57 protein-coding genes (1 of these 57 only partly in view) are annotated in these 55,167 nt (G+C 63.8%); 34 read left to right on the forward strand and 23 right to left on the reverse strand.

Annotated features, from left to right (window positions below; all coding sequences use genetic code 11):
- Window positions 1-261 precede the first annotated feature (261 nt).
- Window positions 262-843 carry an MliC family protein gene (locus tag MnOB_RS24000; protein WP_077526938.1) on the forward strand — a complete coding sequence of 194 codons (582 nt, stop codon included), beginning with the start codon at window positions 262-264 and terminating at the stop codon, window positions 841-843.
- Here MnOB_RS24000 and MnOB_RS24005 read toward each other — a convergent pair whose 3' ends face one another.
- Complete coding sequence (locus MnOB_RS24005) at window positions 844-1,146, reverse strand: YgaP family membrane protein (RefSeq protein WP_077526940.1); 303 nt, start codon at window positions 1,144-1,146, stop codon at window positions 844-846. It abuts the gene before it with no gap.
- Between the two features lie 75 nt (window positions 1,147-1,221).
- Window positions 1,222-1,500 (reverse strand): hypothetical protein, encoded by a 279-nt coding sequence (locus MnOB_RS24010; RefSeq protein WP_077526942.1) that lies wholly within the window; start codon window positions 1,498-1,500, stop codon window positions 1,222-1,224.
- Window positions 1,501-1,729: 229 nt separating this feature from the next.
- Between MnOB_RS24010 and MnOB_RS24015 the strand changes: the two genes are divergently transcribed.
- Window positions 1,730-2,233, forward strand: a complete 504-nt coding sequence (locus MnOB_RS24015) for an anthrone oxygenase family protein (RefSeq protein WP_077526944.1) — start codon at window positions 1,730-1,732, stop codon at window positions 2,231-2,233.
- A gap of 91 nt (window positions 2,234-2,324) precedes the next feature.
- Here MnOB_RS24015 and MnOB_RS24020 read toward each other — a convergent pair whose 3' ends face one another.
- On the reverse strand, window positions 2,325-2,888 hold the full coding sequence (locus MnOB_RS24020; RefSeq protein WP_077526946.1) for a DUF4256 domain-containing protein: 564 nt from the start codon (window positions 2,886-2,888) through the stop codon (window positions 2,325-2,327).
- A gap of 228 nt (window positions 2,889-3,116) precedes the next feature.
- Between MnOB_RS24020 and MnOB_RS24025 the strand changes: the two genes are divergently transcribed.
- Complete coding sequence (locus MnOB_RS24025; protein ID WP_077526947.1) at window positions 3,117-3,341, forward strand: VF530 family protein; 225 nt, start codon at window positions 3,117-3,119, stop codon at window positions 3,339-3,341.
- 58 nt (window positions 3,342-3,399) lie between these two features.
- Complete coding sequence (locus MnOB_RS24030; RefSeq protein WP_077526949.1) at window positions 3,400-3,918, forward strand: thioredoxin family protein; 519 nt, start codon at window positions 3,400-3,402, stop codon at window positions 3,916-3,918.
- A gap of 154 nt (window positions 3,919-4,072) precedes the next feature.
- Here the strand turns inward: MnOB_RS24030 and MnOB_RS24035 are convergent, their stop codons facing one another.
- Window positions 4,073-4,531, reverse strand: coding sequence for an Ohr family peroxiredoxin (locus MnOB_RS24035; RefSeq protein ID WP_077526951.1), 459 nt, complete (start codon window positions 4,529-4,531; stop codon window positions 4,073-4,075).
- A gap of 241 nt (window positions 4,532-4,772) precedes the next feature.
- Here MnOB_RS24035 and MnOB_RS24040 point away from each other — a divergent pair, with 241 nt between their 5' ends.
- A complete protein-coding gene (locus tag MnOB_RS24040) occupies window positions 4,773-5,594 on the forward strand; it encodes a class I SAM-dependent methyltransferase (RefSeq protein ID WP_077526953.1) in 822 nt (273 codons plus the stop codon).
- 520 nt (window positions 5,595-6,114) lie between these two features.
- On the forward strand, window positions 6,115-7,572 hold the full coding sequence (locus tag MnOB_RS24045) for a sensor histidine kinase (protein WP_077526954.1): 1,458 nt from the start codon (window positions 6,115-6,117) through the stop codon (window positions 7,570-7,572).
- A gap of 4 nt (window positions 7,573-7,576) precedes the next feature.
- Here the strand turns inward: MnOB_RS24045 and MnOB_RS24050 are convergent, their stop codons facing one another.
- Both MnOB_RS24050 and MnOB_RS24055 read right to left on the reverse strand, forming a co-directional pair.
- Complete coding sequence (locus MnOB_RS24050; RefSeq protein ID WP_077526956.1) at window positions 7,577-7,912, reverse strand: DUF3703 domain-containing protein; 336 nt, start codon at window positions 7,910-7,912, stop codon at window positions 7,577-7,579.
- Between the two features lie 356 nt (window positions 7,913-8,268).
- Window positions 8,269-9,177 carry a LysR substrate-binding domain-containing protein gene (locus MnOB_RS24055; protein WP_077526958.1) on the reverse strand — a complete coding sequence of 303 codons (909 nt, stop codon included), beginning with the start codon at window positions 9,175-9,177 and terminating at the stop codon, window positions 8,269-8,271.
- Window positions 9,178-9,287: 110 nt separating this feature from the next.
- Here MnOB_RS24055 and MnOB_RS24060 point away from each other — a divergent pair, with 110 nt between their 5' ends.
- The 6 genes from MnOB_RS24060 to MnOB_RS24085 all read left to right on the forward strand — a co-directional run bounded on the left by MnOB_RS24060 (window position 9,288) and on the right by MnOB_RS24085 (window position 17,250).
- Window positions 9,288-10,367 carry a tartrate dehydrogenase gene (locus tag MnOB_RS24060; RefSeq protein WP_077527052.1) on the forward strand — a complete coding sequence of 360 codons (1,080 nt, stop codon included), beginning with the start codon at window positions 9,288-9,290 and terminating at the stop codon, window positions 10,365-10,367.
- Between the two features lie 213 nt (window positions 10,368-10,580).
- Complete coding sequence (locus MnOB_RS24065) at window positions 10,581-12,194, forward strand: BCCT family transporter (protein WP_077526960.1); 1,614 nt, start codon at window positions 10,581-10,583, stop codon at window positions 12,192-12,194.
- 235 nt (window positions 12,195-12,429) lie between these two features.
- Entirely contained in the window at window positions 12,430-13,551 is a 1,122-nt protein-coding gene (locus tag MnOB_RS24070) for an aromatic ring-hydroxylating oxygenase subunit alpha (protein ID WP_077526962.1), read from the forward strand.
- A gap of 58 nt (window positions 13,552-13,609) precedes the next feature.
- Window positions 13,610-15,058: an NAD-dependent succinate-semialdehyde dehydrogenase gene (locus MnOB_RS24075; RefSeq protein WP_077526964.1), complete on the forward strand. Its 1,449-nt coding sequence runs from the start codon at window positions 13,610-13,612 to the stop codon at window positions 15,056-15,058.
- Between the two features lie 65 nt (window positions 15,059-15,123).
- The gene (locus tag MnOB_RS24080; protein WP_077526965.1) at window positions 15,124-16,095 is read left to right on the forward strand and encodes a PDR/VanB family oxidoreductase; all 972 of its coding nucleotides are present in this window, start codon (window positions 15,124-15,126) and stop codon (window positions 16,093-16,095) included.
- Window positions 16,096-16,161: 66 nt separating this feature from the next.
- Entirely contained in the window at window positions 16,162-17,250 is a 1,089-nt protein-coding gene (locus tag MnOB_RS24085) for a helix-turn-helix domain-containing protein (RefSeq protein ID WP_077527053.1), read from the forward strand.
- A gap of 596 nt (window positions 17,251-17,846) precedes the next feature.
- Here the strand turns inward: MnOB_RS24085 and MnOB_RS24090 are convergent.
- The 3 genes from MnOB_RS24090 to MnOB_RS24100 form a co-directional block, all read right to left on the reverse strand.
- A complete protein-coding gene (locus MnOB_RS24090; RefSeq protein ID WP_077526967.1) occupies window positions 17,847-18,233 on the reverse strand; it encodes a VOC family protein in 387 nt (128 codons plus the stop codon).
- 85 nt (window positions 18,234-18,318) lie between these two features.
- Window positions 18,319-19,761 carry a SulP family inorganic anion transporter gene (locus tag MnOB_RS24095; protein ID WP_077526969.1) on the reverse strand — a complete coding sequence of 481 codons (1,443 nt, stop codon included), beginning with the start codon at window positions 19,759-19,761 and terminating at the stop codon, window positions 18,319-18,321.
- A gap of 223 nt (window positions 19,762-19,984) precedes the next feature.
- Entirely contained in the window at window positions 19,985-20,419 is a 435-nt protein-coding gene (locus MnOB_RS24100) for a helix-turn-helix domain-containing protein (RefSeq protein WP_077526971.1), read from the reverse strand.
- 81 nt (window positions 20,420-20,500) lie between these two features.
- Here MnOB_RS24100 and MnOB_RS24105 point away from each other — a divergent pair, with 81 nt between their 5' ends.
- The gene (locus tag MnOB_RS24105; RefSeq protein ID WP_077526972.1) at window positions 20,501-20,986 is read left to right on the forward strand and encodes a DUF2938 domain-containing protein; all 486 of its coding nucleotides are present in this window, start codon (window positions 20,501-20,503) and stop codon (window positions 20,984-20,986) included.
- 58 nt (window positions 20,987-21,044) lie between these two features.
- On the opposite strand, the gene MnOB_RS24110 is transcribed toward MnOB_RS24105, so the two are convergent.
- Window positions 21,045-21,611: a COG3904 family protein gene (locus tag MnOB_RS24110; protein WP_077526974.1), complete on the reverse strand. Its 567-nt coding sequence runs from the start codon at window positions 21,609-21,611 to the stop codon at window positions 21,045-21,047.
- A gap of 194 nt (window positions 21,612-21,805) precedes the next feature.
- Here MnOB_RS24110 and MnOB_RS24115 point away from each other — a divergent pair, with 194 nt between their 5' ends.
- From MnOB_RS24115 to MnOB_RS24125, 3 genes are all read left to right on the forward strand, one after another.
- Window positions 21,806-22,297, forward strand: coding sequence for a sigma-70 family RNA polymerase sigma factor (locus MnOB_RS24115; protein WP_077526976.1), 492 nt, complete (start codon window positions 21,806-21,808; stop codon window positions 22,295-22,297).
- Between the two features lie 83 nt (window positions 22,298-22,380).
- Window positions 22,381-23,352, forward strand: a complete 972-nt coding sequence (locus tag MnOB_RS24120; RefSeq protein WP_077526977.1) for a FecR family protein — start codon at window positions 22,381-22,383, stop codon at window positions 23,350-23,352.
- A 116-nt stretch (window positions 23,353-23,468) separates the two neighbouring features.
- On the forward strand, window positions 23,469-25,904 hold the full coding sequence (locus MnOB_RS24125) for a TonB-dependent siderophore receptor (protein ID WP_107504125.1): 2,436 nt from the start codon (window positions 23,469-23,471) through the stop codon (window positions 25,902-25,904).
- An 84-nt stretch (window positions 25,905-25,988) separates the two neighbouring features.
- Here the strand turns inward: MnOB_RS24125 and MnOB_RS29095 are convergent, their stop codons facing one another.
- Window positions 25,989-26,132, reverse strand: a complete 144-nt coding sequence (locus tag MnOB_RS29095) for a hypothetical protein (RefSeq protein WP_162945806.1) — start codon at window positions 26,130-26,132, stop codon at window positions 25,989-25,991.
- 148 nt (window positions 26,133-26,280) lie between these two features.
- Between MnOB_RS29095 and prpD the strand changes: the two genes are divergently transcribed.
- On the forward strand, window positions 26,281-27,765 hold the full coding sequence (gene prpD, locus MnOB_RS24130; protein ID WP_077526981.1) for a 2-methylcitrate dehydratase: 1,485 nt from the start codon (window positions 26,281-26,283) through the stop codon (window positions 27,763-27,765).
- 48 nt (window positions 27,766-27,813) lie between these two features.
- Here prpD and MnOB_RS24135 read toward each other — a convergent pair whose 3' ends face one another.
- Window positions 27,814-28,140: a hypothetical protein gene (locus tag MnOB_RS24135; RefSeq protein ID WP_077526983.1), complete on the reverse strand. Its 327-nt coding sequence runs from the start codon at window positions 28,138-28,140 to the stop codon at window positions 27,814-27,816.
- Window positions 28,141-28,340: 200 nt separating this feature from the next.
- Here MnOB_RS24135 and MnOB_RS24140 point away from each other — a divergent pair, with 200 nt between their 5' ends.
- The 8 genes from MnOB_RS24140 (at window position 28,341) to MnOB_RS24175 (ending at window position 36,054) form a co-directional block, all read left to right on the forward strand.
- Window positions 28,341-29,438, forward strand: coding sequence for a hypothetical protein (locus MnOB_RS24140; protein ID WP_234358321.1), 1,098 nt, complete (start codon window positions 28,341-28,343; stop codon window positions 29,436-29,438).
- Between the two features lie 232 nt (window positions 29,439-29,670).
- A complete protein-coding gene (locus MnOB_RS24145) occupies window positions 29,671-30,651 on the forward strand; it encodes a quinone oxidoreductase family protein (protein ID WP_077526986.1) in 981 nt (326 codons plus the stop codon).
- 11 nt (window positions 30,652-30,662) lie between these two features.
- Entirely contained in the window at window positions 30,663-31,511 is an 849-nt protein-coding gene (locus MnOB_RS24150; RefSeq protein ID WP_077526988.1) for a TauD/TfdA dioxygenase family protein, read from the forward strand.
- Window positions 31,512-31,581: 70 nt separating this feature from the next.
- The gene (locus tag MnOB_RS24155) at window positions 31,582-32,634 is read left to right on the forward strand and encodes a beta-keto acid cleavage family enzyme (protein WP_077526990.1); all 1,053 of its coding nucleotides are present in this window, start codon (window positions 31,582-31,584) and stop codon (window positions 32,632-32,634) included.
- Window positions 32,635-32,745: 111 nt separating this feature from the next.
- The gene (locus tag MnOB_RS24160) at window positions 32,746-34,047 is read left to right on the forward strand and encodes an MFS transporter (RefSeq protein ID WP_077526992.1); all 1,302 of its coding nucleotides are present in this window, start codon (window positions 32,746-32,748) and stop codon (window positions 34,045-34,047) included.
- On the forward strand, window positions 34,047-34,715 hold the full coding sequence (locus MnOB_RS24165) for a DsbA family oxidoreductase (protein ID WP_077526994.1): 669 nt from the start codon (window positions 34,047-34,049) through the stop codon (window positions 34,713-34,715). Before MnOB_RS24160 ends, MnOB_RS24165 begins: the two co-directional genes overlap by 1 nt.
- Window positions 34,712-35,062 (forward strand): Rieske (2Fe-2S) protein, encoded by a 351-nt coding sequence (locus MnOB_RS24170; RefSeq protein ID WP_077526995.1) that lies wholly within the window; start codon window positions 34,712-34,714, stop codon window positions 35,060-35,062. The genes MnOB_RS24165 and MnOB_RS24170 overlap by 4 nt, the downstream gene beginning before the upstream one ends.
- The gene (locus tag MnOB_RS24175; RefSeq protein WP_077526997.1) at window positions 35,044-36,054 is read left to right on the forward strand and encodes a YeiH family protein; all 1,011 of its coding nucleotides are present in this window, start codon (window positions 35,044-35,046) and stop codon (window positions 36,052-36,054) included. The genes MnOB_RS24170 and MnOB_RS24175 overlap by 19 nt, the downstream gene beginning before the upstream one ends.
- Before the next feature lie 354 nt (window positions 36,055-36,408).
- On the opposite strand, the gene MnOB_RS24180 is transcribed toward MnOB_RS24175, so the two are convergent.
- Window positions 36,409-37,413 (reverse strand): AraC family transcriptional regulator, encoded by a 1,005-nt coding sequence (locus MnOB_RS24180; protein WP_077526998.1) that lies wholly within the window; start codon window positions 37,411-37,413, stop codon window positions 36,409-36,411.
- A gap of 363 nt (window positions 37,414-37,776) precedes the next feature.
- On the opposite strand from MnOB_RS24180, the gene MnOB_RS24185 reads away from it, so the two are divergent.
- The 7 genes from MnOB_RS24185 (at window position 37,777) to MnOB_RS24215 (ending at window position 46,924) form a co-directional block, all read left to right on the forward strand.
- Window positions 37,777-38,340, forward strand: coding sequence for an RBBP9/YdeN family alpha/beta hydrolase (locus MnOB_RS24185; RefSeq protein WP_077526999.1), 564 nt, complete (start codon window positions 37,777-37,779; stop codon window positions 38,338-38,340).
- Window positions 38,341-38,475: 135 nt separating this feature from the next.
- On the forward strand, window positions 38,476-40,398 hold the full coding sequence (locus MnOB_RS24190) for a DUF1302 domain-containing protein (RefSeq protein WP_077527000.1): 1,923 nt from the start codon (window positions 38,476-38,478) through the stop codon (window positions 40,396-40,398).
- A 41-nt stretch (window positions 40,399-40,439) separates the two neighbouring features.
- A complete protein-coding gene (locus tag MnOB_RS24195; RefSeq protein WP_077527001.1) occupies window positions 40,440-41,798 on the forward strand; it encodes a DUF1329 domain-containing protein in 1,359 nt (452 codons plus the stop codon).
- Between the two features lie 70 nt (window positions 41,799-41,868).
- A complete protein-coding gene (locus MnOB_RS24200; protein WP_077527002.1) occupies window positions 41,869-42,921 on the forward strand; it encodes a WD40/YVTN/BNR-like repeat-containing protein in 1,053 nt (350 codons plus the stop codon).
- Between the two features lie 17 nt (window positions 42,922-42,938).
- A complete protein-coding gene (locus MnOB_RS24205; RefSeq protein WP_077527003.1) occupies window positions 42,939-45,467 on the forward strand; it encodes an efflux RND transporter permease subunit in 2,529 nt (842 codons plus the stop codon).
- 140 nt (window positions 45,468-45,607) lie between these two features.
- Window positions 45,608-45,961: a DUF3302 domain-containing protein gene (locus MnOB_RS24210; RefSeq protein ID WP_077527004.1), complete on the forward strand. Its 354-nt coding sequence runs from the start codon at window positions 45,608-45,610 to the stop codon at window positions 45,959-45,961.
- A gap of 3 nt (window positions 45,962-45,964) precedes the next feature.
- Entirely contained in the window at window positions 45,965-46,924 is a 960-nt protein-coding gene (locus MnOB_RS24215; RefSeq protein WP_077527005.1) for an HlyD family secretion protein, read from the forward strand.
- A 154-nt stretch (window positions 46,925-47,078) separates the two neighbouring features.
- Here the strand turns inward: MnOB_RS24215 and MnOB_RS24225 are convergent, their stop codons facing one another.
- The 4 genes from MnOB_RS24225 to MnOB_RS24240 all read right to left on the reverse strand — a co-directional run bounded on the left by MnOB_RS24225 (window position 47,079) and on the right by MnOB_RS24240 (window position 50,201).
- Window positions 47,079-48,002, reverse strand: coding sequence for a polysaccharide deacetylase family protein (locus MnOB_RS24225; protein WP_077527007.1), 924 nt, complete (start codon window positions 48,000-48,002; stop codon window positions 47,079-47,081).
- Window positions 48,002-48,868 (reverse strand): GNAT family N-acetyltransferase, encoded by an 867-nt coding sequence (locus MnOB_RS24230; RefSeq protein ID WP_077527009.1) that lies wholly within the window; start codon window positions 48,866-48,868, stop codon window positions 48,002-48,004. The genes MnOB_RS24225 and MnOB_RS24230 overlap by 1 nt, the downstream gene beginning before the upstream one ends.
- Before the next feature lie 78 nt (window positions 48,869-48,946).
- Window positions 48,947-49,348: a hypothetical protein gene (locus MnOB_RS24235; protein ID WP_077527011.1), complete on the reverse strand. Its 402-nt coding sequence runs from the start codon at window positions 49,346-49,348 to the stop codon at window positions 48,947-48,949.
- 55 nt (window positions 49,349-49,403) lie between these two features.
- On the reverse strand, window positions 49,404-50,201 hold the full coding sequence (locus MnOB_RS24240; RefSeq protein WP_077527013.1) for an alpha/beta fold hydrolase: 798 nt from the start codon (window positions 50,199-50,201) through the stop codon (window positions 49,404-49,406).
- Between the two features lie 244 nt (window positions 50,202-50,445).
- Here MnOB_RS24240 and MnOB_RS24245 point away from each other — a divergent pair, with 244 nt between their 5' ends.
- Window positions 50,446-50,988, forward strand: a complete 543-nt coding sequence (locus tag MnOB_RS24245; RefSeq protein WP_077527015.1) for a cysteine hydrolase family protein — start codon at window positions 50,446-50,448, stop codon at window positions 50,986-50,988.
- Between the two features lie 19 nt (window positions 50,989-51,007).
- Here the strand turns inward: MnOB_RS24245 and MnOB_RS29395 are convergent, their stop codons facing one another.
- Window positions 51,008-51,130: a hypothetical protein gene (locus MnOB_RS29395; protein ID WP_265093695.1), complete on the reverse strand. Its 123-nt coding sequence runs from the start codon at window positions 51,128-51,130 to the stop codon at window positions 51,008-51,010.
- A gap of 123 nt (window positions 51,131-51,253) precedes the next feature.
- Window positions 51,254-51,877, reverse strand: coding sequence for a cysteine hydrolase family protein (locus MnOB_RS24250; RefSeq protein WP_077527054.1), 624 nt, complete (start codon window positions 51,875-51,877; stop codon window positions 51,254-51,256).
- A 102-nt stretch (window positions 51,878-51,979) separates the two neighbouring features.
- Here MnOB_RS24250 and MnOB_RS24255 point away from each other — a divergent pair, with 102 nt between their 5' ends.
- Entirely contained in the window at window positions 51,980-52,510 is a 531-nt protein-coding gene (locus MnOB_RS24255; RefSeq protein WP_077527017.1) for a winged helix-turn-helix transcriptional regulator, read from the forward strand.
- Here the strand turns inward: MnOB_RS24255 and MnOB_RS24260 are convergent.
- From MnOB_RS24260 to MnOB_RS24275, 4 genes are all read right to left on the reverse strand, one after another.
- Window positions 52,507-53,688, reverse strand: a complete 1,182-nt coding sequence (locus MnOB_RS24260) for an MFS transporter (protein WP_077527019.1) — start codon at window positions 53,686-53,688, stop codon at window positions 52,507-52,509. The two genes, MnOB_RS24255 and MnOB_RS24260, sit on opposite strands and share 4 nt — an antisense overlap.
- A 24-nt stretch (window positions 53,689-53,712) precedes the next feature.
- Entirely contained in the window at window positions 53,713-53,805 is a 93-nt protein-coding gene (locus MnOB_RS29715; RefSeq protein WP_371580272.1) for a DUF1127 domain-containing protein, read from the reverse strand.
- Between the two features lie 347 nt (window positions 53,806-54,152).
- Window positions 54,153-54,896 carry a DUF3726 domain-containing protein gene (locus tag MnOB_RS24270; RefSeq protein WP_077527020.1) on the reverse strand — a complete coding sequence of 248 codons (744 nt, stop codon included), beginning with the start codon at window positions 54,894-54,896 and terminating at the stop codon, window positions 54,153-54,155.
- A protein-coding gene (locus MnOB_RS24275) for a hypothetical protein (protein WP_199824592.1) crosses the window boundary here: on the reverse strand, window positions 54,890-55,167 show its 3' end. The gene runs 1,432 nt beyond the window's last position; the window shows 278 of its 1,710 coding nt (coding positions 1,433-1,710); the start codon falls outside the window, past its right edge; it ends in the stop codon at window positions 54,890-54,892. The genes MnOB_RS24270 and MnOB_RS24275 overlap by 7 nt, the downstream gene beginning before the upstream one ends.

Raw genomic sequence — 55,167 nt, forward strand, 5'->3', positions numbered from 1 at the left:
TGTCTCCCGACACCCGTTACCTATGTCCCCCGGCTGAACACCGTGCGCACCAGCGGTTTGGCCAGGTGCCGAGGCGGGGCCTGAAGTCGGTGCGCACAGCGCACCCTACGGTCCAGGCCGAGGCAGCAGGCAGACCTGCGGTCTGTATCGCGATTGAAATCGCCCCCACAAGAGGAGCGATACCGCTAGAGCCTTGCGACATCTCCTTCGCTTTGGTCTTAACTTCGTCTCCAGACGCCCACGGAAGGATTGGAGACCGACATGATCCCCGCAAAAGGACTGATTCTGGCGCTGAGCGCCACGAGCCCGCTCGCCATGGCCGACGCCGGCCCGTCTTTCGACTGCGCAAAGGCCCAGGGCATTGAGCAGCAGGTCTGCAAGAGTGCCGAATTGAGCGCACTCGACCGGCAGATGGCCGACGCCTACAAGAAAACCCTGGCCGCCACGGACGCGGCGACCCAGAAGCGCCTTCGCGCCGAACAGCGTGGTTGGCTCAAGGGGCGCGATGATTGCTGGAAGGCCGACGATCAGAGCCAGTGCCTGACGCTCCGCTACCAGAGCCGGCTGGTGGAATTGCAGATTCAATCCGGCGGAGCGATGGCACCAAAGGCGGTCGAGTTTGCCTGTGGCAATAACAGCAAACCTTTTGCGGCAAGCTTCTACAACAACGTGGAACCCAACGCTGCGGTTCTCACCTATGGGGGCGACCACGTCATCGCCATCAGCCAACGGACCGCCAGCGGCGCCCGCTACAGCAATGACGGCGTGGACTTCTGGGAACACCAGGGCGAGGCGAGGGTGGACTGGTACGGCACCCAGCTGACCTGCAAGCCTGTGCGTTGATCAGGTATTGCCGGGGACTTCCCGGGTGAGTTTGTCGGCCGCTCGCTGCAAACGTTGCAGGTCGATGCGGAGCTGGTGCAGCGCTTCGCGGCGGTCGTGCAGAATTTCCCGCACGTAGCAATGTCCGGTGATCCCGCGCAGCAACAGCGCGGCCCCGAGTCCGATGTCCCAGACGCCCAGCAAACCACCGCGCCGGAAGCCACGCCGGGCCATCAACAGGCCACCGACGATGGAGCCGGCCCGCTCCAGTCCATGCACGTTCTGTTCGTACGCCGGACCGTGGATCTGCCATTGGTTGTCCATAGCGGGTTTCCTCCCGTGTTGGTTTGAACCTTGACCGGCTGGAGCCGCGCCCCGTTCAGGTACCGGGACGAGCGGTCAGCTACGCGCCTCGTGCTTTGCGGCCTTCTTCGCCGGACTCATCAGGTACACGGTGAGGATGAAGCGCGCGGGCACCAGGGACAGCAGGCCGAGCATGCCGAACACCGCAACCAGAGTGACTCCACCTGGGGTGGAAGTGACCTCGCTGAACATCGCCAGGCCAACCGCGAGCAGGAACATCACGACCCCGAACCATTGCAGTCCCTGGGCCCAGCGGAAGATCGGCGACTGGCGAACTTCGCGCAGATGCCGGTTCGATTCGTTCTCCTCGACCATGCTCGTGCCCTCGACGGTTTCTTTTGTGACCGGACGACAGCGGTTCCCGGCATCATTCAGCATGCATGGGACGAAGTGGTTCAGCCAGAAGGGCGACGAGTGGGCGGAAACTGGTCATCCCCGAGTTGCTGAACTATGCCTTTATCGATTCCAGGTGCATCTGGAAGCCGGGGCCGGGAAGGGCTCCGGGAAACCGCCGCGAATGAATGGAGTTCGGAGACGCAAAACCATGCCCTTTATCGATGACCTAGCCTTCGTGCTCGCATTTCTCACCAGCATTGCCTGCGGCCTGATGGGCGGACTGTTCTTCGCCTTCTCCAACTTCGTCATGCGGGCGTTGGAACTCATTGCGCCAGAGGCGGGCATCGCCGCCATGCAGGCCATCAACCGGACCGTGCTCAACCGCATCTTCCTCTCCACCTTCCTGGGTACCACGGCGGCCTGCGCGTTGCTCATGCTCTACGCCTTCCTGCATTGGGAGGTGTCGGGAACATTCTTCCTGCTCATCGGCAGCCTGCTGTACCTGGTGGGCAACGTCGGTGTGACGCTGGTGTGCAATGTGCCGCGCAACAATGCCCTGGCGAGGCTGGACGCCGGGAGCCTGGAGTCGTTGGCGTACTGGCGTATCTATCTGGAGCAATGGACGCACTGGAATCATGTACGCACCGGCACCGCGCTGGGTGCTTCGATGCTGCTGATGATCGGATTGTTCATGATGCTGACGATGGTTTAGCCGGGTTGGCTCGGGCCTGTGCCTGCACCTTGCGGAACAGAGCGAACAGTTCCCGTGGCGACCCTGTTCCCTTTGAGTCCGGCGCTTCCGATCAGCGCGAGACCGAACGCGGGATACTCAGTGCGCCACGGAAGCCCCTGGCTGCGTAATAAGACTGCGCACCGTTGTGATAGACGAACACAGAGTCGTAGCGACGGTCGCAAAAGAGGGCGCCGCCGAGCTTGCGGATGGCACCTGGGGTCTGTATCCAGCTGGAGGTCTTGCTATCGAAACAGCCCCGCTCCTGCAAAGCCCGATACTGCTGCTCCGTCAGGATCTCGATGCCGATGGCGGCGGCCATGTCGATGGCGCAGCCGGTAGGCTTGTTCTCCTTTCTGGCATCCAGGCTCTCCCGGTCATAGCACAGGCTCCTGCGCCCGGCAGGACTCTCCGCGGAGCAGTCGACGAACAGGTAGGCATCGTTTTCCAGATCGTGGAACACCACATCCGGCTCGCCGCCCGTTCGCTCCATCTCGGCCAGGACGCGCAGTTTTTCAGGCTGGCATTCCAGCCTGGCTTGAACCGCGGACCATTCGATTTCCTGGTGTCGGTCCATGTTCGCTTCGAAGCGTGCTTGCAAGGTTTCGAGTAGAGCTTGGCGTTGCCCGATGTCCATGAAGCTTTCTCCCTGTGATTCCTGACCTTTCCTTGGTGTGGCGTCCGGGTCAGCTCGTTGTCGTATGGGAGAGCAAGCATAGACGCTGCCCGGAAACTGGCGTGCGGATGAGCTTCTTGGCTGCTCAGCTGATCCAGAGGTTCGAAAAGCGCGTGGGCGCTATAGCCGGGTTCCGGCCGCTGCTCTAAGCTGCCGGCCTTCTTAACCGATCACCGCCCAGGGCAGGCCATGACCAAGACCTCGAACGACCCGCTGCATGGCATCACGCTGGAAAAGCTTCTGACCGAACTGGTGGCCCACTACGGCTGGGACGGACTGGCCAGCCGCATCGATATCCGCTGCTTCAAGAGCGACCCCAGCATCAAGTCCAGCCTCGCCTTCCTGCGCAAGACGCCCTGGGCTCGCGAAAAGGTCGAGGCCTTGTTCATCCAGTTGCGTCAGCGTCAGGGCTGACGCGGCCCGCCATCGCCGATCCGGTGCCATCTTCATCCCCTTGATCGAGGAATCTGCCATGGCCTCTTACGAAGAACTCTTCTCCGTCGGTGAGTGCTTCGATGCGTTCGTCGGACACGGACTGCCGGCGGAGATCGCAGCGGTGCAGACCGTGCAGCGCAAACTCGCCGAACCCGGCGCCATTAGCGAAGCGACCCGGCAGCGACTGCAAGCCATTCAGGGCCGCTACCACCTGCTGGTGGCTGGCGAAATGTGGTGCCCGGATTGCCAGATCAACGTCACGGTCATGGATTACCTGCAACGCGTCCGGCCGAACGTCGACCTGGCGGTCATCACCAAGGGCCGGGCCGAAGACGATCTGCTCTCGCGCCTGGAGCTCGATCGTGTCCCAATTCCCCTGGTTGCGGTGCTGGATGCCGAGTTCCGGTTGGTCGGCCGCTTCGTCGAGAAGCCCCAGGAAGTCATTGCCGGTGGTGAGGCCATGAAGCCGGACTACCGGGAGGGGCATTACCTGGACAGTACGTTGCGTGATCTTCTCTCGATTTTCGAGGCAGCGGAGGGCCGCAAGGGCAACTGAGCCACGAAACAGGACGGGAGCTGTTCGCGAGCAGAGCTCGCTCCTACAGGGGGGGCATGGCGCGGAGCTTTGGAAGACGCGCCTTAGAAGCCACCATTGAAAACGCCCCGGCTTTCAGGCCGGGGCGTTTCTTTTTGCGCGGGCTAAAGGCGAATCAATCCACGACCACATTCAGTGCGACGTCGATATTGCCGTGGGTGGCTTTGGAGTATGGGCAGATCTCGTGGGCTTCCTTGGCGATGGCCTCGGCGACTTCGTACGGCAGGCCCGGAGCGGTGACGTTGAAGCGCGCCTGGATGAAGTAGGCGTTGCCGGTCATGCCCAGGTCCACCTCGATCTCCACTGCCAGGTCTTTTGGCAGCTCCACTTTGCGCTGTTGGGCCACCAGGCCGATGGCGGCGATGTAGCAGGCCGACCAGGCGCCAGCGAACAGTTGCTCCGCGGTGGGATGGGGCTGGGTGGCATCGAACTGAATGCCCGAATCCGCGCTGCCGCCACGGAGGGCCGAGAGTTTGATGTCCAGGCGACCGTGATCGCTGCGTGCAGCGCCTTCACGGTGGGCGACGGTGGTGTGGGTCTTGCCGGTGAACAGTACTTTTTCGATCTTGCTCATGGGAATTTTCCTCGGGGTGTGCTGCGCGTCATCAATGGCAGGGGGGGCTTCAGTTGTCGATCGCATTCGATCAAAGCGCATGCGATGTAAAAATACTGCGCCCGGATGGACACATCGTCAATGGGTATCCGGGGTGGTTCCGGATGGACGGTCATTGCGTCGGTGGCGCACGACGAATGGACGTGAATTCCGGGCGGGGATAGCCTTCTTCGCTTTCGCGGGATGAAAGGAGTTCCACCCCATGACGGATTACCTACAGCTCAATAAGGCCAACTGGGACGAGCGCGCGCCCGCGCACGCGGCTTCACCCGACTACGGCGTCGACGCTTTCCTCAACGACCCGCAACGTCTTTCGGAGGTGGTGCGTTTCGACCTGCCCCGGTTGGGCGATATCGCCGGACTGCATGGCGTGCATCTGCAATGTCACATCGGCACCGACACGTTGTCCCTCGCGCGACTCGGCGCACGGATGACCGGACTCGATTTCTCTCCAGCCTCCCTCCTGCAGGCGCGTGCTCTGGCGCGGCGCTGCAATGTTGAAATCGATTTTGTCGAGTCCGAGGTCTATGACGCCGACAAGTCGCTACCAGCAGGTACGTTCGATCTCGTCTACACCAGCATCGGCGCGCTCAACTGGTTGCCGCGCATCGACGACTGGGCGCGCGTGGTGGTTGCCCTGCTCAAGCCGGGCGGCCGTCTGTTTATCCGCGAGGGGCATCCGATGCTCTGGGCGGTGAACGAGGAACGGGAAGACGGGCTGGTGATCGAATATCCCTATTTCGAGCGCGCTGAACCGACCGAGTGGGATGACGACAGCACCTACGTGGAAACTGAAACCAGGCTAACGGCGACCCGCACTTACGAGTGGAACCATGGCCTCGGCGAGATCATTTCCGCGCTGCTGCGCCATGGCCTGCAGCTCACCGCGCTGGAGGAGCACGACAGCCTACCCTGGGAAGCGCTGCCCGGGCAGATGGTGGTGGATGGGGCAGGGGAGTGGCGGTTGGCGCGGGATCGCTGGCGATTGCCGCTGAGCTACACCTTGCAGGCGGTGAAGCGCTAGATCGCGCGGGGACTTCATCCAGGCAAAAAAAGGCCGCCACGGTGCGGTCAACTTACGGGGGGAGGTGGCGACCGTGGCGACTCCAGTTGTCCTCTGCAAGGGGACAGTTTCACAGTAGTTCATGCCAGAAAAAGTGCGTCGGCTTTCCGTCGAGGAAATGGGCTAGATGTAACGCCATTTGTCCGCGACCCCGTGGATTACACGGAACGCTGCATTTGCATACCAGTCAGCTCTGCACTTGGTTCTCGAATTCCGACCGCGGGTCGGATCAGTCGGGGCGGCGCGCCAGGACTGTCGCACTCAGCCGTACAGGGACGAATCCCCATTTGCGCGTGTCTGGGAGGGCGGTGCATCCACCGATATCGTCCACCTGCTGGCGCCCAACGTGTTCTATTTCGACAACCCGCGCTTCAGCAATCCGCCGGTACTGCCGCTTTGCACGCCAACGAGTCGCGCCTGGACTCAACGGCATTGCTGGAGGCTGCTATAAGTCTGGAGTATCCGAGTTGGGGGACTCCAGATGGACGTGGCGGCAATGCTGGGAAGGCGGTTTTGGGGAGCGGAGAGCGAAGCGGTTGCGCCGGAAGGGCAGTTCAATCTCTTGCGGTGGTTCTCACTGGTCAGCCTGCTGATCATCGGTACGGTGGCCATTGGTATCGGCACCGTTTCAACACGGTTCCTGGTTAGCGAGAGCCTGGAGCGCGACGCCATGCTATCGGCGCAGTTCATCCAGACGCTGGCGCTCGGCGAGATGCGCCATCATGGCCTGGAAGGCATGGAGATGGGCGACGTGCTGGTGCCTCATCACTACGGGATGCTCACGAACGGCACTGCGAAGAACCGCGAGCGTGCCCGCTCGGAGTTCCTCGATCACCTGTCCCATGTGCCGGATTCTCTGCTGGCCACCATCTTCTCCCCGGACCGCACGGTGATCTGGTCCACCAACCCTGACCTGGTGGGACAGCGCATCGAGGATGACGACGCCCTGGACGAGGCATTCGAGTCTGGCGGCCGCATTTCCGCCGAGTACCAGGATGTGGAGGAAGGTCGGGTGGAGCAGAAATTCCTGCGCCCGCCGAAGATGTTTTTCATCGAGAACTACATCCCGCTCACCGACGCCAATGGCGAGGTGAAGGCCATGGTGGAGATCTACAAGGAGCCGGTGGACCTGATCGACCGCGTCAACCGTGGCTATCGGATGATCTGGCTGGCCACCGTCATCGGCGGCCTGCTGATGTACTTCGGCCTGTACTGGATCGTGCGGCGCGCCTCCCTGCTGTTGGCGGCGCAGCAGGCACAGCTGGTTGCGAACAGTACCTACGTGGGGCTGGGGGAAATGTCCTCGGCGGTGGCCCACAGCCTGCGCAATCCACTGGCTTCCATCCGTTCCAGCGCCGAACTGGCCCAGGAAATGGAAGGACCACAGGCGCGCAAATGCGTCGACGACATCATCACCCAGGTCGACCGCATGTCTGCCTGGGTGCGCGATCTGCTGCTGTGCCTGCGTCCGCTGCAGGGCGACTCGGAGCAGGTGGACCCGATGGAAGCGGTGCACGCGACCCTGGGCAACTTCGACCAGCAGCTGTCCAGGTCGCAAATCGAGGTCGAGTGCAGCGACGCCACCACCCCGCTGGTCGTCAGTCATCAACTGCTGCTGGCCCAGGTGCTCAACAGCGTGATCGCCAATGCCATCGAGGCAATGCCGGGTGGCGGGCGTCTCAGCATCACGGCGGCGCCCGATAACGGCGGGCAGTGGCTGCACCTGACGATCAGGGACACCGGCAAGGGTATGTCGCGGCAGCAGGAGATGATGGCCTTCAAGTCTTTCTACACCACCAAGCAGGGCGGTCTAGGCATCGGCCTCATCATGGTCAAGCAGATCATGGAGCGCTTCGGCGGAAAGGCCAGCCTGACCAGTCGCGAGAACGAAGGCACCAGCGTGTGCCTGAGCTTCAAGGTGGCGGAGCGCGCTGCCTGACGCATCAGCCGAGGAGTTGGCGCAGCTCCTCGGCCATGGGCATCGGCTTGAAGGCACTGATCCTGGCGCGGCCGGTGTTGCCCAACGGTACCCAAATCCGCGAGAAGAGCAGGGCGGCCGGCATGCGGATGGCCTGGCCGAGCACCTCCCGATAATCCCCTTGTTGCCAGCCGGCGCGCAGCATCAGCCAGTGACTACGGGTATGCGCCAACGGCAGGCGTTGCGTGAGGATGTGCGCGCGTTCGAGCCAGGGCCAGGCGTGCTGCGGGTCTTGGGCTGCAAGGGCTTGAGTAGCCTGCTGGAAGGCCTGGTCGATGGCGATGCGCAGTTCGGTTTTCATGGCGAGCGTTCCTGCGGAGGACAAGTGATCGCAGTGAACACCCTGTAGTTACTTCAGGGTCAAGCAGCGCTTGCGTAGGGTGGAGGTCGCTCTTCACATCCACCATTCCGTGCCACCAATCTCCCTCACCCCAGCCCCGCCCTGCGCCCCAGCCCGATCGCTTCGCGCTCAGGCGTTCATCGGCAATGGAAGCAGTGCTTCCGAAAGCATGCCTCTTCACCCCAGAGGGAGAGGGGGCCGCTCCGTGCCGGGTAGGGTGGATGTCGCTTTTTACATCCACCACTCGCTGCCCCGGTCATCCTCGCTGGTGGATCTATCTGTGGGAGCGAATTCATTCGCGATGGGCGTGACCCACCCTACGAAAGGCCCTGGTGCTCCTGGAAATACTGGCGGAAGAACTCCACCGTCACGCGGATCTTGGCCGAGGTGGCGAGCGGCGCGGCGTACACCGCCCAGATGTTCGCTGGCTGGCGATACTCGGGCAGGACGTGTACAAGGCGCCCGCATTCCAGGCTGTCGCTGACGTCCCACCAGGAGCGCAGGGCGATGCCGCGTCCGTCCACGGCCCACTGATGGACGATCTCGCCGTGGTTGGCGGAGAGCGGCCCGGTGACCTTCACGTTTTCCTCGCCGGACGGCCCGCGCAGGCGCCAGAGGCCGAAGGGGTGATCGCGTTCCTTGATTACCAGGCAGTCGTGGCCGGCCAGTTCCGCCAGGCTCCCTGGCACGCCATGGCGCGCCAGGTAGGAGGGGGCGGCGCAGAGAATGCGGCTGTTCTCGGCCAGCGGCTTGGCGATCAGGTTGGGGGCGATGTTGTCGCCGATGCGGATGTCCAGATCGAACCCTTCGTCGATCAGGTCCACCAGCCGGTCGAACAGGTCCAGGCGAATGTCCAGCGCGGGATAACGCTCCGACAGCGCCGACAGCGCCGGTGCCACCAGGCGCCGGCCCAAGCCGAAGCTGCTGACGATGCGCAGCTGTCCTCGGGGCTCCTGATGCAGCTCGGAGACTTCGTCGGTCATGCGCTCCACCGCCTCGAAGATGGTTTGCGCCCAGCGGTAGACACGCTCGCCGTCCTCGCTCACCGCCACGCGCCGGGTGGTGCGGTGCAGCAGGCGCACGCCAAGGCTTTCCTCCAGTAAGCGGATGCGCTTGCTGACGAAGGCGGGGGAGGTGCCCATCTCGCTGGCGACGGCGGCGAAGCTGGAGCGGCGGGCGACGAGGACGAAGACGCGGAGGTCTTCCAGGTTCGGCAGACTATTCACGATTCGTGTCTTATCTATCAATGAAGTGCTGGATTATCTTTGTTGTGGGTCCTTATAGCATGGTCGTCACCCCGCCTGAACAGGGCGCCTTCACCAAGGGCACGACCAGCATGAACAAGACATTCAAGATCGCCGCCATTCCCGGCGACGGCATCGGCAACGAAGTTCTCCCCGAAGGCCTGCGGGTCGTCGAAGCGGCGGCCCGCAAGTGGGGCCTGGACCTTTCCTTCGAGACCATCGAATGGGCCAGCTGCGACTACTACCTTCAGCACGGCAAGATGATGCCGGACGACTGGTTCGAGCAGCTCAAGGGCTTCGATGCGCTCTATTTCGGCGCAGTGGGCTGGCCGGACAAGGTGCCCGACCACATCTCCCTCTGGGGCTCGCTGCTGAAGTTCCGCCGCGACTTCGACCAGTACGTGAACATCCGTCCGGTGCGACTGTTCCCCGGCGTGCCGTGCCCGCTTGCTGGCCGTGAGCCCGGCGATATCGACTTCGTGGTGATCCGCGAGAACACCGAGGGTGAGTACTCCTCCCTGGGCGGCCGCATGTTCGAAGGCACCGAGCACGAGTTCGTGCTGCAGGAGTCGGTGTTCACCCGTCGTGGTGTCGATCGCATCCTCAAGTACGCCTTTGACCTGGCCCAGACCCGCGAGCGCAAGCAGTTGACCGCTGCCACCAAGTCCAATGGCATGGCGGTGAGCATGCCCTACTGGGACGAGCGGGTGGCCGCGATGGCTGCGAAGTACCCGGAGATCAAGTGGGACAAGCAGCACATCGACATCCTCTGCGCGCGCTTCGTGCTGCAGCCGGATCGCTTCGACGTGGTGGTGGCGTCCAACCTGTTCGGCGACATCCTCTCCGACCTCGGCCCGGCCTGTGCCGGCACCATCGGCATCGCGCCCTCGGCCAACCTCAATCCGGAGCGCAACTTCCCGTCGCTGTTCGAGCCGGTGCACGGTTCGGCCCCGGACATCTACGGGCGCAACATCGCCAACCCCATCGCGATGATCTGGTCCGGCGCGCTGATGCTGGACTTCCTCGGCAATGGCGACGAGCGCTACAAGGCGGCCCACGACGGCATCCTGCAAGCCATCGAGCGGGTGATCGCCGAAGGCCCGGTGACACCGGACCTGGGCGGCAAAGCTTCGACCCAGGAAGTGGGCAAGGCAATCGCTGACGCACTGTAAGACTCATTCGGCCGCCCCGTGAAAACGAGGCGGCCGGCGCGTTTCCGCAGGTGACAGACGGCCTGCAAATTGTCCGACAGGAGTTGCGTTGAAGGCGTATTTCGGACAAGCTGTTAACCAATGGATTAACGTAAACCAATGATTAACAAATAACGTAGTCTGGTGGCCCCTTGCCTGATGGGGTGCCGGGTTATCCAGTTCCAGGAGACATCGATGTCCAACAACAATAAGAAAGACATGTTCTTGATCACGGCGAGCCTGATCGCCGTGGCGCTGACCGTGATCGGCCTTGCTGCGTTCCCTGCCGAGTCGGAGGCCATGGCCAACCGTCTCTTCGAAATTTCCACCCGCACCTTCGGCACCACAGTGCAGCTGTTCGTGTTCGGCACCGCCCTGGCCGTGCTGTACCTGGCGTTCAGCAAGTACGGCAACATCCGCCTGGGCAATGGCAAGCCCGAGTACACGAACATGACCTGGGTGTTCATGTTCATCTGCGCGGGAATGGGCTCCTCGACCCTCTACTGGGGTGTGATGGAGTGGGCGTACTACTACCAGACGCCCGGCCTGAACATCGCTCCCGGCACCCGCGAAGCACTGGACTTCAGCGTCAGCTATTCCTTCTTCCACTGGGGTATCAGCGCCTGGTCGCTTTATGCGCTGTCGTCGCTGGCCCTGGCCTATCACTTCCACGTGCGCAAGAAGAGCGGCCTGGGCCTGGCTTCGATCATCGAAGCGGTCACCGGCTTCCGCGCCAACGGCCCGGTGGGTCGCCTGGTTGACCTGATCTTCCTGCTCACCATGTTCGGCGCGCTGACCGTGTCCCTGGCGCTCACGGCCTCCACCCTGACCCGCGGCCTGGCGGGCCTGACCGGCATTCCGGACACCTTCGTGACCCAGCTGGTGGTGATCGGCGCCGTAGCGGTGATCTTCTCCCTGAGCTCCTACATCGGCATCGACGGTGGCATGCAGCGCCTGTCGAAGATGGTTTGCGTCGGCGCCCTGGCTTTCGCTGGCGTGGTGTTCCTGGTCGGCCCGACCCAATTCACCCTGAACAACACCGCCAATGCCATCGGCCTGATGATCCAGAACTACGTACACATGAGCCTGTTCACCGACCCGGCGGGCGACGGTGCCTTCACCCGCAACTGGACGGTGTTCTACTGGCTCTGGTGGGTGTCCTACGCGCCGGGCGTGGCGATGTTCGTGACCCGTGTATCCAAGGGCCGCAAGATCAAGGAAGTGGTCGCCGCACTGCTGCTCGGCGGTAGCCTGGGCTGCTGGTTCTTCTTCGGTGCGCTGGAAAGCTACAGCATGCACCAGTTCATCACCGGCGCCATCGACGTGCCGCGCATCCTCAGCGAGCAGGGCGGTGAGACCGCCGTGGAAATGCTCCTGACCTCGCTGCCCTTCGGCAAGGTGTTCCTGGCGGTTTACCTGTTCATCATGGCGGTGTTCTGCGCTTCCCACATGGATGCGGCAGCCTACGCTGTGGCCGCCACCAGCACCCGCAACCTCAAGGAAGGCCAGGACCCGACTCCGACCCACCGCCTGTTCTGGTGCGTGATGCTGACCCTGATCCCGCTGGCCATGCTGTTCGCCAAGGCCTCGCTATCCACCATGAAAACGGCTGTGGTGCTCACCGCGATTCCGTTCCTGGTGATCCTGCTGACCAAGATCTACGGCTTCTTCAAGTGGATGGTGCAGGACTACGGCAGCATGCCGGCCCACCTGATCGAGGAAGAAGCGGTACGCCGCGCTCTGGACGAGAGCGTCGAGCCGCCGCAAGCGGAGGAGGGCGTACGCCTGAAACCCGCCACCGCGCAATGAGTTGAGTTGTGCCCCGCGCAGGGACGCGCGGGAACTTGTAGGTTGGGCTGAGCTATGCGAAGCCCGACGATTCGGCGTGATTGTCATGCACCACGTTGGGCCTCGCACGGCTCGGACCAACCTACGTCAAAAAATTTTGTCCGATCTGTTAACTGACAGATTTGTGTTAACCAAAAGTAAAAAGCTGTGATAGCTCGGCGCGGCCGATGCCTTTCAAATGCCTGGAGTACATAAGATGAACGATATCCAACGCCTCCCCGCTGACTTCTGCGCCAATGCCGATGAGGCCTACACCATTCCGGCCAGCTACTACACCCGTCCGGAAATCTTCGATCACGAGAAGGAAAAGGTCTTCGCCAATAGCTGGGTCTGCGTGGGCCATCGCAGCGAAGTGGCCGAGAACAACGCTTACATCACCCGCGAGTACATCGGCGAAAGCATCATCGTCGTGCGCGGCCGCGACGCCGAGCTGCGCGCCTTCTACAACGTCTGCCCGCACCGTGGTCACCAATTGCTGCAAGGCGACGGCAAGGCGAAGAACGTGATCACCTGCCCGTACCACGCCTGGACCTTCAAGCTCGACGGCGAGCTGGCCCACGCGCGCAACTGCGATCACGTCGCCAACTTCGACAAGGCCAACTCCAGCCTTGTGCAGCTGCGCGTGGAGGAATACGCCGGCTTCATCTTCGTCAACATGAACAAGGACGCAGGCTCCGTCGAAGAGCAGCTCCCCGGCTTCGAAGCGCGGCTGCGCCAGGCCTGCCCGGTAGTTGATGACCTCCACCTGGCCGCGCGTTTCGTCACCGAGACCCCGGCCAACTGGAAGTCCATCGTCGACAACTACATGGAGTGCTACCACTGCGCCCCGGCCCATCCGGGCTTCTCCGACTCCGTCGACGTCGGCCAGTACACCCACACCATGCATGGCAACTGGTCCCTGCAGTACGGCCTGGCCAAGCCGTCGGAGAAATCCTTCAAGTTCGATGAGTCGGTGAAAGACCCGTCCTTCAGCGGCTTCTGGGCCTGGCCCTGCACCATGTTCAACGCCCCGCCCGGCGGCAACTTCATGACCGTGATCTACGAGTTCCCGGTCAGCGCCGAAGTGACCCTGCAGCACTACGACATCTACTTCCTGAACAAGGACATCACCCCCGAGCAGCAATCGCTGATCGAGTGGTACCGCGACGTCTTCCGTCCGGAAGACCTGCGCCTGGTGGAAAGCGTGCAGAAGGGCCTGAAGTCCCGCGGCTACCGCGGCCAGGGCCGGATCATGGCCGACCAGCAGCGCAGCGGCCAGAGCGAGCACGGCATAGCCCACTTCCACAACCTGATCGCCGTCGCCCACCTGGACCGTTGATGACTGTGGCCGCCGCCCGCACGCGGCGGCCCGCGTCACGTGCAAGAGGAATTCCCGAGTGAACCTGAAAGACAATGACCTGTTCCGCCAGCAGGCCTTCATCGCCGGCGACTGGTGCGACGCCGATGACGGCCGCACGGTGGAGGTTACCGACCCGGCCAGCGGAGAGCTGCTGGGCCGCGTGCCGAACATGGGTGGCAGTGAAACCCTACGCGCCATCGAAGCCGCCGACGCCGCGCTGCCGGCCTGGCGTGCGCGTACCGCCAAGGAACGCGCGCAAATCCTGCGTCGCTGGTTCGAGCTGATGCTCCAGCACGAAGACGACCTGGCCCGCCTGATGACCCTTGAGCAGGGCAAACCCCTGACCGAAGCCGTGGGCGAGATTCGCTACGCCGCGTCCTTCATCGAGTGGTTCGCCGAAGAGGGCAAGCGCATCTATGGCGACGTGATTCCCTCACCGGCCGGCGACAAGCGCCTGGTGGTGATCAAGCAGGGTATTGGCGTCTGCGCTGCCATCACGCCCTGGAACTTCCCCTCAGCCATGATCACCCGCAAGGTTGCGCCAGCCCTGGCGGCGGGCTGCACCATCGTGGTCAAGCCGGCCAACGAAACCCCGTTCTCCGCCCTGGCACTGGCTGCACTGGCGAAACGCGCGGGTGTGCCGGACGGCGTGCTCAGCATCGTCACCGGTGACGCGGTTGCGATCGGCGCCCAACTCACCAGCCATCCGCTGGTACGCAAGCTGAGCTTCACCGGCTCCACGCCGGTGGGCCGTCTGCTGATGGGCCAGTGCGCGCCCACCATCAAGAAGGTGTCCCTGGAGCTGGGTGGCAACGCGCCCTTCATCGTCTTCGACGACGCCGATATCGACGCGGCGGTGGAAGGCGCGCTGGTCGCCAAGTACCGCAACGCCGGCCAGACCTGCGTCTGCGTCAACCGCTTCTACGTACATGACGCCGTCTACGACGCGTTCGCCGAACGCTTCGCTGCCCGTGTGCGCGACCTGCGCGTCGGCCATGGCCTGGAAGGCGCCACCCAGATCGGTCCGCTGATCACCGGAAAGGCCCTGGATAAGGTCCGCAGCCTGATCGCCGACGCGGTGGAGAAGGGGGCCGACATCCTGGTGGGCGGCGATGGTCACGAACTGGGTGGCAACTTCCTGCAACCCACGGTTCTGACCGGCGTGGCACCGGGCATGCAACTGCTGGACGAGGAAATCTTCGGCCCAGTGGCGCCCCTGGTGCGCTTTTCTTCCGACGAGGAAGTGGTGCTTCTCGCCAACGACACCCTCTACGGCCTGGCGGCCTACTTCTACAGCCGCGAAATCGGCCGTGTGTGGAAGATCGCCGAGCAGCTGGAGTACGGCATGGTCGGCATCAACACCGGCCTGATCTCCAACGAGGTAGCTCCCTTCGGTGGCGTCAAGCAGTCCGGCCTCGGCCGCGAAGGCTCGAAGTACGGCATCGAGGACTACCTGGAAATGAAGTACCTGTGCCTCGCCGTCTGACGGCGGGCACCACGCACCATCAGGGCGGCGCCCGACGCCGCCCACAGTCGCAACAGAGGTGAGCGATGGCCAACTCCTACGAAATGATGTCTGCCCGCGTGACCGCGGTGGAGCAGGCAACCCCCCAGATCAAACGCTTCACCCTGGAGCGCGTCGACGGCCAGCCCCTGCCGGCCTTCACCGGCGGCAGCCACATCATCGTGCAGATGAAGGGCGCTGACGGCCGCCAGTTCAGCAATGCCTACTCGCTGATGAGCGACCCGGCCGATACCTCCAGCTACCAGATTGGCGTGCGCCTGGAAGAACAATCCAAGGGCGGTTCGGCCTTCATGCACCAGCAGGTCGAAGTGGGCACCGAGGTGGTCATCTCCAGCCCCAACAACCTGTTCGCCATCGATCCTGCCGCCGGCAGGCATGTGCTGATCGCCGGCGGCATCGGCATCACCCCGTTCCTTGCCCAGCTCCCCGAGCTGCGCGGCCAGGGCGCCCGCTACGAACTGCACTACGCCTTCCGCAGCCCGGAACACGGCGCCTTCCAGGGTGATCTGGCCGACGGTCCCCATGCCGGGAACGTGCGCTTCTACGTCGACAGCCTGGGCACCTCGCTGAACCTGGCTGAACTTATCGGTGGCATGGATGCGGATGCGCATGTCTACGTCTGCGGTCCCAAGCCACTGATCGACGCCGTGATCGCCACGGCCAAGGCCCAGGGCATTGCCGATGCCCGCGTGCATTGGGAACAGTTCGCTGCTGCCCCGGTCACCGGAGGTGCCTTCACCGTGGTGCTGGCCCAGTCCGGTCGCGAGCTGCAGGTGGAGGAGGGCATGACCATCCTCCAGGCCATCGAGAAGTCCAACGCTGCGCAGGTGGAATGCCTGTGCCGCGAAGGCGTTTGCGGCACCTGCGAGACCCGCATTCTCGAAGGCGAAGCCGAGCACTTCGACCAGTACCTCTCCGACGACGAGAAAGCAGCCCAGCAGACCATGATGTTGTGCGTCTCCCGCGCGAAGGGGCAGCGTCTTGTTCTAGACCTCTGAGGCTGTGGGATAGGGCGGAGCTGGCGACGTGTATACTGCGTCGCCTGGCTCAGGGACATGCTCGCCATGACAGAAAACAGCTTCGCCTTCCGCCTCAAAGAACTGCTCGAACACCAGAAACTGACGCTCCAGGCCGTGGCCACCGTGCTCGGCATTTCGCGCACGGCCGTGCACAAGTGGACCCGTGGCGGCGAGATCGATTACGACAACCTGCGCATGCTGGCCAGCTTCCTCAAGGTCAACTGGATCTGGCTGCGCTATGGCGACGAAGCCCTGCAGGATGCCCAGCACGTCGAGGTGCAGGACCTGCCCATGACCGACGTGCGACGCAAGTACACCGCCGAGATCATGGAAAGCGAAGCGCGCATGAAACTCGCCCAGGAAAGCGCCGGCATCGTCAACTGGGAGTGGAACCTGATCACAGACGAGGTCTCCTACTCGGCCAACGTCGAGGCTGTATACGGCTGGCCGGTGCGCCGCAATGAAGACTTCTGGGCCCATCTGCATCCCGACGATGTTGCCGCGCTTCAGGCCATCTATCGCGAATGCGTGGCAGAGGGCAAAGGCTACGAGTTCGATTTCCGCATCTTCCATCCCAATGGCGAGCAACGCTGGATCACCTCCCGTGCTACCTCACTGCAGGACAGCTCCGGCCGCTCGGTGAAGATGGTCGGCGTGAGTCTGGACAGCACCGAACGCAAGCGCGTGGAAGAAGAGTTGCGGCAGAGCGAGGAGCGCTTCCGCGCCATCTTCGAACTGGCCGGCGGTGCCCTGGCCTACATTGGCCTCGACGGGCAATGGCAGCGGGTCAACCAGCCGCTGTGCGAACTGCTGGGCTACAGCGCCGACGAACTCGCCGGCCTGACCTTCCAGCAGCTCACCCACCCCGACGACCTTCCCTCGAATCTGGCCCAGGTCCAGCGTCTGCTGGAAGGGAAAGAGGCCGTCAGCACCATGGAGAAACGTTTCCGTCGCAAGGACGGCAGCGACCTCTGGGTGAAGGTCCGCACCTCGGTCCAGCGCAACCCCCGCGACGGCAGCCCGGAGCACATGATCAGCGTCTACGACGACATCACCGCCACCCGCGCCGAGCGTCAGGCGCTGGAAGCGCGTATTGCCGAACTGGAGCAGCAGCTGGGCGTTGCGAAAGCCTGATAGCACCTCATCGCGAATGAATTCGCTCCCACAGGAAGGTTGCTCCTGGAAGTACGGAGTCTTCGGCGCGAGTCACCCCTCTCCTCTTCAGGGAGAGGGGCGGGGGGAGAGGGTGACTGCCGGCAGCTCGGAGTATCAAGGCAGCCCTTCGGCCTGCTTGGCGAATGAATTCGCCCCTACAGTAAAAGTGCCAGCCAAAACGGCCTCAGCCCGTAGGGTGGGCTTCAGCCCACCATCTAAGGTCAGTGTGGGCTAAAGCCCACCCTACAAGGCGCTCTTCACAGGCAGGGAATCCCGAGTACGCACGGCGCCGCCGGCGAGAGTCACCCCTCGCCCTCTGGGAGAGGGGCCGGGGGAGAGGAAAGTTTCCGGCCGGCTGTGAGGTCGATGGGCAGCCCTCCGGCCTGCTTGGCGAATGAATTCGCCCCTACAGGAAGGTTGCCCCCGGGAAGTACGGAGTCTCCGGCGCGAGTCACCCCTCTCCTCTTCAGGGAGAGGGGCCGGGGGAGAGGGAAGTTTCCGGCCGGCTGGGAGGTCTATGGGCAGCCCTCCGGTCTGCTTAGCGATTGAAATCGCCCCCACAAGAGCAAACAGTGTCAGCTCTGCCGCGCATAACTCACCGTCAGCATCTCCCACTGATGCCCATCCGGCTCATTCCAGTAGACGATTGAGCCGCCGTGCTCCTTATCCGCCTGATGGTCGACTGGCCCATGAACGGCGCTGCGATAGCCGATACCCGCCGCCTTGATACGCCCGAGGATCGCCTCGAATTCGTCCGGGCTTACTCTGAAGCAGAAGTGAATCAGCGGAAACGGCTCACTCCATTCGTCAAAGTCCAGGGTCAGCCCGTCGTTGACGTAAACCGGCGCGAATGGACCGATGCCGGTTGCCGACCAGGGCACATCCAGCAACTCGGCCAGGAGCCTCGCCGAGCGCAGCTTGTCCCGTGCCGGCACCATCAGGTGATCGAGTTGAATGGCCATGGCAACCTCCTTGCGGGTTTGCGCCTTCCTCCCGATCTAACTGCAGCGCAGAACCGCCGCCCTCGCCAACCTGACTGACGAGGGGTCAGTGCTGCTCGCCGGCACGCTTGAACAGCTTCTTGCAACGCTCGGACAGGTGCAGCACGCGCAGGTGCTTGCCGGCCTTCGCGTAGCGCTCGCGCAAGGTCTTCAATGCGGCAATGGCGGAGTAGTCGACGAAGCTCAGGTGCTGGCAATCCAGGGTCACCTCGGCTGGATCGCCCGCCGGGTCGAATTGATTGAGGAAGGGCGTGGTAGAGGCGAAGAACAGCGTGCCATGGACGCGGTACAGCTTGCTGCCGTCGCCTTCCACATGGCTATCTGCATAGAGCTCGCGTGCGTGGTGCCAGGCGAAGTTCAGCGCGGCGATGACGATGCCGCAGAGCACGGCGGTGGCGAGGTCAGTGAACACGGTGATGACGGTCACAGCGACTATCACCAGGACATCGCTGGTCGGCACCTTGCCCGCCACCCGCAGGGAACCCCAGGCAAAGGTCTGCTGGGCCACCACGAACATCACACCCACCAGCGCCGCCAGCGGAATGCGCTCGATCAGCGGCGACAGGAACAGCACGAAGAGCAGGATCATCACCCCGGCTACCACGCCCGAGAGCCGACCACGGCCGCCCGAGCTAAGGTTGATCACGGTCTGGCCGATCATGGCGCAACCGCCCATGCCACCGAACGCACCGGAAACGATATTGGCCGCGCCCAGTGCTACGCATTCGCGATCCGGGTAGCCACGGCTTTCAGTGATCTCGTCGGTGAGGTTCAGCGTCAGCAGGGTTTCCAGCAGGCCCACCAGCGCCATCAGCACCGCATAGGGCGCGATGATCTTCAGGGTCTCCAGGCTCCAGGGGATGTCCGGCAGGGCCAGCGAGGGCAGGCCGCCGGCGATGTGGGCCATGTCGCCCAGGGTGCGGGTAGGAAGGCCAAGCAGGTAGACCAGTAGGCCGACACCGAGAATCGCCACCAGCGCCGGTGGTACGGTGCGGGTCAGGCGGGGCAGCAGGTAGACGATGGCCATGGTCAGCGCCACCAGGCCCAGCATCAGGTACAGCGGCGTGCCGCCCAGCCAGTCTTCTCCCGCCTTGAAATGCTCCAGCTGTGCCAGCGCGATGATGATCGCCAGACCGTTCACGAAGCCGAGCATCACCGGATAGGGCACCATGCGCACCAGCTTGCCCAGGCGCAGCAAGCCAAACGTGATCATGATCAGGCCGCCCAGCAGCACCGTGGCGAGCAGGTACTGCACGCCGTGCTCCACCACCAGGGCGACGATCACCACGGCCATCGAACCCGCCGCCCCGGACACCATTCCCGGCCGGCCGCCGAACAATGCCGTGAGGGTGCAGATGATGAACGCGCCGTAGAGGCCCATCAGCGGGTTGAGATGGGCGACCAGGGCGAAGGCGATGCATTCGGGGACGAGCGCGAAGGACGTGGTGAGTCCGGCCAGGACATCGGCGCGCAGACGGGCTGGTTTCATGGTGTACCTGAATCGAAGGACCGGCGGCACGGGCCACGGGAATGGCGAAAAGGGGGGCGGATGTTACGGATTTGGCGCTGACCCGGCCAGTCGACCGGTCCCGTAGGGTGCGCCGCGCGCACCGGGAAGCAGACTCGGTGTTGAAACAATCGCCTTGGTGCGCACAGCGCACCCTACCTTTGACTGTCCCCTGGTGCCTGGGTATCGGCGAGCAGGACCCTACCTACGACCTGTTCCTGGGCTTGGGCGCCATCTTGCTCCAGCGCCGCTCGATGGCGCCGCTCGACGCCGCCTTCAGCAATCGCTTGAAGGTCGGGCATTCCGAATGGCTCGGGGCCGGGCAGGCTGCGGCATGACGCAGGCCCTCGCTCATGGCTTTCAAGCGCTTGACGAGGGCATCGATCTCATCGGCCTTGGCCGCGAGCAATTCACGGTCGATGTCCGGTTCGCCGTTGGGCGAGAACATCGAGCGGATCTCATCCAGGGATAAACCGGCCGCCTGGCCAAGGGAAATCAGCGCGAGCTGGTCGAGGATGCCGGGCGCGAACCAGCGTCGGGTTCCTTGCTGGCTGAGGGACGTTATGAGCCCCTTCTTCTCGTAGTAGCGCAGCGTGGAGGAGGGGAGTCCCGTGCGTCGAGCGACCTCGGCGATGTCCATCTGTAGTCCCTTGACTTGAAGTTGACTTCAACTTCTAGAGTGGCCCTGACACTTACCACCGTCAACGCACAAGGGGTTCACATGAACGACATCATCAAGGTGATCAGCATTGGCATCGGCGCCACCGCAGTCATGGATTTCTGGCTGATTTTCCTCAAACGCCTGGGCGTTCCGACGCTCAACTTCGCCTTCATCGGTCGCTGGGTAGGGCATCTGTTGCAGGGGCGCGTCGCTCACGAGGCCATCGCCAGGGCGCAACCGATTCCGGGCGAGTTGGCCCTTGGTTGGTTCACCCACTACGCCATCGGCATTGCCTTCGCGACTTTGCTGGTGGGTTTGGCCGGTATCGACTGGGCGACCAATCCGACCTTGCTGCCTGCCGTACTGGTGGGCATGGGGACCGTAGCCGCGCCGCTGTTGGTCATGCAGCCCGCAATGGGGGCGGGGTTCTTCGCCAGCAAGACGCCGACTCCGTTGAAGAACTGCCTGCGCAGCCTGGCCAACCACAGTGTCTTCGGCCTGGGGTTGTTCCTCACCGCCGTGTTGGTGGACGGGATAGTTCGCTGACTTTCATCGTGCGCCGGTAGAGCGCAGCGAGCCCCAACGCCTGGCGGATTGACCCGCCTCAGTTCAACCGATACTTCGCCAGCTCATCCTTCGTCAGCACGCGCATGTGCGTCGGATCGATGCTGTTCATCGTATCCAGCAGGCTGACGGGGACGTTCATATCCCTGAGGTAGGCCGTTGGGCTGTAGCCGATGCCGGTGGAGGCGGCGAGGGCGGAATCGCCGTGGGGGAAGTAGGGGCGGTGCAGGCCCACGTAGCCGCGCACGGTCTTGGTTCGACCGGCGGCCAGGAGGTAGACGCAACTGCCCTGGCACACGCCATTGGTCGGGACCATCACATCGAAGCCGGTTTCGCGTAGTAGCCGGCCCATGCGGATGGCTTCGGTCACGCCGCCACCGATGCTGTCCAGCAGCGCGAGCTTGCGGTCGAACTTGCCGGGGTTGGCGCGCAGGCCCTTCATCAGTGCTTCGTAGTCGCCAGGGGCGATGTCTTCGGAGACCTGCACGGCGAGTATCCGGCCCGCCTTGGTGTTCTGGACGGGCTGGACTTCCACCTTGGCGAAGGTGGCGGCCGAGCAGAGGGTGGCAAGGCAGAAGACGGCGGCCCGGATTGCAGTACGGCTCATGGAACAGGCTCTTTCTGGAGAACGGTTGGCGACGGTCGGAGAAGATACCGAAAAAATGTGCCAAGTCTCCATATGACCTGAAAAGGGGCTTTCGTCGGACGGCCAATCAGGGGGGATGAGGGGAAATTGCGGTAACACTTGAGAGATATTATCATTCGCGACTTTCGATTTCCGGCTTCTCCCAATTCCCCTAGATGCGCAAGCGCGAACACGGATTCTTCGAGCATTATGAAGAGCTCATCGGCACCTGGACGCGCCGACTGAGAAGCCGCCATCGCGCCGAAGATTTTGCCCATGACGCGTTCGTCCGAGTACTCGAGGCTGACCAGGGGAACGTCCAGCAGCCCCGCGCCTACCTCCACCAGACGACCCGCAATATCGCCGTCGACCATTTCCGTCGCGAGGAGCGCCGCGCCTTGCTGGAGATGGACATCGCAGGTTCGGGCGATGAGTCGAAGGATGATCCGGAGTCCTTCATGCACGCAGTCCAGCTGGCGGATTCCATCGAGAAGGCCCTGGCCGAATTACCGGTGAACTGCCGCCAGGTGTTCGTCTGGCAGAAGCTGGAAGGGCTGAGCCAGGCGGAGATCGCCGAGCGCCTGGGGTTATCCAAGAACATGGTCGAGCGGTATATGATCCGCACCATTCGTCACCTGCGTGAGCGCCTGGATTTGAGCGCCACATGAACCGGAACCAGCCAGAAGGGCATCAAGACCCGAGCCATGGACACCCACCGCAGCCTGATTCCCGCCACCTGGATGGCAGCCTGATGACGCAAGCCGATTCCACCCACCGCAAGGTGCGCGACGAAGCCGCCCAGTGGTTCAGCCGCAACCGCGATCCCGAGCAGGGCAACGACGAGCGCCGCCAGTTCGAAGCCTGGCTGGCGGCAGATGCGTCGCACCGGTCCGAGTACGGCCTACTGGAGCGGATGTGGAGCGCCGTCGACCTGATTCCCGAACAACGCTTGCGTGAACTCTGCACGGCGGAGGTCCGGACTTTGCCGGTGCCGTCGCGCCGACGCTTCCTGCAGGGCGCTCTGGCAGCCGCAGCCAGTGTGGTGTTGGCGGGTGGTGCGACCTACCTGTTCGATCCCTTCTCATTGCGCGGCGAAAGCTATGCAACCCAATTGGGTGAGCGTCGCCAGGTCACGTTGGCCGATGGCTCGACCCTCGATCTCAACGGACGCACCCGCATCACTGTTGTCTACAGCGCCGACCGCCGACTGGTGCGCCTGGAGGCCGGTGAAGCGATGTTCAGCGTGACCCCGGACAAGGCGCGCCCCTTTGTGGTCGAGGCCGGACCAGGCCGCATCACGGTCACCGGTACGCGTTTCAATGTGAGACGGGATGTCGAGGACGCGCGCGTGGCGGTGGAGTCGGGCCGCGTCCTGGTAGCCGGCGAGCGGGGTGAGGCAAGCCGGCCGCTGCTGGCGGGAGACGGGGTGCGGGTGGCGGCCGATGGCGGGGTCGGGCCGGTACAGCGCATCGATATCGCGAGCATTACCGCCTGGCGGCAAGGCAAGCTGATCTTCAACGACGTGCCCCTCGCGGAAGTGGCGCAGGAAGTGTCCCGCTACCGCGAGCAACCCCTGCGTGTTGCGGAGGAAGTGGCCAACCTGCGCTTCTCCAGCGTGTTCCGCGCCGATGACACCAACGCCTTGCTGACGGCCCTTCCGCGGATCCTTCCGGTCAAGGTCAGGATCCTGCCTGACGGGTCAAGCGAAATAATTCCGTTTTAGATTCAGGTTTTTTTTCTGTCGTTCGTCTTCTCGTCCGACTCTTTGCGCCCAGTGCAGTGCAGGGCGCTTTCTTTCAGGACCGGACGAACGTGATCAACGAAGTAACGCAACAAGCTGTGTCGCCAGATTCCTCCCGCAAGACTCCTCGTACCCACCGCTGGCTGCCCCTGAGCCTGGCCATCGCCCTGGCTGTCGGCAGCCTCGGTGCCGAAGCAGCGGAGCGCACTGAAGTCCACATTCCGGCGCAGTCCCTGGCCGGTGCCCTCGGCCAACTGGGTAAGCAGACCTCGCTGCAGCTGTTCTTCAGCCCTGACCTGGTGGCTGGCAAACAGGCGCCCGCAGTCGATGGCAGCCTGCTGCCGGAAGAAGTGCTGGCGACCTTGCTGCAGGGCAGCGGCCTGACCTTCGACCTTTCGGACGGCACCGCCATCCTGCGTCGCGTTTCCAGCGAAGAGCAGGGCGCTTCGGCCATGGAACTGCCGGCCTCCAGCATCACAGTGGTCGGTGACTGGCTGGGCACTGCCGAAGACGCCGTGGTGCAGAACCACCCCGGCGCCCGTACCGTTGTGCGCCGCGAAGCCATGATCGAGAAGGGTGCGATGAACGTGCGTGACGCGCTGCGCTCGGTGCCCGGCGTCCAGGTCCAGGAATCCAACGGTACCGGCGGCAGCGACATCGCCCTCAACTTCGGCGTGCGCGGCCTCACTTCGCGTCTTTCGCCCCGTTCCACCGTATTGATCGACGGCGTGCCGGCCGCATTCGCCCCCTACGGCCAGCCGCAGCTGTCCATGGCCCCGATCTCCATCGGCAACCTCGACAGCATCGACGTGGTGCGTGGCGCCGGTTCCGTGCGCTATGGCCCGCAGAACGTCGGTGGCGTGATCAACTTCGTCACCCGCGCCATCCCGGAGAAGTTCTCCGGTGAAGTCGGCACCAGCATGGAAGACACCGCACACGGCGGCTGGAAGTACCTCAACAATGCCTTTCTCGGCGGCACAGCTGACAACGGCATCGGCGCCGCACTGCTCTATTCGGGCGTGAATGGCGATGGCTACCGCGATGGCAACAACGACAACGACATCGACGACGTCATGCTCAAGACCCACTGGGCGCCCACCGAGCAGGACGACATCTCGCTGAACTTCCACTACTACGACGCCACCGCCGACATGCCGGGCGGCCTCACCCAGGCGCAGTATGACGACAATCCCTTCCAGTCCGATCGCGACTGGGACAACTTCAGCGGCCGCCGCAAGGACGTCTCGCTGAAATACCTGCGCCAGGTGGACGACGTCACCCAGGTGGAAGTGCTGACCTATTACAGCGACAGCTTCCGGGGCAGCCACATCGCCAGCCGCGACCAGAAGTTCCTCAATTCCTATCCGCGCAGCTACTACACCTACGGAATCGAGCCGCGCGTTTCGCGCATCTTCTTCGCCAGTGACAGCACCCACGAGGTGGGCGTTGGCTACCGCTACCTGAAAGAGGCCATGCACGAAGAAAGCAGTCGTGTGGCGCTGGTGAAGAACGTCCCGACGCCGACTCCCGGCCCATCGGCTGACGGCCATGTGTTCCAGGACCGCACCGGTGGCACCGAGGCCAACGCCTTCTACATCGACGACAAGATCGACGTGGGCCAATGGACCGTCACCCCGGGGGTGCGCTTCGAGAGCATCAACACCGACTGGCACGAGCGCCCGGTGATCGGCAGCAACGGCAAGCCGGTGCAGGAGAAGAACCGCAGTAAGGACTACAACGAGCCGCTGCCGGCCCTCGCCGTGATGTACCACCTCTCGGATTCCTGGAAGCTGTTCGCCAACTACGAGACCTCGTTCGGCAGCCTGCAGTACTTCCAGCTCGGCCAGGGCGGGGAGGGCGACAACGCGGCCAATGGCCTGGAGCCGGAGAAAGCCAAGACCTACGAACTGGGCACGCGCTACAACAGCCAGACCTGGGGCGGCGAAGCGACGCTGTTCTACATCGACTTCGACCACGAGCTGCAATTCATCAGCAACGATGTGGGCTGGACCAACCTGGGCGCTACCAAGCACCAGGGCCTGGAACTGTCCGGCTACTACAACCTGGACGAACTGCTCTCGGGCCTGAGCCTGACTGGCACCTACACCTTCACCCGTGCCACCTACGAGGGCGACATCCCGGGCTTCAAGACCCGTGACCTGCCGTTCTACTCGCGTCATGTTGCCAACGTCGGCCTGCGTTACCAGGTCGATCGCTGGACCTACAACTTCGACGGCTACGCTCAGTCGGGCCAGCGCGCACCGGGTACCGGTATCGATGCCAACGGCAACTTCACCGGGGACTACATCACCGAACCGACCGCTGACGGCCAGTTCGGCGATATCCCCGGCTACGTGACCTGGAGCGCCCGTGGTGCCTATGACTTCGGCGTGCAGCTGTCCAACCTGAAGGTGGGCGTCGGCGTGAAGAACATCTTCGACAAGCAGTACTTCACCCGTTCCAGTGACAACAACGCAGGCATCTACGTCGGCCAGCCGCGTACCTGGTACATCCAGGCCAGCGTAGGGTTCTGACCCGGGCGCTCTGCTCGTTTGTGGGAGCGAATTCATTCGCGAATGAATTCGCTCCCACAGGGAATTGCGGTCCCCCAGACCATTTCAATCCCAATCGTCCGGCTTCTTGTCCTTGCTCGGCGCCTTGTCGCTGATGCGCTTCACGTCCGCCGCCGGCACCTGTTCCGGTGGCTGGCTCGGGCCTTGGGGCTTGGGCGCGGGTGTGCGCACGTTGGGGTCGCTGTTCATGGGCACCTCCGGTTTATCTGTCTCCTAAGCGCAGCACAAGGTGGCGCGTCGCGCTGGCCACCTGTCGCCCGGAGGGTTTCATCGGCTGGGGCCAGCCTTTGCCAAGGCAGGGCCTAGACTGGAAGCCATTGCCACAAGGAGACAGGCCATGAGCAGCAACGTCGACCTGAACCAGCGACCACCCTACGACCCAGTGATCGAGACCATTGCGGACTACGCGCTGGATTATCGGGTGGAGTCTGCAGAGGCACTGGGTACGGCCCGCCATTGCCTGATGGACAGCCTTGGTTGCGCCTTGATGGCATTACGCTTTCCCGAATGCACCAAGCTGCTCGGCCCCCTGGTGGAAGGCACCCAGGTGCCTCAGGGCGCGCGGGTGCCGGGCACGTCCTACCGGATGGACCCGGTCAAGGCGGCCTGGGACCTCGGCGCGATGATCCGCTGGCTGGACTTCAACGACACCTGGCTGGCAGCGGAGTGGGCGCACCCCTCCGATAACCTGGGCGGCATCCTCGCGGTGGCCGACCACCTGTCGCAGCGGCGCGTGGCCAGGGGGGAGTCGCCGCTGACCATGCGCCTGGTGCTGGAAGCCATGGTCAAGGCCCACGAGATACAGGGCGTGATGGCCCTGGAGAACTCCTTCAACCGCGTCGGGCTGGATCATGTGGTGCTGGTCAAGCTCGCATCCACTGCGGTCTGCGCCTGGCTGATGGGCGCCAGCCGCGAACAGATGCTCTCGGCCATCTCCCACGCACTGGTGGATGGCCAGGCCCTGCGCACCTACCGCCACGCGCCCAACGCCGGCTCGCGCAAGTCCTGGGCGGCGGGCGATGCCACCAGCCGGGGTGTGCGCCTGGCGGATATCGCCATGCGCGGGGAGATGGGCGTTCCCGGCGTGCTCAGCGCGCCGCAGTGGGGCTTCTACGACGTGTCCTATAGCCACACCAACAAGGACCTGGCGACCAAACCACTGGAAAAGCACCACTTCAGCCTGCCCCAGCCCTTCGGCAGCTATGTGATGGAGAACATCCTGTTCAAGGTCAGCTATCCCGCCGAGTTCCATGGCCAGACGGCCTGCGAAGCGGCGGTGCGGTTGCACCCCCTGGTGCGCAACCGCATCACGGAGATCGATCGCATCCTCATCACCACCCAGGAGTCGGCCATTCGCATCATTTCCAAGGAGGGCGCCCTGGCCAACGCCGCCGACCGCGACCATTGCCTGCAGTACATGACAGCGGTCGCCCTGGCCTATGGCGACCTGGCGGCCGAGCATTACGAAGACGACTTCCATCAATCCCATCCGATCATCGACCGCCTGCGCGAATGCATGGAAGTGGTCGAAGACCCGCGCTACAGCCGTGAGTACCTGGAAGCCGACAAACGCTCCATCGCCAATGCCGTGCAGGTGTTCTACAAGGACGGCCGGCACACCGAGAAGGTGGAAGTGGAATACCCCATGGGCCACCGCCGCCGGCGCAGCGAGGGAATGCCATTGCTGGAGGAGAAATTCAAGGCCAGCCTGGCGACCCGCTTCGCGCCCCATCGTTGCGCGCAGATCCTGGCGCTGTGCAAGGACCAGGCTGCCCTGGAGGCGATGCCGGTGGATCGGTTCGTGGAGTTCTTCGTGGGCTAGGTGACAGGGCGTGGAGGGAGACCCGGACCGGGGCTCCGCACCATCGCATCAATCGTCGTAACGGTCGCGGCTACGGCAGACCTTTTCCTTGTCGAAGACTTCCCGCGACGCGTCGATGCGCACCCGGCAGGGGCCGTCACGGTAGTCGCGGTGCCACTCACCGCGGCGCCAGCTCTTGCCGCGCCCGTCCGGGCAGCGGATGACTTTCCGGTAATAGCCGCGGTCGGTGATTTCCTTCACTCGGCAAGGGCCATCGCGGTAGTGCTCGACCCTGCCGTCATCATCGTCCCGTCTATGGTCGGCCTGGGCACTCTGCATGGTGCCGGCAAGGGTTGCGACCAGAACAAACACACCCACCAGCGGGCCTGTTTTCATTGCTTTACCTCGATTCCGATACGACTGGAGTGGGCCAGTGTCCACGCGCTCATCGCGAGGTTCGATCTGGCGACGAATATGACCACGCGGCGGCATTTTTGCTCCCGGGTGCAATGCGTCCGAACAAGGCACGGGGGAGGGTGGTCATACCTATACTCATAGGACCTGGGCCGACTGGCCCACGGGACGGGCGAAATCTCATGAGCGCTGCGCAAGTTTCCCCCCGAATTCGGGCGGAACAGGTGCCCGGCAGGCTCTTCGGAACCCCGGGTACGCTGCTGTCGATGCTGATCGTCATCCTTGCGCTGACGCTCGGTGGGTGCGCGTCGAAGCCGGAAGAACCGCCTCCGGTCGTGGTCTCCCAGGCCACCTGGCGCCAGGTGGACCGCGACATCGCCGCCGCTTCCCTTGCGGCCACCAGCCAGGCCCGCCGTTACGCCCAGGATTCCATGGACCGCTGGATGGACCTGATCTACCAGCGCACCGATAGCGAATTCCTCCCCTGGTTCTCCAGCTTCTGGACCCGCAAGTGGCTGAGCATCAAGGTCGGCTGGTATCGCCTGAGCTCCGACGGGGAACGGGAGCAGACGGTGAATCGGCTGGCCGCCTACCTGCAGGAGGAATACGACGAGCAGGTGCTGCAGCCGGTTGCCCGCGAGATCGATCCGGACGACATCATGGAGCAAGCCACGCGAACCTATATCCAGCAGCTGGACGAGCGCCTGCAGGTGATTCCACAGCGATTTGGCGTACCCGGCGACCAGTTCGCCCAGCATCTGCAGAAGATCCCGGCGATCGAGTTGGCGCCACCTGGCCAGCGTGCGTCGCTATACCAGGTACTCAAGGCCGACCCGCTGGAGAAACTGCCAGCCTATGCCTCGCTCATGGGCCAGATTCGCAATGCGCCGAACGGCGCAGGGGCCTGGACCACCGATGACGGCCTGTCGCGCATCACCCGTGACACCAGCGAGCAATTGGAATCGGAACTGGCGACCAGCGGTGCCGCCAGTGTCGCCACCAGTTTCATGGGGCGCGTCGCGGGCCCGATATTGTCCCTCGGCTTCACCGGAGTGAGCGCCATGCTCCATGAAGAGGGGCGGGCCGATCGTGAAGCGACCTTGCGCAAGAGCCTCAATCAGGCCTTCGACGAAGAATGGCTGGAGCTGATGCGCAACCCCGACGTGGGAGTGATGGCCGGGGTGATCCACCTGTCCGGGCAAGTAGAAGGCAGCCTGACGCAGACCAAGACCCAGCCCATCCAGTTCCAGCCGCTGCCCCAGGTGATTCCTGCGCAATAGCCTGCCCATTCGCCGGCTCCGGGCCGGCACTGCTCCCTGCGTTCCACCTGTCGAACATCGAATACCCCATGGCGTTTCTCGGCGCGGCGCAGGCTTTGCCGCTGCGCTGCTACGCCTGTCATGAAATGCGAAGCTGCTGACGCCCTATGAGAAGCAGTCGGAGGGGGGGATGCCTAGAGTCCAATCCATGGGTCCGTGACCCGACTACAAGAATTCAGATTGGAGAAAAGGCATGGCCAAAGCGGTTCGGTTTTATGAAGCTGGGGGGCCGGAAGTACTTCGTTATGAAGAGGTCGAGGTAGCTGATCCTGGTCCGGGCGAAGTCCGCATCCGTCACGTCGCCGTGGGCCTGAACTACGCCGACACCTACTTCCGCAACGGTACCTATCCTATCCCGCTACCCAACGGCATCGGCGTAGAAGCCGCCGGCGTGGTGGTGGCGGTCGGTGCGGGCGTAACCAACGTTGCCCTGGGTGACCGCGTCACCTACACCGGCTTCCTCAATACCCTCGGCGCCTACAGCACCGAGCGCCTGGTGTCCGCGGCGCCGCTGATCAAGCTGCCCGAAACCATCGCTTTCGAAACCGCCGCAGCCATGACCATGCGCGGCCTGACGTCCGCCTACCTGATGCGTCGTATCTACGACTTCAAGGAAGGCGACAGCATCCTCCTGCATGCCGCTGCCGGCGGTGTGGGCCTGATCGTCTCGCAGTGGGCGAAGCTGCTCGGCCTGACCGTGATCGGCACCGTGTCCACCGAGGCCAAGGCGGAAGTCGCGCGCTTCCACGGCTGTGACCACGTCATCAACTACAGCGAAGAAGACATCGCCCAGCGCGTGCGTGAGCTGACCGGCGGCCGCGGTGTCGACGTCGTCTTCGACAGCGTGGGCAAGAACACCTTCAACGCCTCCCTGGATTCGCTCCGCCGTCGCGGTCTGCTGGTGTGCGTCGGCACCGCGTCGGGTCCGGTCCCGGCCTTCGATCCGGTACTGCTGGCCATGAAAGGGTCGCTGTTCATCACTCGTCCGGCCCTGGCTGACTACATCGCCGACCCGGCGGAGAAGGCCGAGCTGGTAGGCGAGCTGTTCGACCACGTCGGCAGCGGTCGCATCAAGATCGATATCAACCAGCACTATGCGCTGGAAGATGCGGTCCAGGCCCATCGGGACCTGGAATCGCGCAAGACCACCGGTTCGTCCATCTTCGTGATCTGAGGTCGCTGGCCATGAAAGTCGAGCAACTCACGTGCGCCATCGGCGCCGAAATCAGCGGTGTGAACCTGGGCGACGCCTCTCGTGATGACAGTCTGTTTGCCGAGATCAAGGCGCTGCTGCTCAAACACAAGGTGCTGTTCCTGCGCGATCAGGACATCAGCCGCGCCGAGCACGTGGCTTTCGCCCGCCGCTTTGGCGAGCTGGAAGATCACCCGGTGGCCGGTAGCGATCCAGAGCACCCTGGCCTTGTCCGTATCTACAAGGACCCGGACCAGCCCAACGACCGCTACGAGAACGCCTGGCACACCGACGCCACCTGGCGCGATGCGCCGCCCATGGGCTGCGTACTGCGCTGCGTGGAATGCCCGCCGGTCGGTGGCGACACCATGTGGGCGAACATGGCACTGGCCTACGAGAAGCTGCCTGAAGACGTGAAGCAGCGGATCGAGGGCCTGCGCGCCCGCCACAGCATCGAAGCGAGCTTTGGTGCGGCCATGCCCGTCGAGAAGCGCCTGGCGCTCAAGGCCATGTATCCGGACGCCGAGCACCCGGTGGTGCGCATCCACCCGGAAACCGGCGAGAAGGTGCTGTTCGTCAATGCCTTCGCCACCCACTTCACCAACTTCCACACGCCTGAGCACGTGCGCTACGGCCAGGACTACAGCATGGGTGGCAGCGACCTGCTGCGCTACCTGGTCAGCCAGGCCTACATCCCGGAATACCAGGTGCGCTGGCGCTGGAAGAAGAACAGCGTGGCGATCTGGGACAACCGCTCCACCCAGCATTACGCCGTGATGGATTACCCGGCCTGCGTTCGCAAGATGGAACGCGCCGGAATCATCGGCGACAAGACTTTCTGACCATTGATCCGCCCGGCCGGGACAATCCGGCCGGGACCCCCTGAACAAGAACTTACCGAGGACATCCAGCATGCAATTCTTCGACGATTCCCTGCACCCGGAAAACATGGAAAAAGTGGTTATTACCGTGGCGCCCTACGGCCCCGAGTGGATGCCGGCAGACTTCCCGGAAGACATCCCGGTGACCATGGACGAGCAGGTCCAGAAAGCCGTTGATTGCTATGAGGCGGGTGCCACCGTGCTGCACCTGCACGTGCGTGAACTCGACGGCACCGGCTCCAAGCGCCTGTCCAAGTTCAACGAACTGATCGCCGGCGTGCGCGAAGCCGTACCGGACATGATCATCCAGGTGGGCGGTTCCATTTCCTTCGCTCCCGAGGGCGAAGGCGAAGCAGCCAAGTGGCTGTCCGACGATACCCGCCACATGCTGGCCGAGCTGACCCCGAAGCCGGACCAGGTCACCGTGGCCATCAACACCACCCAGATGAACATCATGGAACTCCTCTATCCGGAGTACCTGAAGGGCACCTCCCTGGAGAACCCGGTCTACCAGGCCGCCTACAGTGAGATGACCGTGCCGGCCGGCCCGGCCTGGGTCGAGGAACACCTCAAGCGCCTGATGGCCAACGGCATCCAGCCGCACTTCCAGCTCACCGGCATGCATGCCCTGGAAACCCTGGAGCGCCTGGTGCGCAAGGGCGTCTACAAGGGCCCGCTGAACCTGACCTGGATCGGCATCGGCGGCGGTTTCGACGGCCCCAACCCGTTCAACTTCTTCAACTTCATCCACCGCGCTCCGAATGGCGGCACCCTCACCGCCGAGTCGCTGCTGAAGAACGTTCTGCCGTTCAACACCATGGCGCTGGCCATGGGCCTGCACCCGCGCGTTGGCATCGAGGACACCATCATCGACCAGCACGGCAAGCGCTTCACTTCCGTGCAGCAGATCCAGCAGGCCGTGCGCATCGCCCACGAACTGGGCCGCGAAATTGCGTCCGGCAAGGAAGCACGCGAGATCTACAAGATCGGCGTGGAATACAAGGACGTGGAAGAGACCCTGCGCATGAACGGCATGGCGCCGAACCGCCAGCCGGGTCAGAAGCACGTCCCGCTGCGCACCTGACCTGCGTAGCCAGGAGCCGGCCCACAAGGCCGGCTTCGGCGGGGCGCCAACCGACGCTCCGCCAGCTAGCGTGACAACAACAATTACACGCATAGATTCAAGGTAACCCCGATGGCCTTTCATACCGCCACCACCGCCGATTTCGACGAATCGGCCGTGAACATCCCGCGCACCTACGCCTGGGTCGTCTTCGCCCTGACGTTCGGCCTGCTGATTTCCGACTACATGTCGCGGCAGGTACTCAACGCCGTATTCCCGCTGCTCAAATCCGAATGGACGCTCACCGACTCCCAGCTCGGCCTGCTCAGCGGCATCGTCGCGCTGATGGTGGGGCTGCTGACCTTCCCGCTGTCGCTGCTGGCTGACCGCTGGGGCCGAGTGAAGAGCCTGGTTCTGATGGCCACGCTCTGGAGCCTGGCGACCCTGGGTTGCGGCCTGGCGAAGAACTACGAACACATGTTCATTGCCCGTTTCCTGGTGGGTGTGGGTGAGGCAGCCTATGGCAGCGTCGGCATCGCGGTCGTGCTGTCCGTGTTCCCCCGACAGATGCGCGCCACCATTACCGGCGCCTTCATGGCTGGCGGCATGTTCGGTTCGGTGCTGGGCATGGCCCTGGGCGGCGTCCTGGCGCAACACCTGGGCTGGCGCTGGTCCTTCGCGGGCATGGCGTTCTTCGGCCTGGTGCTGGCGATGGTCTACCCGCTGGTGGTCAAGCAATCGCGCATTGCCAAGCCGCGCGTCGTGCCCAGCGCCACCGACGAGTTCCCGTGCCGACGCCCGCTGAAAACCCTGTTCGCCAGCCGCTCGGTGATCTGTGCCTACGTCGGCAGCGGCCTGCAGCTGTTCGTCGGCGCAGCGGTGATGGTGTGGTTCCCCAGCTACCTGAATCGTTACTACCACATGGGTACCGATCAGGCTGGCGCTGTCTCGGCCATCATCGTGCTCACTGGCGGTGCCGGCATGATCCTCTGCGGCATGCTCAGCGACCGCATGTGCCGCAATTCCCCGGACCGCAAGATCGCCCTGGCCATCGCCTACTGCCTGATCAGTTGCGTGCTCCTTTCCCTGGCGTTCCGCATGGCGCCCGGTGTGCCGCAACTGGTAGTCATCGCCATGGCCATGCTGGTGGCGACCGGAACCTCCGGCCCGGCCGGCGCAATGGTTGCCAACCTGACCCACTACTCGATCCACGGTACTGCCTTTGCCACCCTGACCCTGGCCAACAACCTGCTTGGCCTGGCGCCCGGACCCTATGTCACAGGCGTGCTGGCCGATCTCTTCGGCCTGGATCGTGCTTTCCAGTTGATTCCGTTGATCAGCGTCGCTGCGGCCCTGGTGTTCTGGTACGGCAAGCGCCACTACCAGAAGGACATCCAGAAGCTCACGCCGCTGATGGCAAGTGAGGAACGTTAATGAAACCGCTGTTGGTCGAAATGACTTTCGACTTCATCTGTCCCTGGTGCCTGATCGGCAAACGCAATCTGGAGAAGGCCTTGGGCAACCTGGCCGCGACGCGGCCGGATGTCGCCGTCGAGCTCCGCTGGAAGGGCGTGCAACTGCTGCCCGACCTGCCGGCCCAAGGCGTGCCCTTCATGGAGTTCTACCTGCAGCGGCTCGGTAGCGAGGCGATGGTGCGGGCGCGCCAGGAACAGGTGCGGGAAGCGGCCTATCACGCTGATGTGGATGTCGACCTGCAACGCATCGTGACCATGCCCAACACCGCCAACGCGCACCGCCTGCTGGCGCTGGCCACGGAGCAGGGCAGTGCGCGCCAGGTCGACGCATTGCTGGAGCGCCTGTTCGCCAGCTACTTCCAGAAAGGCGAGGACATTGGCAGCAGCGAGGTGCTATTGCGCCTGGCCAGGCAGTGTGGCTTCGACCCGCGTCCCCTCGAAGAGGTGCTGTTCGACGATGGTCGTCCCTATGTCGGGCGCGAGGCGGTTCCGGCAAACCAGGCTGTGCCGTCCTTCACGATCGACGAGCGGCCGTCCTTGGCCGGTGCCCAGCCGCCGTGGTTGATGCTGGCCCAGTTGCAACGCGCCCTGGAGCTGCGTCCACTGGCGGAGGCCCGCCGGGCATGAGCCAGCGTGTGGAAGTACCGGCGGAAAAGCTGCCGCCCGTGGGTGGCCGCAGCCTGTTTCGCCATGACGGGAAGTCGCTGGTGCTGTTCAACCAGGGCGGCGAGATCTACGCCATCGACGAAGGTTGCCCGCACAACGGGGCCTCGTTGTTCGGCGGCAAGCTGGAGGGGCGTTTGTTGCGCTGCCCGGCCCACGGCCTGCGTTTTGACCTGGCCAGCGGGTGCGTCCCTGGTGTGAGCGGCTTCGGCGTCGCCACCTATGCGGTGGAGTTGCAGCAGGGCCGTTGTTTCATCGATCTATCGCGGCCGCGTCCGCAGGAATCAATCGTATGTCTGCAACAGCAATAACCTCGCTGGGATCCCGCACCCGGATACTCATGCCCGGTGTGATCGTCAGCGCCGTGGTCGCCGCGGCGGCCACCTTCCTTTCCGAGCACTACGGTGCTCCGGTGATGCTCTTCGCCCTCCTGCTGGGCCTCGCGGTGAACTTCCTGGCGGCCGACGGCGCATGCAAGCCCGGCATCGAGTTCACCGCCCGCGAAGTACTGCGGGTCGGCGTGGCACTGTTGGGCATTCGCATCACCCTGGAACAGATCGCGTCGCTCGGCTGGCAGCCAGTCGCCATGGTGGTGGCACTGGTGGTGGTTACCATCCTCGTGTCAGTCGCAGTGGCGCGTCTGCTTGGCTTCAACAGCCTGTTCGGCCTGCTCACCGGTGGCGCCACCGCCATCTGCGGTGCCTCAGCTGCGCTCGCCCTGGCGGCGGCGCTGCCCAGCCACCCGCAGAAGGAACGCGCGACGCTGTTCACCGTGATCGGCGTGTCGGCACTGTCCACCCTGGCGATGATCCTCTATCCGATGATCGCCGAGGCCCTTGGGCTCTCGCCATTGCATGCCGGGTTCTTCATCGGCGGCACCATCCACGACGTGGCCCAGGTGGTGGGCGCGGGCTACAGCATGGGTCACGAGACCGGCGACAGCGCCACGGTGGTCAAGCTGATGCGCGTGGCCATGCTGCTGCCGGTGATCGTCTGCGCCGCGATGATCACTCGCATGCGCGGCGCCGAGCCGGGCAGCAAGCGGCCGCCGCTGCTGCCCTGGTTCGCGGTCGGCTTCGTGATCCTGGCCGCGATCAACAGCACGGGCGTGATTCCGCCGGTGGTGCAAGACGCCGGTAACGGGCTGTCGCGCTGGTGCCTGGTGATCGCCATCAGTGCCCTGGGCATGAAAACCCAACTCAAGGACCTGGCCTCGGTCGGTATCAAACCGATCCTGTTGATGGTGGGGGAAACCGCCTTCCTCGCCGCCCTGGTGCTGGCGATGCTGCACTGGGGGTTCTAAAGATTTACTCCTGCTCCCGTGAGGGGGTCATCGACGCCTGCCACAGCGGGCATTTGCCGCGCCGAAGCCTATAGGGAAGGGTTTCGTAGCGCGGTTTTTTTTTGGCGTGACGGGGTGAATGCAGGGAGGCATTTACCTCTTTTTTATTTGGACGGTTGGTACAGGTGGCGTAGGAGCGAGCTCTGCTCGCGAAGCACGGCACGGGGGGGTGGGAAGCCCAACATTCGTGCCGTCAGCGAACCCAAATGGTGGATCGGTGAAGCGTGATCCACCCTACGAGAGCCCAGCGTTCATGGGTTCGTAGGGTGGATGTCGCTCTTCACATCCACCCTCCAATGTTCCGGCCAGCGCCGCTCACTCCTCCGCCTTCACCTGATGCTCGCGGCGCCATGTCGCCGGGGCTGTGCCGAACTGGGTGGTGAACCAGCGGGTGAAGGAACTGGGCACCGAATAGCCGAGCAGGTCGGCGATGCGGGAGAGGGAATAGCGCGGATTCTCCATGTAGCGCAACACCAGGTCGCGGCGCACCTCGCTGATCAGGTCGGAGAAGGTCACTTCGCTTTCTTCCAGGCGTCGCTGAAGCGTGCGCACGTTCATCCCCAGGGACTGGGCGATCTGCTCGATGGTGGCGCGGCCCATGGGCAGCAACAGGTAGATGGCCTTGCGCACGTCGTTCAGCGTGGATTGCTGGGCGGCGCCGGGCAGGGTCTCCACCAGGCGCAGCGCGTGGCGGGCCATGGCCGGATCAGCCAGGGGGTTGGCCTTGTCCAGGTCGGCGGCCTGGCAAACGATGCCGTTGAACTCGCTGCCGAACTCCAGCTTGCAGCCGAACACCCGCCGATGCAGTTGCAGGTCCGGCGGTGCGTCATGGCTGAAGTTCACTGCCATTGGCCGCCAACCTGAGCCGAGCAGGGCGCTGCACATGCGGAACAGCACACCGATGGCCAGCTCCATGCCCTGGCGGATGGGGACCGGCGGGTCGGTGATGATCTCTTCCCGCAGTACCACTGTCTTGCCCACTTCGTCCACGAACAGCGCCAGTGACTCGTTTAGCAGGTGGCGGTACTGGACGATGGTTTCGAGTGCATCACGCAAGGTCGGCTGGTGGGAAAGCAGGAGGCTGATGACGCCGAAGTCCGAAAGCTGACGGGATTCGGCCATGCGCAAGCCGAAGGTGAGGCAGCCGCTGGCGCGGGCGGAATCTTCCAGCAAGCTGGCAGCCGCCGAGGTGGGCAGGCGTTGGTCGGGGTTTTCTATCAGTGCCTGGCTGAGTCCCGCCTGGCGCAGCATCTGTTGTGGGTTGAGACCGAGGTGTTGGGCCACTTCCATGTAGTTGGTGAGGGCCGCCGCGCGAACCATTGGAGTCATGTCGATCGCCACGCTGTCGTTGTACCGGAGTGTGCCTGTAGGCATGCGCCGATTGTTCTTGTCAGATAAAGCGAAGTGAGTCTGTCGTCGCGGATAGTCTTTGAATTTGTCTTTCATGACAACGCCGGCATTTTTCCTCGTTCCGGCCAGATGAAAGTAAAGCCAATCCCTGGAATTTGGCCCACGCCACGGATGGCGGGCATGGCCGCCCAGCGGGTTGTAAAAGGGAGGAGGGAAGGGTTGTCATGAAATGCGAAGAGCCTGACGTTCTATGAGAAGCGACCACCCCCTTGCATCTCTACTGTTTGCATCACCAAGTTCCTCAAGCCGCGATTGCGGCAACAGGGTGATGACGTGAACAACAACGACAACGCAACCATCCTTATCGTCCCCGGCCTTCGGGACCATGTGCCCGAGCACTGGCAGACCCTGCTGGCCGAGCAACTGCCCAAAGTCCGCAGCGTTCCACCGCTGGAAGAGGACAAGCTGAGCCTGCCGGCACGCGTCGAAGCCATCCAGCGTGAGCTGGAACAGATCGACGGCCCCGTGATCCTCGTTGCCCACAGCGCCGGCGTATTGATGGTGGCGCACTGGGCGGCGCGTTACAGCCGACCGATCAAAGGTGCATTGCTCGCCACGCCGCCGGACCTGGACGCTTCCTGGCCGGCGAACTACCCGAGCCCCGAATCCCTTCACGCCAATGGCTGGACCCCGCTGCCGCGTCAGCCGCTGCCTTTCCCGAGCCTGGTATGCGCGAGTGACGACGACCACCTGGCCAGCCTGGAGGCAGTCCGCGAACTGGCCAGTGACTGGGAAGCCAGCCTGGTCGAGCTGGGCCAGGTCGGCCACCTCAATCCCGCTTCCGGTTACGGCGAATGGTCTTATGCCCATGAGCTGATCGAGATGCTGGATCGCTGATCCAAAGATTCCAACTCATTCGGCCGGGGAGTCCGGCGTAAGTGGCGCGCGGCCATGCAACCGGCTGCGCGCAAACCAGGCAGGGAGCAAGGAAAGGGTTGCGGTAGCCAATACAACAAAAAGCGGAGCCAACGCATGAAAGACAAGAACAATCAAAACCTGAACCTGCGCAGGTGCCTGCTCGCCTCGGCCATTGCGGCCGGGATTGGCGCGCCAGCAGCGATACAGGCCATGGAAGTTGACACCGGTAACCCGGACTGGTCGGTACGCTTCGACAACACCGTGAAGTACAACTACGGTGTTCGCACCGAGAGTGCCGACAAGCGCATGCTGGCTACGCCGAACAACAACGACGGTGATTTCAACTTCCGTCGTTCGGGCACCAACATCACCAATCGCGTTGACCTGTTGACTGAGCTGGACGTGATCCATCAGGGCAACAAGGGCTTCCGCGTCAGTGCTGCCAGCTGGTACGACAAGGCCTACGACAACACCGGCTCCAACTCGAACCCGTTCGTCAACGGCAACGAGGCCTTCTCCCGCATTGCCGGCCAGCCCGGCACCAACAATGCGGTGCTGGGCAGCCCGCACCTTTCCAACTACGCCCAGCGCTATTACAGCGGCCCGTCCGGTGAAATCCTCGACGCCTTCGTGTTCTACAGCACCGAAATTGGCGAAGAGTCGATGTTCAGCATCAAGGCCGGCCAGCACAACGTGTACTGGGGCGAAACCATCCTCAACCCCGTGCATGCCATCAGCTACGGCCAGTCCGGCCTGGACCTGGCCAAACTCGCTGCGGCACCGGGTACTGAGGCCAAGGAACTGTTCGTTCCGCGCAACCAGGTTTCCGCTTCCTTCACCATCAACCCTGAGCTGACCGTTGCCGCGCAGTACTTCCTCGACTGGGACGCTGCACGCCTGCCTGAGGCCGGCACCTACTACGGCAGCTCGGACGTTGTGGGCTTCGGTGCGCAGTCCTTCCTTCTCGGCCACACCGGCGGTCCGGGCCTCGCGGGGCCGAACGGCACCCTGACCAACATTCGCCGTGGCCACGACATTACTCCGGATAAGCGCGGTGACTGGGGCCTGATGCTCAAGTGGTCGCCGGAATGGCTGGATGGCACCGTTGGCGCCTATTACCGCCAGACTTCGGAAATCCTGCCGCAAGCCGTGCTCGATGGCACCGGCCTGACCGCACGCGGTGCAGCTGGCCCCATCGCCAACGTGCAGAACTCCATCAGCACCACCAACTACAAGCTGGCCTACGGCGACGACATCGACATCTTCGGCCTGAGCCTGTCCAAGGAATTCGGCGGTATCAGCGTCGCCAGCGACCTGAACGTCCGCCACAACATGCCGTTGGCGAGCATCCCGGCCATCACCAGCGCCACCGGCCCTGGCGGCCTGGCTGCGGGCCTCGGCTTGCTGCCGGCGCGTATTCCGGGTTCCGGTGTGGTCACCGATGTTCCGAGCAGCGGCGACAGCATGAGCGCCACCGGCGACACCCTGCACTGGACCCTGAACGGCCTGATGACCATCGGCGACACGCCACTGTTCGATGCGGCCAGCCTGCTGGGCGAGCTGTACTACAGCAACCTGCTGAAGCTCGATAGCAAGAACGAGGCGCTCTACAAGGGCAAGTCCACCTACCACGGCATCGATCAGCCGACCCGCGACAACTGGGGCGTCGCGGTCAACTTCACGCCCACCTGGTACCAAGTGTTCCCGGGTGTGGACCTCTCCGCCCCGATGTCCGTCAACGTTGGCCTGGACGGCGTTTCGCCGGTACAGGGCGGCGGCGCCGAAGACACCGGCAACTACTCCGTGGGTATCGGTGCGGCCATCTACAACCAGTACTTCGTGGACCTGAAGTACGTGGACTCTTTCGGCGATGCCGAGAAGTGCAACAACGGAGCCACCGACGGCTCGACACCTAACGCATTGGACGCCACGCAGCGCTACACCTGCTACGCCGGGGGTTACTCCTCCTTCTCCGGCGGCGGGGCTACCACGGAAGACCGTGGCGCGGTGTATCTGACCTTGAAGACCACCTTCTGACATTCCGCATAGCTCAAACAAAAGAGCAGGAGAACAACGAGATGAGATTCGTGAAAACTCTGATGGCGGCTTCCCTCGCGGTGGCCTTCGCTGGTTCCGTCCATGCCGCCGTGTCGCCTGATGAGGCCGCCAAGCTGGGCAACAACCTGACCCTGGTAGGGGCCGAGAAAGCGGCCAGCGCCGATGGCTCGATCCCGGCCTATGACGGTGGCCTGACCACCGCTCCGGCGGGCTTCAAGTCCGGCGACAGCATGCGCCCCGATCCCTTCGCCAGCGAGAAGCCGGCGATGGTGATCGACGGCAAGAACGTCGACCAGTACAAGAATCTGCTTAGCGCTACCACCGTTGAGCTGGCCAAGCGCTACCCGGACTTCCGCGTTGATGTCTTCCCGACCCACCGTACCGTGGCCATGCCGCAGCCGGTGCTGGACAACGCCGTGAAGAACGCCACCGGCGCCAAGACCGCCAATGGCGGCCTGGCTCTGGAAAACGTGCTGCCGGGCGTGCCGTTCCCGATCCCGCAATCGGGCGCCGAAGCCATGTGGAACCACCTGCTGCGTTACCAGGGTGTGACCATCAACTCCAAGTACGACTCCTGGAACGTTGACGCCGCGGGCGTAGCCACACTGGCCACCACCGGCCAGGCCTTCATCAACTACCCGATCTACCAGGACCTGAACAAGCCCATCGCCAATACCGACGTGTATTACCAGATGAAGCTGTACTACTCGGGTCCGGCCCGTCGCGCTGGTGAGGCGATCATGCTCAAGGACGCTGCCAACGCCGTCGAGCAGCCGCGTCGTGCCTGGCAGTACCTGCCCGGCCAGCGCCGCGTGAAGCTCGCGCCGAGCCTCGCCTACGACACCCCGAACCCGGGTACCGCCGGTGCCGGCACCTACGACGACGTGTTCGTCTTCAACGGCGCCCTGGACCGCTATGACTGGAAACTCGTAGGCAAGCAGGAACTCATCGTTCCCTACAACACCTACAAGCTGACCTACGCCCAGGACCCGAAGGCCCTGACCACCCCCAACCACCTGTCACCCGACTACGTGCGCTGGGAGAAGCACCGCGTCTGGGTTGTCGAGGGCACGCTGAAAGAGGGCGCTCGCCACATCTACGCCAAACGCCGCTTCTACCTGGATGAGGACAGCTGGGTCGCTCTGGCTTCCGACCAGTACGACGCTCGTGGGCAGATCTACCGTGGCTCCTTCGCTTTCCTCAGCCAGAGCTACGACAAGCAGGTACCGGACACCACCCCGTTCGTGATCTACGACCTGGTGGGTAACTCCTACAACATCAACGGCATCGTTGGCCCGTACGGCGGCATCCGTTATATCGACCCGCTGACCAAGGCTCAGTGGGCAGCCGAGTCCCTGGCTGGCGCCGGCATTCGCTAAGCCAGGTTGGTTGCCGCTCCCTTTGAGTGTGGGGGAGCGGCAACCGCTTTCTTTTTCAGAGGACGTCCCGATGTTTTCTTTCAAGTTCATCGCCGTGGGCATCGCCCTGATGGCGGGTAATGCCCAAGCCGCGACCCTGGTGGATGTGCTCGACCTGCCGGCGCAACACAGTGAGCTGGCGCTACGCAGCCCCTTGCTCGACCTCGCGCAGGCTGGCCAGCGCACCGTCGCGGTAGGCCAGCGCGGCCACATTCTTTACTCCGATGACCAGGGCCAAAGCTGGAATCAGGCCAGCGTGCCGGTCAGCTCTGACCTGAATGCCGTGCAATTCCCCACCGACAAGCAAGGCTGGGCCGTAGGCCACGACGGCGTTGTGCTGCACAGCAGCGATGGCGGCGCCAGCTGGGAAAAGCAGCTCGATGGCCGACAGCTTGGTCGGCTCATGCAGGATTATTACAGTGCCCGGCCCGATGCCGGGCAATGGCTGGAAGAAGGCAAGCGTATCGAGGCCGAAGGCGCCGACAAGCCGTTCCTTGACCTCTGGTTCAGCGACGAACGCACTGGTTTCGTCGTGGGTGCTTTCAATCTGATCTTCCGTACCCTCGATGGCGGGAAGAGTTGGGAGCCCTGGACCGACCGTACCGACAACCCGTCCGGCTACCACCTCAACGCCATCTCCAGCGACGGCGAGCATCTCTACATTGCCGGGGAGCAAGGTTTGCTGCTGCGCCTCGACGGCGGGGCTGAGCGCTTCCAGGCCCTGGAATCGCCCTATCAGGGCAGCTTCTTCGGTATCAGCGCCCAGCCCGGCATGGTGCTGGCGTACGGCCTGCGCGGCCACGCCTATCGCAGCACCGACGTCGGCGCCAGCTGGACAGCGGTGAAGACCGGGCTGAACAGCAGCATCACCGCGTCCACGCGCGATGCCCACGGCACGCTCTACCTGTTCGGCCAGACTGGACAGGCCTTGGCGAGCAGTGATCAGGGCGCCAACTTCCAGCCGCTGAACATCGGCCAGCCAGTACCCGTCTACGGCGCCCTGGCGTCGAGCGACAACGGCCTGCTGCTGGTGGGCGCGCGAGGCATCAGCCAGCGCCCCGTGGTTTCCGGAAAACAAGAATAAAAGCGAGGCATACCCACATGGGTGGCATGAAACAAGAGCCGATGCCGGTCATCCGGGATCTGAAAGACTTCGACCCCCGTAGCGGCAACCTGCTGGAGCGGATGGTGTTCAACAACCGTCTGCCCTTCGTGATCGGCATCCTGCTGGTGACGGTGCTGCTGGGCTACATGGCCTTCACACGGCTGGAACTCAAGCCCAGCTTCGAGAAGATGATTCCCCAGGGGCACCCCTACATCCAGAACTTCCTGGAGAACCGCAAGGCACTGCGCGGGCTGGGCAACAGCGTGCGCATCGTGGTGGAGAACCCCCGGGGCGACATCTTCGATCCGGCCTACCTCGATGCGCTGAAAAAGGTGCATGACGAGCTGTTCCTCACAGCAGGTGTCGACCGCGCCTGGATGAAATCCCTCTGGGCACCCGGCGTACGCTGGACCGAAGTGACCGAGGAAGGCTTCCAGGGAGGCCCGGTCATGCCCGACGGCTATGACGGCTCGCCCGCCAGCATCGAGCAACTGCGGCAGAACATCGCCCGCGCCGGCATCGTCGGCAGCCTGGTGGCCAATGACTTCAAGTCCACCATGCTGGTGGTGCCGTTGCTGGACCAGGCCACCGCCGGCAGCCAGGGCGTGGACTATCACCAGTTCTCGCGCAATCTCGAAGAAAAACTGCGCCTGCACTTCGAATACGGAGGTGACCGCAAGGCGCAAGCTTCGGGTGAAGAAGGGCAGGGCGCGATCAAGATCCGCGTGATCGGCTTCGCCAAGCTCGTGGGCGATCTGATCGACGGTCTGATGCGGGTCATGGCCTTCTTCGGCCTGGCCGTGGTTACCACTTTCTTCATCATCCTGGCCTACACCCGCTGCCTGCGCAGTAGCCTGCTGGTGATCGTCTGCTCGCTGCTGGCAGTGGTCTGGCAGCTAGGGATCGTCGCCTGGCTGGGCTACGCGCTGGACCCGTATTCCATCCTGGTACCGTTCCTGATCTTTGCCATCGGCGTGTCCCACGCGGCGCAGAAGATGAACGGCATCATGCAGGACATCGCCCTGGGCACCCATCGCCTGGTGGCGGCACGCTACACCTTCCGCCGACTGTTCCTCGCCGGTGTCACTGCGCTGCTGGCTGACGCGGTGGGCTTTGCCGTGCTGATGCTGATCGATATCCCGGTGATCCAGGACCTGGCCATCACCGCCAGCATCGGCGTCGCCGTGTTGATCCTGACCACTCTTCTGATGATGCCGGTGGCACTGTCTTATGTGGGCGTCGGCAAGAAGGCCGCCGAGCGTGCCTTGCGCATCGACAACAACGCCGCCGCGCACAAGGGCTTCGGCCATGTGTGGGACTTCCTCGACCGTTTCACCGAGAAGCGTTGGGCCCTGACCACCGTCGCCCTGGCCTCGGTGCTCGGTGTGGCGGGCTTCATGGTCAGCCTCAACCTGCAGATCGGCGACCTGGATGCCGGTGCGCCGGAGCTGCGCCCGGAATCGCGCTACAACCGCGACAACGCCTACATCACCAGCCACTACGCGCTTTCCAGCGACCTGTTTGCGGTCATGGTGAAAACGCCGGCCGAGGGCTGCCTGAACTACCAGACCCTGATCCAGGCCGATCGCCTGGCCTGGGCCCTGCAGCAGCATCCGAACGTGCAGGCCACGACATCCCTGGCGAATGCCGTGCGGCAGATCACCGCCGGTACTTATGAGGGCAACCCCAAGTTCCTCAGCCTGCAACGCAACCAGGACGTGCTGAACTACGCCGCCCAGCAGGCCTCGGTGAATACCCCCGAGCTGTTCAATACCGATTGCTCGCTGATGCCGGTAATCGCCTTCCTCAAGGACCACAAGGCGCAGACCCTGGACGAGGTAGTGGCCATCGCCGATCGCTTCGCCGCCGAGAACAGCAGCGACGATCGCCAGTTCCTGCTGGCAGCCGGCAGCGCGGGCATCGAGGCGGCGACCAACATCGTCGTGCGCGATGCCAACCGCACCATGCTCTTCTATGTCTACCTGGCGGTGACGCTGTTCTGCCTGGTCACCTTCCGCAGCTGGCGCGCGACCCTCGTGGCCTTGCTGCCGCTGGTGCTCACTTCGGTGCTGTGCGAGGCGCTGATGGTGGTGATGGGCATTGGCGTGAAGGTGGCGACGTTGCCGGTGATCGCCCTCGGCGTCGGCATCGGCGTTGACTACGCGTTGTACCTGCTCAGCGTGCAGCTGCAGTTCCAGCGCCAGGGCCTTTCGCTGTCGGAGGCGTACAAGAAGGCGGTGTCGTTCACTGGACGAGTCGTCGGTCTGGTGGGAATCACCCTGGCTGCCGGCGTGGTGTGCTGGGCCTGGTCGCCCATCAAGTTCCAGGCCGACATGGGCATCCTGCTCACCTTCATGTTCGTCTGGAACATGATCGGTGCCCTGATCCTGATTCCGGCACTGTCCTATTTCCTGCTGCGCGAGCGCGGCGAAGCGGCGCGGCCGGTGAGCCCGGTCGACGAACCGGTTGCACGCCCTGTCAGCGAGGCGGTGCAGAGCAGCCAGGTGGAGTCCGTGCAGCCCTGACCAGCAAGCGAAGGAAGTTGGACTAATCTGGAGAACGGGGGATCGCCGCCGGCCGCTCTGCTGCCGGCGGCGATACCGTTTTCGGATCTACCGACGTGCCTGCTTCATGTTGTGAAGGCCGTCCTTCAGGACAGAACAACATGCTTGATTACTTCGCGCTGGGCGTTCTCTTCTTTGTGGGGATCGTGCTGTTCTACGGCATCATCGTCCTCCACGACATTCCCTACGAAATCGCCGTACACCGTAACCACCCGCATCAGGACGCCATCCACGCCGCCGGCTGGGTGAGCCTGTTCACCCTCCATGCGTTGTGGCCGTTCCTGTGGATCTGGGCCATGTTGTACCGCGAGGACCGCGGCTGGGGCTTCGACCACGGCAAGCCCGGCTCCGCCCAGGACGCTGAGCTGGCAAAGGAACTGGCGGAACTGCGTCAGCGCATCGAACAGCTCGAAGGTCGCGCCCCGGCAGAGCCATTAGAGCGGAAGGAGGGCTGAGCCATGGACCTGTTACTGATCCTCACCTACACAGCGTTCTGCGTTGCCATCTTCAAGATCTTCAAGATCCCGCTGAACAAGTGGAGCGTGCCCACCGCCGTGCTGGGCGGCATCGTGCTGATCGGTGCGCTGATCTTCCTGATGAACTACAACCACCCCTATTCGGAAGTGGCGCGGACCTACTTCGTCTCGGTGCCCATCGTGCCTGAGGTGTCGGGCCAGGTGATCGAAGTTCCGGTCAAGGCCAACCAGCCGTTGGAGAAGGGCGATGTGCTGTTCCGCATCGACCCGACACCGTTCGAGAACAAGCTGAAATCCATCAAGGCGCAGCTGGTGTCGGCCCGCGCCGACCAGTCCCGCGCACGTGAACTGGCCGCCCGCAATGTCGGCAACCGCCGCGACGTGGACCTCACCACCGCACGAGTCGACGACCTGCAGGCGCAGCTGAACATCGCCCAGTTCGACCTCGACAACACTGTGGTGCGGGCGCCGAGCAAGGGCTTCGTCTCCCATGTGTCCCTGCGTCCGGGCGTCCGTGCGGTGAAGTTGCCGCTGCGCCCCTCGATGGTCTTCATTCCTGACGAAGGGTTCTATTTCATCGCCTGGATGCGGCAGAACAGCCAACTGCGCCTGAGCACTGGCGACGAGGCGGAAGTGGCCTTCGACGGCATTCCCGGCCGCGTCTTCAAGGGCGAGGTGAAGCAGGTGATTCCCGTGATCGGCGAAGGCCAGGTGCAACCGTCCGGCACCCTGATCAGCTTCACCGGGTCACCGCCACCGGGCCGGGTGCCGGTGTTCATCGAAATCACCGACCCGGAGTACGCGCAGTACGCCGCTGTGATGCCGGGTGGCTCCTATGGCCAGGCAGCGCTCTACAGCAAGCACTTCCGCCATGTGGCGATCATGCGCAAGATCCTGCTGCGCATGGCGGCCTGGATGAACTACATCTTCCCGTTCCATTAACGGGCGGACAGCCACGAACCTGTTTACGATTTCGCGAGCTAGAGAAGAACAAGGCGAAAATGGCTGAGGAAGCGGAGTCTACGAGTTGTAAATGAGCATTCCGAAGCCATTTTCAACGCAGTTATTCCGACGCACAGCAGATCGTAAGCAGGTTCTACGGCGGGCTTCCCCCGGGGCTGCCCGCCTGGTATCCATGCACGGTCATCCAGTGCCAGGCGATTTCTTCGCGGCGGCACACCCAGACGCCTTCATGTTCCTGCACATGGTCGAGAAATCGCGCGAGCGCCATGGCGCGTGCGGGATGGCCGCTGATCCTGCCGTGCAGGCCGACGCTCATCATCCTGGGTTGTCTTGCGCCTTCCCGCCAGAGGTAGTCGAAAGCGTCCTTCAACTGCTGGAAGAAGTCCTGCCCCGATGCGAAGCCGTGTGGCATCAGGTAGCGGGCGTCGTTGTTGACCAGCGTGTAGGGAATGATCAGGTGCGGCGGCGCGCCGGGCAGCCAGTAGGGCAGGTCATCGTTGTAGGCATCTGAGCTGTAGATGAAGCCGCCTTCCTCGCGCAGCAGTCGGCGGGAGTTGGCGCTGACCCGGCCGGTGTACCAGCCCAATGGACGGCGGCCGCAGATACGCTCGATCAGTTCGATGGTCCGCTGGATGTGGCGCCGTTCCTCGTCCTCGGTCACGTCGCGATAGTCCAGCCAGCGATAACCGTGCCCCGCGACCTCGTGGCCACCCGCATGCAGGGCATGGCCGATCTGCGGCACCAGTTCCAGGGCGCGACCGACGGCAAAGGCGGTCAACGGCAGTCGGCGTTCGTTGAACAGCTCGAGGATGCGCCAGACACCCGCACGGGAGCCGTACTCGTAAAGGCCTTCGACACTGAGGTCCCGCTCGCCGATCCGTGCCGGCCGGCCGGGCAGCTCGTGCAGGTAAGCCTCTGACTGGCCATCGCCGTTGAGCACACAGGATTCGGCGCCTTCCTCGACGTTCAGCACGAACTGCACCGCCACCCTCGCATCGCCCGGCCAGCGTGGATGGGGTGGCTTGCCGCCGTAGCCGAGCAGGTTGCGCTCGACCATCAGCCCAGCTCGAAGGTGGTGACGCCGAAGACCCGGTGCTGGGTGACAGCGGGCAATGGGCCGAGGTACATCCGGGCGCAACCGAAGACTTCCTCCATGCCATGCCGCTGCACCAGGGCCATGGCGTCGGGATTGTTCTCCGGGGCATCGAGGAACAGCGGGCCATCGATGGCGAACTCGCTCAGCTGCGCGAAGAGGGCTTCGGCCGCGCTGGCATCCTCGGCGAACAGCGGGCCGATCTTGCAACCCGCGAGGCAGCGCCTGATGACCCCGAAACCGGCCAGCCGGCCATTGCGCCGGCAACCCAGGGCGAGGGCCTCGGGCTGGGTGATCCAGTCTTGCAGGAAGCGGACACGGGGGGCAGGGAAGCAGAGGCGGTCGTAGGCCTGCACCTCGTCCAGGGGGAAATCGGCAAGCAGCAGGACTTCCTCGTCGGGCGCCCATTCCGGTGGCTCGGCCACCAGCGTCTGGAATCGCAGGTTGCGATGGGAGAAGACGAAGCCGCCCTTGGCGTAGTAGTCCTGCATGGCGAACACGCCGTCCATGCCGATGGCGGCGCCCGGATTGAGGCGGGTGAGCAGACGGTCGCGGCGCGCGTGCCAGAGCATGTCGCCGAGTCCCCGCCCGCGAAATTCCGGGCGGATGATGAAGAACCCCATAAAGCCGAACTCACCCGCGTAGGAGGTGATGGCGCCGCCACCGATAAGCACGCCGTCCAGGTCCGCTGCTATGTAGGCCTCGGGGTCGTTCGCCCAGAACAGCTCGGCGTCGTGCAGGCCCGGATTCCAGCCTTCGCGCGCCGCCCAGTCAACCAGTTCGTCCAATTCGGGGCGCAGCATGTTGCGGATAACCAGCGGGATGGGCATGGCGGAAACTCCTCGGAGGAGGTGGACGCTTTCGGTATAGCGCCAAGCGAGGAGGGCAGCCAGGCCGCCGGGCGGACGTCAGGCGTCGCGCAGGAGGTCGTGGGAGTCCAGCAGGCGGTAGGCGATTTCCGGGTGCTGCTCCAGGCCCCGGCGAATGGCCGCCGGGATGGACTGGCGGGTTTTGCGGCAGAGCCCAGGCAATTCGTCGATCTCGATATCGATGCCGCGCATGCTGCGCACTTCGTTGAAGCCGGGGGCGATATGCAGGCGCACCCCGAGCTGCTCGTATATGCGCCGTTGCATATGCTCCAGGTCGGCAAGGCTCTGAATGTTCTCCAGCCGCTCCAGCAGGCGCTTCTCCTCCTGGCGGGTCAGCAGCAGGATGCGTACATCGGCGCCCGGCAACTCCAGCAACTCCTCACGCCCGCAGTTGCAGGCACCGGGAGGGCAGGGTTGGCGAGTGGGGAGAGTGGGCGTCATGGCTTCCGATCATAGTCAGCCGATGGCCCAGGCGCCAACGGCGCCCGGGTCCGGTTCAACGCAGCAGTTCCGCTACGGCCTGGAGGACGATATCCGGTTTTTCGCGATGAGGGACATGGCCGCAATCATCGATGAGCAGCACCCGCGACGGTCCGTCGGTCAGCCGTGCGATCTGTTGCGGGTGCAGGTCGGAGCCGAATTCGTCCAGGTCGCCATGGATGGCCAGAACCGGGCAGTCCAGGCGGTCGATCTCGGCTTCCAGGGTCCAGTCGGCGAACTCGGGTGACAGCCAGGTTTCAGTCCAGGCATCGAGCACCCAGCGGGCCTTGTCGCCGTGGTATCTGGCCAAGCGGTCCAACTGGCCGTCCTGTTGGAAGCCGGCCTTGGCTTCACGAATGCCTTGCAGTGTGCGGTCTTCGACGAAGGCCTGGGCCGATTCGGTGATGAGTGCCAGGCAGTCTTCACGGTGGCGCGCGGCGCAATGGGTCGCCATGCCACCGCCGACGCTGTGACCGAAGGCGATGAACTGGCCGATGCCCAGATGATCCTTCAAGGTTGGAAAGGCCTGTTCGGCTTCGTCGCCGACGAATCCGAGCGACAGTTCGCGTGGATTCGCGTCCGAGCGACCAAAGCCCAGCCGGTCGTAGGCCACGACCGTCTTGCCGGTGATCGCGGCGAGCTTGCTGGGAAATTCACGCCACAGCTCGACGCAGCCGAGGGAGTCGTGGAAGAGGACGATGGGCGGCTCGTCGAAGGATGGGCTGAGGTGGGTGGGACTCCAGATGCGAACGAACAGACGGCCGTGGAGGCTGTCGATGTGCAGGTCCTGTGTGTGGTGGCTGGGGCTTGGCACGGGTGACTCCAACACGATGATCGGTCTTCAGGTTGCCAGAAAATTCCGTGGTCGTAACGAGGTAGGGTGCGCTGTGCGCACCAGGGCGTTGGTGGGGGTACACAAAACATATATCAGGACACAGGGGCGGTGCGCATGGCGCACCCTACGACGAGCGCCTTCGACTGGTTGACGGACCAGCCGCTGGTATCGATTGCCGCCCCGTCCTAAGCTTCGTCCTTCACTTCTGCAGGGATCGCTGCCCATGAAAACCGCTCTCCTGATCATCGACGTCCAACGCGCCATCAGCGTCGGCCAGTACGCCGCTTTCGAGATCGACCGTGTTATCTCCACCATCAATGACCTCAGCGCCAAGGTGCGGGCCGCCGGGCTGCCCGTGGTGGTGGTCCAGCATGAGGAGCCCGAAGCCTATTTCCTCTACGGCAGTGAGACGTGGCAACTGGCGGACGACCTGGCTGTGGCGGACAGCGACATTCGCGTTCGCAAGACCACGCCGGACTCGTTCCACCAGACCGAACTGCAGGATGTGCTGCAGCAGCGGGGTATCCAGCGCCTGATCATCTGCGGTCTGCAGACGGACTATTGCGTGGATACCACCGTGCGCCGTGCCCTGGCGCTGGGCTACGAAGTGGTGCTGCCGGCGGACGCTCACTCAACCCTCGACAACGCCGCCATCAGCGCCGCGCAGATCATCGCCCACCACAATGCGGTGCTCGGCAGCATGTCGAGCTTCGGTGTGCGGGCGGAGGTGGTGCCTGCAGAGCGGGTGCAGATCGAGGGGCGATAGCGCCCGAGGGCGCTATCGCCTACTGGCCATCGACGATGCGCGGCAGCTGCAGCGGATTGCCCCCGCGTAGTGCCTCGGGCAGCAGTTCGTCCGGGAAGCCCTGGTAGCACACCGGCCTCAGGAAGCATTCGATCGCCGTCATGCCCAGTCCGCGAGCCGGGGCTCGGCGAGAAAGTCCTGGCCATGCTCTTCGATCAGGCGGGGGAATGGCGTCGTTTCGACGCGAGGGGCCGCCGCCTGAGGCAGCGGCGACCCGGCGTGGCGGTCAGTTGGCGAGGTTCGCGATGAGCTCGTTCGTCTTCACGATGGCGTGGGCGAAGGTGGGGCCGTTCAGCTCGTGGGCGGCATGCATCATGTCGTGACGGAAAGCGGCGGTGGCGTCGCGCACCAGCGTGACGTGGTAGCCGAGTTCCGAGGCGAAACGGGCAGTCGCTTCGATGCAGGTGTTCGCCAGCAGGCCGACGATGATGACGTGGCTGATGCCCCGTTGCTTGAGGCGGAAGTCCAGGTCGGTATTGGCGAACCCGCTGGAGCCCCAGTGTTCGGCGATGATGGTGTCGCCTTCACGGGGCGCGAAATCCGGGTGCCACTCGCCGCCCCATTCGCCACGGGCGAAGTGGTGGCCGTGCATGATCTTGCACTGGGTGGGCGTCGGGTGGTCCCAGCTTTCGTAGTCACCCGGCTCCCAGCGCCGATGCGGCACGATGAACACTGGGATACCGCGCTCGCGGATCGCGCGGTCGAGCGTGCGCAGGTTGTCGAGCAGGCCGACTTCCGAGGCGATAGGTTCGATCAGGGGAAAGATGCGTCCGCCTTCGGAGAGGAAGTCGTTGTAAGGGTCGACCAGCAGGTAGGCGGTCTTGTCGATGGGATAGGGGGTGTTCGACATCATTGGGTCCTCGTGGTTAGGGGATGTCCATTGCTCCCTGGATTGACTTTGTCCGTAATGGCTATGAAAATCATATTTACAAAATCACCCCCCGGAGACGCCATGTCAAGCCCGAGAAAATCCGCCGATACGCTGTGTCCGGTTGCCCGCGCCGAGGACCTGGTGGGCGACCGCTGGACGGTGCTGGTGCTGCGTGAACTGTTCATGGGCAACCGTCGATTCGACGAGATCCAGGCGCAGACCGGCGGTACGCCGCAGATGGTTGCCACCCGCCTGAAGCAGATGGAGGCGGACGGCCTGGTGCTGCGCACGCGCTACAATGAGCGGCCGGTTCGCTACGAGTATCAGCTCACCGTCAAGGGCGAGGCCTTCTACCCCGTGATCCTTGCCCTGCGTGCCTGGGGCGAGCAGTGGTGCAAGTCAGCGGAGGAGGGGATCGCCGTGCGCTTCACCCACAGGACATGCGGACTGCCCGCCGGGCTGGGGCCGCTGTGCGAGGGCTGTGGCGAGGTCCTGCGGCGCGAAGACCTGAGCGGCGAGCAGAGCGCCACCTATGCCGAGGAGCGCAACGAACGGCGCGATGCCTTTCGGGCTGCGCGGGGAACGGTCAGCCCGGAGCAGAGGGGCGGCTAGGTTCGCGTGTCGTTCCCGCGACGCTTCTCTACCAGCAGGAACACCGCCAGCACACCGCACAGCAGGCCGAGGGACAAGGGCATCCCCTGATACCCGATCAGCTGCATCGCTAGTCCGGTCGCGGGTGCGCCTACCATGCCGCCAACACCCCAGCCGAATGCGAAGGCCGCATTGCCGGCAATCAGGATCTGGCCGGTGAAACGCTCGCCGAGCTGGATCAGCGCCATGGTGTAGATCCCGAATGCGAAGCCGCCCCAGACGAAAACGAACGGCCAGACGAGCCAGGAGTTCAAGGCCGCTGGCAGCAGCAGGCAGCCTGCCAGCGACGCCAGGGCGCAGACCAGCATGGTCCGCCGCGAGCCCGCTTTTTCGGCCACGCGGCCGAGCAGGATCTGCAGCCCTGCATTGCCCGCGATGTAGCAGGTGATGAGCGAAGCGATGCGTTCCTCCGTGCTGCCGAACGCAGCGCCGTAGACCGCGAACAGCGATAGCAGGATCTGCTCGAAGGCGGCCGCGGCGAAAACCGCGAACAGCAGGAGCGGCGCCAGGGCGACGAAGCCGCCGACCGAGGTTGCCTCACCTTCATGTGATGTCTTCGGCAGGCGCGGCACAACCGCCAGCACGATCAGGCCGCAGAGCAGGAAGGCCACGATGCCGACCATGAAGGGCGGCCACCCTTGCGTGCCGACCATGCCAAGGGACAAGGGGCCGAGGGCGAAGCCAGCCGAAACGATCGATGAGTAGAGCCCGAGGATTCGACCGCGCCGAGCGGCGGGCGTGATCGCCATCAGCCAGGTTTCGCTGATCACATAGAGCGGGTTGGCGAAGAAGCCGAGCAGGAAGCGCAGCGGCATCCAGGCCCAGACCTGCTGCGTCCAGGCAATCGCGATCAGGCTGAGGGCGGCCAGCATCGAACACAGGATGGCGAGCCGTCCTCCGCCCACTCGCCGCACCAGTGCCGGGATGAGGGGCGAGGACAGGATGAATCCCAGCGGCGTCATGGCTGCCGACAAGCCGATCAGCGCTGGCGTCGTCCCCTGCCGCTCGAGGATGAAGCTGAGCAACGGGTAGGTGAGCCCCTGCGCCAGGGCGAACACCGAGACGGTCGCGATGATGCCGGCCAGCGCGGCCCAGGGAATCCTGTCCCCACGTGCTGATGTCGTGCTGTTGGCCGTCATGCGGACCTCATTGCGGCATTCACCTCATTCCTGCCAGAACGGCTTGGCGATCTCCGCCTCGGCCTGACGCCGGGTCAGCCCGATGTCGCCGATCAAATGAGGATTGGCCTTCGTCATTCGTTCAAGTTCCCCGCGAAAGCGTTTGCGCGCCTCCCAGGTCGCGAAAATGCATCGCAAGGTCACCAGTTTGTAGGGTCGGCGCGACGCTTCCGCCGGCCACAGGGTGGGGAGTATCGTTCATGACGACCTCCTTGGGGGGCGAGGTTGATCTCGAATCCCAAGAAGGATTCTCCAGGAATATGAATAACGCGGGTCTTGAGAGGTGGATGCACAATTCGCCAAAGCCATCGAATTGGACCCCAATGAAGCCGACACCCGGGCGGTTGAGACGGTGCCATTCCGTGACGCGCGACGCTCGCGTTGTCGGCTGTTACCGCAAGGCCAGGCTTCCGGTGTGACCCGCTTCAGCGCCCACCGGCACCGCTGCGGGAGCGTTCGGAGCTTTCCACCAACACCGCTTCGGCGAGCCCGTTGAGGCGTTGCCAGAGCGCGGGAGAAATCTCCATGCCGTTTTCCAGGGCCTGTTCGCGGGCGAGGGCGAAGTCATCGGGGGTCACCAATCGCTCACTCTGCTGAACCTCTGCCTCGCCTGCCGGTTGCGGCCGTGCGGGTGTACCGAGGATCAGATGTAGCGATTGGCGACTTGCCCGAGGCGCACCCTGTGCAAGCTCGTGGGTCAGGAAGGTCGGGTAGGCTGCACCAGGTTCGATCCGGGCGATGTGGCTGAGTACCGGTGCGTGGCCATTCTCCCAGCTGGCCTGGACCCAAAGCCCGCGCCGCGCGCAGTCCGCAAGCAGTTTGAGGATGAACTTGCGGTTATGGCAGTTCCGCACTTCGACGCGGAGCGAGGTCTGCCCAACGGCCTGGACAGAGGCCAGTTCCAGCAGTGCCGGGAGGCAGTTCAGGGCGCTGCGTCCGTGACAGTCGGCGACCAGGCTGCCGGTGCCCTCGTCCAGCAGTTCGGCTGCAGCGCGATCACGGTCGGCCACCAGGTCCAGTGCCCGTTCCAGCTCGCCCAGGCCGTCCTCGCCGTGCAATTGCAGCCAACCGACCAGGGCTGCCGCGTCTTCGTAGTGCCCCGGGGTGTAACCCATGCCCTCGAACACCCGCTTGAGCAGGGAAGTTAGTTCATTGGCGGAAATCAGCATCGATCTTTCTCCTGGATAGGGGCGAGCGGCAGGAACCAGTCATCGTCGAAAGGCTGGCCGATGTCCTCCAGTACGGGTGCGCCCTGGAACATGGTGTTGCGGACCCACAGGCGCGAGCGGGGGTCGAATTTGCTCACCCCGAAGAACGACAACTTGCAGCGCAGCAGGTGCATGGGCAGGACGTCGCGGTCCAACAGGTTGGCGCGGATTTCACCGTAGTGAGTGCTTGCCATGCCCTGGATACGGCGGACGATGCTGCGCTGTTCCGGAT

It is taken from the genome of Metapseudomonas resinovorans (genome assembly GCF_002003485.1).
Lineage (GTDB): Bacteria > Pseudomonadota > Gammaproteobacteria > Pseudomonadales > Pseudomonadaceae > Metapseudomonas > Metapseudomonas resinovorans_D.

Bases quoted from the DNA above. Each gene is read 5' to 3' on its own strand.
- MnOB_RS24000 (WP_077526938.1), top strand. From the start codon at position 262: ATGATCCCCGCAAAAGGACTGATTCTGGCGCTGAGCGCCACGAGCCCG.
- MnOB_RS24005 (WP_077526940.1), bottom strand. From the start codon at position 1,146: ATGGACAACCAATGGCAGATCCACGGTCCGGCGTACGAACAGAACGTG.
- MnOB_RS24010 (WP_077526942.1), bottom strand. From the start codon at position 1,500: ATGGTCGAGGAGAACGAATCGAACCGGCATCTGCGCGAAGTTCGCCAG.
- MnOB_RS24015 (WP_077526944.1), top strand. From the start codon at position 1,730: ATGCCCTTTATCGATGACCTAGCCTTCGTGCTCGCATTTCTCACCAGC.
- MnOB_RS24020 (WP_077526946.1), bottom strand. From the start codon at position 2,888: ATGGACATCGGGCAACGCCAAGCTCTACTCGAAACCTTGCAAGCACGC.
- MnOB_RS24025 (WP_077526947.1), top strand. From the start codon at position 3,117: ATGACCAAGACCTCGAACGACCCGCTGCATGGCATCACGCTGGAAAAG.
- MnOB_RS24030 (WP_077526949.1), top strand. From the start codon at position 3,400: ATGGCCTCTTACGAAGAACTCTTCTCCGTCGGTGAGTGCTTCGATGCG.
- MnOB_RS24035 (WP_077526951.1), bottom strand. From the start codon at position 4,531: ATGAGCAAGATCGAAAAAGTACTGTTCACCGGCAAGACCCACACCACC.
- MnOB_RS24040 (WP_077526953.1), top strand. From the start codon at position 4,773: ATGACGGATTACCTACAGCTCAATAAGGCCAACTGGGACGAGCGCGCG.
- MnOB_RS24045 (WP_077526954.1), top strand. From the start codon at position 6,115: ATGGACGTGGCGGCAATGCTGGGAAGGCGGTTTTGGGGAGCGGAGAGC.
- MnOB_RS24050 (WP_077526956.1), bottom strand. From the start codon at position 7,912: ATGAAAACCGAACTGCGCATCGCCATCGACCAGGCCTTCCAGCAGGCT.
- MnOB_RS24060 (WP_077527052.1), top strand. From the start codon at position 9,288: ATGAACAAGACATTCAAGATCGCCGCCATTCCCGGCGACGGCATCGGC.
- MnOB_RS24065 (WP_077526960.1), top strand. From the start codon at position 10,581: ATGTCCAACAACAATAAGAAAGACATGTTCTTGATCACGGCGAGCCTG.
- MnOB_RS24070 (WP_077526962.1), top strand. From the start codon at position 12,430: ATGAACGATATCCAACGCCTCCCCGCTGACTTCTGCGCCAATGCCGAT.
- MnOB_RS24080 (WP_077526965.1), top strand. From the start codon at position 15,124: ATGGCCAACTCCTACGAAATGATGTCTGCCCGCGTGACCGCGGTGGAG.
- MnOB_RS24085 (WP_077527053.1), top strand. From the start codon at position 16,162: ATGACAGAAAACAGCTTCGCCTTCCGCCTCAAAGAACTGCTCGAACAC.
- MnOB_RS24090 (WP_077526967.1), bottom strand. From the start codon at position 18,233: ATGGCCATTCAACTCGATCACCTGATGGTGCCGGCACGGGACAAGCTG.
- MnOB_RS24095 (WP_077526969.1), bottom strand. From the start codon at position 19,761: ATGAAACCAGCCCGTCTGCGCGCCGATGTCCTGGCCGGACTCACCACG.
- MnOB_RS24100 (WP_077526971.1), bottom strand. From the start codon at position 20,419: ATGGACATCGCCGAGGTCGCTCGACGCACGGGACTCCCCTCCTCCACG.
- MnOB_RS24105 (WP_077526972.1), top strand. From the start codon at position 20,501: ATGAACGACATCATCAAGGTGATCAGCATTGGCATCGGCGCCACCGCA.
- MnOB_RS24110 (WP_077526974.1), bottom strand. From the start codon at position 21,611: ATGAGCCGTACTGCAATCCGGGCCGCCGTCTTCTGCCTTGCCACCCTC.
- MnOB_RS24115 (WP_077526976.1), top strand. From the start codon at position 21,806: ATGCGCAAGCGCGAACACGGATTCTTCGAGCATTATGAAGAGCTCATC.
- MnOB_RS24120 (WP_077526977.1), top strand. From the start codon at position 22,381: ATGACGCAAGCCGATTCCACCCACCGCAAGGTGCGCGACGAAGCCGCC.
- MnOB_RS29095 (WP_162945806.1), bottom strand. From the start codon at position 26,132: ATGAACAGCGACCCCAACGTGCGCACACCCGCGCCCAAGCCCCAAGGC.
- prpD (WP_077526981.1), top strand. From the start codon at position 26,281: ATGAGCAGCAACGTCGACCTGAACCAGCGACCACCCTACGACCCAGTG.
- MnOB_RS24135 (WP_077526983.1), bottom strand. From the start codon at position 28,140: ATGAAAACAGGCCCGCTGGTGGGTGTGTTTGTTCTGGTCGCAACCCTT.
- MnOB_RS24140 (WP_234358321.1), top strand. From the start codon at position 28,341: ATGAGCGCTGCGCAAGTTTCCCCCCGAATTCGGGCGGAACAGGTGCCC.
- MnOB_RS24145 (WP_077526986.1), top strand. From the start codon at position 29,671: ATGGCCAAAGCGGTTCGGTTTTATGAAGCTGGGGGGCCGGAAGTACTT.
- MnOB_RS24150 (WP_077526988.1), top strand. From the start codon at position 30,663: ATGAAAGTCGAGCAACTCACGTGCGCCATCGGCGCCGAAATCAGCGGT.
- MnOB_RS24155 (WP_077526990.1), top strand. From the start codon at position 31,582: ATGCAATTCTTCGACGATTCCCTGCACCCGGAAAACATGGAAAAAGTG.
- MnOB_RS24160 (WP_077526992.1), top strand. From the start codon at position 32,746: ATGGCCTTTCATACCGCCACCACCGCCGATTTCGACGAATCGGCCGTG.
- MnOB_RS24165 (WP_077526994.1), top strand. From the start codon at position 34,047: ATGAAACCGCTGTTGGTCGAAATGACTTTCGACTTCATCTGTCCCTGG.
- MnOB_RS24170 (WP_077526995.1), top strand. From the start codon at position 34,712: ATGAGCCAGCGTGTGGAAGTACCGGCGGAAAAGCTGCCGCCCGTGGGT.
- MnOB_RS24175 (WP_077526997.1), top strand. From the start codon at position 35,044: ATGTCTGCAACAGCAATAACCTCGCTGGGATCCCGCACCCGGATACTC.
- MnOB_RS24180 (WP_077526998.1), bottom strand. From the start codon at position 37,413: ATGGTTCGCGCGGCGGCCCTCACCAACTACATGGAAGTGGCCCAACAC.
- MnOB_RS24190 (WP_077527000.1), top strand. From the start codon at position 38,476: ATGAAAGACAAGAACAATCAAAACCTGAACCTGCGCAGGTGCCTGCTC.
- MnOB_RS24195 (WP_077527001.1), top strand. From the start codon at position 40,440: ATGAGATTCGTGAAAACTCTGATGGCGGCTTCCCTCGCGGTGGCCTTC.
- MnOB_RS24200 (WP_077527002.1), top strand. From the start codon at position 41,869: ATGTTTTCTTTCAAGTTCATCGCCGTGGGCATCGCCCTGATGGCGGGT.
- MnOB_RS24205 (WP_077527003.1), top strand. From the start codon at position 42,939: ATGGGTGGCATGAAACAAGAGCCGATGCCGGTCATCCGGGATCTGAAA.
- MnOB_RS24210 (WP_077527004.1), top strand. From the start codon at position 45,608: ATGCTTGATTACTTCGCGCTGGGCGTTCTCTTCTTTGTGGGGATCGTG.
- MnOB_RS24215 (WP_077527005.1), top strand. From the start codon at position 45,965: ATGGACCTGTTACTGATCCTCACCTACACAGCGTTCTGCGTTGCCATC.
- MnOB_RS24225 (WP_077527007.1), bottom strand. From the start codon at position 48,002: ATGGTCGAGCGCAACCTGCTCGGCTACGGCGGCAAGCCACCCCATCCA.
- MnOB_RS24230 (WP_077527009.1), bottom strand. From the start codon at position 48,868: ATGCCCATCCCGCTGGTTATCCGCAACATGCTGCGCCCCGAATTGGAC.
- MnOB_RS24235 (WP_077527011.1), bottom strand. From the start codon at position 49,348: ATGACGCCCACTCTCCCCACTCGCCAACCCTGCCCTCCCGGTGCCTGC.
- MnOB_RS24245 (WP_077527015.1), top strand. From the start codon at position 50,446: ATGAAAACCGCTCTCCTGATCATCGACGTCCAACGCGCCATCAGCGTC.
- MnOB_RS29395 (WP_265093695.1), bottom strand. From the start codon at position 51,130: ATGACGGCGATCGAATGCTTCCTGAGGCCGGTGTGCTACCAGGGCTTC.
- MnOB_RS24250 (WP_077527054.1), bottom strand. From the start codon at position 51,877: ATGTCGAACACCCCCTATCCCATCGACAAGACCGCCTACCTGCTGGTC.
- MnOB_RS24255 (WP_077527017.1), top strand. From the start codon at position 51,980: ATGTCAAGCCCGAGAAAATCCGCCGATACGCTGTGTCCGGTTGCCCGC.
- MnOB_RS24260 (WP_077527019.1), bottom strand. From the start codon at position 53,688: ATGACGGCCAACAGCACGACATCAGCACGTGGGGACAGGATTCCCTGG.
- MnOB_RS29715 (WP_371580272.1), bottom strand. From the start codon at position 53,805: ATGACGAAGGCCAATCCTCATTTGATCGGCGACATCGGGCTGACCCGG.
- MnOB_RS24270 (WP_077527020.1), bottom strand. From the start codon at position 54,896: ATGCTGATTTCCGCCAATGAACTAACTTCCCTGCTCAAGCGGGTGTTC.